The sequence below is a fragment of the Pseudomonas sp. dw_612 genome (genome assembly GCF_018449725.1).
Lineage (GTDB): Bacteria > Pseudomonadota > Gammaproteobacteria > Pseudomonadales > Pseudomonadaceae > Aquipseudomonas.
The window spans coordinates 1-57671 of record NZ_JAAVVC010000009.1 but is presented as its reverse complement, the minus strand read 5'-3'; the positions used below and the strand labels follow the sequence as shown (position 1 = coordinate 57671).

Annotated in this window: 42 protein-coding genes and 1 tRNA gene (1 of these 43 running past the window's edge); 20 read left to right on the top strand and 23 right to left on the bottom strand. The window is 60.5% G+C overall.

What is annotated here, in order from left to right:
• The 8 genes from HB680_RS15765 to HB680_RS15730 all read left to right on the top strand — a co-directional run.
• A protein-coding gene (locus HB680_RS15765) for an acyl-CoA synthetase (RefSeq protein ID WP_213939547.1) crosses the window boundary here: on the top strand, window positions 1-1419 show its 3' portion. Its footprint begins 204 nt before the window's first position; the window shows 1419 of its 1623 coding nt (coding positions 205-1623); the start codon falls outside the window, past its left edge; the stop codon is at window positions 1417-1419.
• A gap of 126 nt (window positions 1420-1545) precedes the next feature.
• Window positions 1546-1872, top strand: coding sequence for a DUF485 domain-containing protein (locus HB680_RS15760; protein ID WP_213939546.1), 327 nt, complete (start codon window positions 1546-1548; stop codon window positions 1870-1872).
• Entirely contained in the window at window positions 1872-3542 is a 1671-nt protein-coding gene (locus HB680_RS15755; RefSeq protein WP_213939545.1) for a cation acetate symporter, read from the top strand. The genes HB680_RS15760 and HB680_RS15755 overlap by 1 nt, the downstream gene beginning before the upstream one ends.
• A gap of 61 nt (window positions 3543-3603) precedes the next feature.
• Window positions 3604-5376, top strand: coding sequence for an acyl-CoA dehydrogenase C-terminal domain-containing protein (locus tag HB680_RS15750; RefSeq protein WP_213939544.1), 1773 nt, complete (start codon window positions 3604-3606; stop codon window positions 5374-5376).
• A 132-nt stretch (window positions 5377-5508) separates the two neighbouring features.
• A complete protein-coding gene (locus HB680_RS15745) occupies window positions 5509-6777 on the top strand; it encodes an OprD family porin (RefSeq protein WP_213939543.1) in 1269 nt (422 codons plus the stop codon).
• A gap of 114 nt (window positions 6778-6891) precedes the next feature.
• Complete coding sequence (locus HB680_RS15740; protein ID WP_213939690.1) at window positions 6892-7041, top strand: hypothetical protein; 150 nt, start codon at window positions 6892-6894, stop codon at window positions 7039-7041.
• Window positions 7042-7172: 131 nt separating this feature from the next.
• Complete coding sequence (locus HB680_RS15735; protein ID WP_213939542.1) at window positions 7173-7826, top strand: hydrolase; 654 nt, start codon at window positions 7173-7175, stop codon at window positions 7824-7826.
• 59 nt (window positions 7827-7885) lie between these two features.
• Window positions 7886-9199, top strand: a complete 1314-nt coding sequence (locus tag HB680_RS15730; RefSeq protein WP_213939541.1) for an OprD family porin — start codon at window positions 7886-7888, stop codon at window positions 9197-9199.
• 436 nt (window positions 9200-9635) lie between these two features.
• Here the strand turns inward: HB680_RS15730 and HB680_RS15725 are convergent, their stop codons facing one another.
• On the bottom strand, window positions 9636-10280 hold the full coding sequence (locus HB680_RS15725; protein ID WP_213939540.1) for a hydrolase: 645 nt from the start codon (window positions 10278-10280) through the stop codon (window positions 9636-9638).
• Between the two features lie 144 nt (window positions 10281-10424).
• Here HB680_RS15725 and HB680_RS15720 point away from each other — a divergent pair, with 144 nt between their 5' ends.
• The gene (locus HB680_RS15720; RefSeq protein WP_213939539.1) at window positions 10425-11312 is read left to right on the top strand and encodes a LysR family transcriptional regulator; all 888 of its coding nucleotides are present in this window, start codon (window positions 10425-10427) and stop codon (window positions 11310-11312) included.
• 3 nt (window positions 11313-11315) lie between these two features.
• On the opposite strand, the gene HB680_RS15715 is transcribed toward HB680_RS15720, so the two are convergent.
• From HB680_RS15715 to fdnG, 7 genes are all read right to left on the bottom strand, one after another.
• A tRNA-Sec gene (locus HB680_RS15715) sits at window positions 11316-11411 on the bottom strand.
• Window positions 11412-13316: a selenocysteine-specific translation elongation factor gene (gene selB / locus HB680_RS15710; protein WP_213939538.1), complete on the bottom strand. Its 1905-nt coding sequence runs from the start codon at window positions 13314-13316 to the stop codon at window positions 11412-11414.
• Window positions 13313-14719, bottom strand: coding sequence for an L-seryl-tRNA(Sec) selenium transferase (gene selA / locus HB680_RS15705; RefSeq protein ID WP_213939537.1), 1407 nt, complete (start codon window positions 14717-14719; stop codon window positions 13313-13315). The genes selB and selA overlap by 4 nt, the downstream gene beginning before the upstream one ends.
• A 65-nt stretch (window positions 14720-14784) precedes the next feature.
• Window positions 14785-15711, bottom strand: a complete 927-nt coding sequence (gene fdhE, locus HB680_RS15700; protein WP_213939536.1) for a formate dehydrogenase accessory protein FdhE — start codon at window positions 15709-15711, stop codon at window positions 14785-14787.
• 4 nt (window positions 15712-15715) lie between these two features.
• Window positions 15716-16366 (bottom strand): formate dehydrogenase subunit gamma, encoded by a 651-nt coding sequence (locus HB680_RS15695; protein ID WP_213939535.1) that lies wholly within the window; start codon window positions 16364-16366, stop codon window positions 15716-15718.
• Window positions 16363-17298, bottom strand: a complete 936-nt coding sequence (gene fdxH / locus HB680_RS15690) for a formate dehydrogenase subunit beta (protein ID WP_213939534.1) — start codon at window positions 17296-17298, stop codon at window positions 16363-16365. Before fdxH ends, HB680_RS15695 begins: the two co-directional genes overlap by 4 nt.
• The gene (gene fdnG / locus HB680_RS15685) at window positions 17299-20364 is read right to left on the bottom strand and encodes a formate dehydrogenase-N subunit alpha (RefSeq protein ID WP_213939533.1); all 3066 of its coding nucleotides are present in this window, start codon (window positions 20362-20364) and stop codon (window positions 17299-17301) included.
• Window positions 20365-20663: 299 nt separating this feature from the next.
• Between fdnG and HB680_RS15680 the strand changes: the two genes are divergently transcribed.
• From HB680_RS15680 to HB680_RS15655, 6 genes are all read left to right on the top strand, one after another.
• Window positions 20664-21812: a PatB family C-S lyase gene (locus HB680_RS15680; RefSeq protein WP_213939532.1), complete on the top strand. Its 1149-nt coding sequence runs from the start codon at window positions 20664-20666 to the stop codon at window positions 21810-21812.
• A gap of 239 nt (window positions 21813-22051) precedes the next feature.
• The gene (locus tag HB680_RS15675; RefSeq protein ID WP_213939531.1) at window positions 22052-22909 is read left to right on the top strand and encodes an SDR family oxidoreductase; all 858 of its coding nucleotides are present in this window, start codon (window positions 22052-22054) and stop codon (window positions 22907-22909) included.
• 78 nt (window positions 22910-22987) lie between these two features.
• Window positions 22988-23599: a Yip1 family protein gene (locus HB680_RS15670; protein ID WP_213939530.1), complete on the top strand. Its 612-nt coding sequence runs from the start codon at window positions 22988-22990 to the stop codon at window positions 23597-23599.
• A 34-nt stretch (window positions 23600-23633) separates the two neighbouring features.
• A complete protein-coding gene (locus HB680_RS15665) occupies window positions 23634-24980 on the top strand; it encodes a sodium:proton antiporter (protein ID WP_213939529.1) in 1347 nt (448 codons plus the stop codon).
• Between the two features lie 129 nt (window positions 24981-25109).
• Complete coding sequence (locus tag HB680_RS15660; protein ID WP_213939528.1) at window positions 25110-25409, top strand: hypothetical protein; 300 nt, start codon at window positions 25110-25112, stop codon at window positions 25407-25409.
• Between the two features lie 261 nt (window positions 25410-25670).
• Window positions 25671-26147, top strand: coding sequence for a hemerythrin domain-containing protein (locus HB680_RS15655; RefSeq protein WP_213939527.1), 477 nt, complete (start codon window positions 25671-25673; stop codon window positions 26145-26147).
• 39 nt (window positions 26148-26186) lie between these two features.
• Here HB680_RS15655 and HB680_RS15650 read toward each other — a convergent pair whose 3' ends face one another.
• Complete coding sequence (locus tag HB680_RS15650; protein ID WP_213939526.1) at window positions 26187-26723, bottom strand: hypothetical protein; 537 nt, start codon at window positions 26721-26723, stop codon at window positions 26187-26189.
• Between the two features lie 73 nt (window positions 26724-26796).
• A complete protein-coding gene (locus tag HB680_RS15645) occupies window positions 26797-28719 on the bottom strand; it encodes a PAS domain-containing sensor histidine kinase (protein WP_213939525.1) in 1923 nt (640 codons plus the stop codon).
• Between the two features lie 157 nt (window positions 28720-28876).
• Between HB680_RS15645 and HB680_RS15640 the strand changes: the two genes are divergently transcribed.
• Window positions 28877-29629, top strand: a complete 753-nt coding sequence (locus HB680_RS15640; RefSeq protein ID WP_213939524.1) for a type 1 glutamine amidotransferase domain-containing protein — start codon at window positions 28877-28879, stop codon at window positions 29627-29629.
• Here the strand turns inward: HB680_RS15640 and HB680_RS15635 are convergent.
• The 3 genes from HB680_RS15635 to HB680_RS15625 all read right to left on the bottom strand — a co-directional run bounded on the left by HB680_RS15635 (window position 29610) and on the right by HB680_RS15625 (window position 34631).
• Window positions 29610-30518 carry a zeta toxin family protein gene (locus tag HB680_RS15635; RefSeq protein WP_213939523.1) on the bottom strand — a complete coding sequence of 303 codons (909 nt, stop codon included), beginning with the start codon at window positions 30516-30518 and terminating at the stop codon, window positions 29610-29612. The two genes, HB680_RS15640 and HB680_RS15635, sit on opposite strands and share 20 nt — an antisense overlap.
• Window positions 30519-30690: 172 nt before the next feature.
• On the bottom strand, window positions 30691-32967 hold the full coding sequence (locus HB680_RS15630; RefSeq protein ID WP_213939522.1) for an ATP-dependent DNA helicase: 2277 nt from the start codon (window positions 32965-32967) through the stop codon (window positions 30691-30693).
• Entirely contained in the window at window positions 32964-34631 is a 1668-nt protein-coding gene (locus HB680_RS15625; protein WP_213939521.1) for a VRR-NUC domain-containing protein, read from the bottom strand. Before HB680_RS15625 ends, HB680_RS15630 begins: the two co-directional genes overlap by 4 nt.
• A 358-nt stretch (window positions 34632-34989) precedes the next feature.
• Between HB680_RS15625 and HB680_RS15620 the strand changes: the two genes are divergently transcribed.
• Complete coding sequence (locus HB680_RS15620) at window positions 34990-35214, top strand: YgdI/YgdR family lipoprotein (protein WP_054046026.1); 225 nt, start codon at window positions 34990-34992, stop codon at window positions 35212-35214.
• Window positions 35215-35346: 132 nt separating this feature from the next.
• Here HB680_RS15620 and HB680_RS15615 read toward each other — a convergent pair whose 3' ends face one another.
• Window positions 35347-35709 (bottom strand): hypothetical protein, encoded by a 363-nt coding sequence (locus HB680_RS15615; protein ID WP_213939520.1) that lies wholly within the window; start codon window positions 35707-35709, stop codon window positions 35347-35349.
• A gap of 468 nt (window positions 35710-36177) precedes the next feature.
• Between HB680_RS15615 and HB680_RS15610 the strand changes: the two genes are divergently transcribed.
• The 3 genes from HB680_RS15610 (at window position 36178) to HB680_RS15600 (ending at window position 39595) form a co-directional block, all read left to right on the top strand.
• Window positions 36178-38577: an Ig-like domain-containing protein gene (locus tag HB680_RS15610; protein WP_213939519.1), complete on the top strand. Its 2400-nt coding sequence runs from the start codon at window positions 36178-36180 to the stop codon at window positions 38575-38577.
• A gap of 470 nt (window positions 38578-39047) precedes the next feature.
• Entirely contained in the window at window positions 39048-39332 is a 285-nt protein-coding gene (locus tag HB680_RS15605; RefSeq protein WP_213939518.1) for a DUF3077 domain-containing protein, read from the top strand.
• Window positions 39329-39595 (top strand): short-chain dehydrogenase, encoded by a 267-nt coding sequence (locus HB680_RS15600; RefSeq protein WP_213939517.1) that lies wholly within the window; start codon window positions 39329-39331, stop codon window positions 39593-39595. The genes HB680_RS15605 and HB680_RS15600 overlap by 4 nt, the downstream gene beginning before the upstream one ends.
• A gap of 404 nt (window positions 39596-39999) precedes the next feature.
• On the opposite strand, the gene HB680_RS15595 is transcribed toward HB680_RS15600, so the two are convergent.
• From HB680_RS15595 to HB680_RS15555, 9 genes are all read right to left on the bottom strand, one after another.
• Complete coding sequence (locus HB680_RS15595; protein WP_213939516.1) at window positions 40000-41853, bottom strand: polyurethanase; 1854 nt, start codon at window positions 41851-41853, stop codon at window positions 40000-40002.
• Between the two features lie 100 nt (window positions 41854-41953).
• On the bottom strand, window positions 41954-43648 hold the full coding sequence (locus HB680_RS15590) for a polyurethanase (protein ID WP_213939515.1): 1695 nt from the start codon (window positions 43646-43648) through the stop codon (window positions 41954-41956).
• A 23-nt stretch (window positions 43649-43671) separates the two neighbouring features.
• Window positions 43672-46743: an autotransporter serine protease gene (locus HB680_RS15585; RefSeq protein ID WP_213939514.1), complete on the bottom strand. Its 3072-nt coding sequence runs from the start codon at window positions 46741-46743 to the stop codon at window positions 43672-43674.
• A gap of 294 nt (window positions 46744-47037) precedes the next feature.
• Window positions 47038-49998 (bottom strand): autotransporter serine protease, encoded by a 2961-nt coding sequence (locus tag HB680_RS15580; RefSeq protein WP_213939513.1) that lies wholly within the window; start codon window positions 49996-49998, stop codon window positions 47038-47040.
• Window positions 49999-50617: 619 nt separating this feature from the next.
• Window positions 50618-51982 (bottom strand): TolC family outer membrane protein, encoded by a 1365-nt coding sequence (locus HB680_RS15575; RefSeq protein ID WP_213939512.1) that lies wholly within the window; start codon window positions 51980-51982, stop codon window positions 50618-50620.
• A 2-nt stretch (window positions 51983-51984) separates the two neighbouring features.
• Window positions 51985-53334 carry an HlyD family type I secretion periplasmic adaptor subunit gene (locus tag HB680_RS15570; protein WP_213939511.1) on the bottom strand — a complete coding sequence of 450 codons (1350 nt, stop codon included), beginning with the start codon at window positions 53332-53334 and terminating at the stop codon, window positions 51985-51987.
• On the bottom strand, window positions 53331-55109 hold the full coding sequence (locus HB680_RS15565) for a type I secretion system permease/ATPase (protein ID WP_213939510.1): 1779 nt from the start codon (window positions 55107-55109) through the stop codon (window positions 53331-53333). Before HB680_RS15565 ends, HB680_RS15570 begins: the two co-directional genes overlap by 4 nt.
• A 214-nt stretch (window positions 55110-55323) precedes the next feature.
• Entirely contained in the window at window positions 55324-55746 is a 423-nt protein-coding gene (locus HB680_RS15560; RefSeq protein WP_213939680.1) for an AprI/Inh family metalloprotease inhibitor, read from the bottom strand.
• Between the two features lie 97 nt (window positions 55747-55843).
• Window positions 55844-57298, bottom strand: coding sequence for a serralysin family metalloprotease (locus HB680_RS15555; RefSeq protein ID WP_213939509.1), 1455 nt, complete (start codon window positions 57296-57298; stop codon window positions 55844-55846).
• Window positions 57299-57671 lie beyond the last annotated feature (373 nt).

Genomic DNA, 57671 nt, shown 5'->3' with positions numbered 1-57671 from the left:
GACACCGTTGCCGTGATGCTGCCCAACATCCCCGAGATGCTGGAAGTGCACTTCGGTGTGCCGATGATCGGCGCCGTGCTCAACCCGCTCAACGTGCGCCTGGACGCCGAAGCCATCGCGTTCATGCTGCAACACGGCGAAGCCAAGGTGCTGATCACCGACCGCGAGTTCCACAACGTGATTCATGCAGCGATCGGCATGCTCGATCACCCGCCGCTGGTGATCGACGTCAACGATCCGGAATATGGCGAAGGCCAGGCCGTCAGCGACCTGGACTATGAAGCGCTGCTGGCCGAAGGCGATCCGACATTCGCCTGGCAATGGCCGGACGACGAGTGGCAAGCCATCTCGCTGAACTACACCTCCGGCACCACTGGCAATCCGAAAGGCGTGGTCTATCACCATCGCGGCGCCTACCTGAACGCCTTGGGCAACCAGATGACCTGGGCCATGGGCAACCACCCGGTGTACCTCTGGACCTTGCCGATGTTCCATTGCAACGGCTGGTGCTACCCGTGGACCATCACCGCATTGGCCGGCGTGCATGTGTTTTTGCGTCGGGTCGATCCGCAGAAAATCCTCACACTGATCCGCGAACACCAGGTGACACACCTGTGCGGCGCGCCGATCGTGCTCAATGCGCTGGTCAACATGCCGGACTCGGCAAAAGCCGCGATCGATCACCCGGTCAACGCCATGGTCGCCGGTGCCGCGCCGCCGGCCAAGGTGATCGGCGCTGTGGAAGAAATGGGCATCAAGGTCACCCACGTCTACGGCCTGACCGAAACCTACGGCCCGGTAACGCTCTGCGCCTGGCATGCCGAGTGGGATGAATTGCCGCTGGATGAGCGCGCGCAGATCAAGTCCCGCCAGGGTGTGCGCTATCCAACGCTCGAAGGTGTGATGGTCGGCAATTCGACAACCCTCAGACCGACCCCGCGTGACGGCAAAACCATCGGCGAGATCTTCATGCGCGGCAACACCGTGATGAAGGGCTACCTGAAGAACCCCACCGCAACAGCCGAGGCGTTTGAAGGCGGCTGGTTCCACACCGGCGACCTGGCGGTGTGTCATCCCGACGGTTATGTCGAGATCAAGGATCGGCTCAAGGACATCATCATTTCCGGCGGCGAGAACATTTCCACCATCGAGCTCGAAGGCGTGCTCTACCGCCATCCGGGTGTGATGGAAGCCGCGGTGGTTGCGCGTCCCGACGAAAAATGGGGTGAAACCCCGTGCGCCTTTATCACCTTGAAGGCCGATCACCAGGACGTGCGCGAGGCGGACATCATCAGCTTCTGCCGCGAGCATCTGGCCGGGTTCAAAGTGCCGCGCACCGTGATCTTCACCCTGTTGCCGAAGACGTCCACGGGCAAGATCCAGAAGTACGTGCTGCGCGACCGGGCTCAGGCCCTCTAACCCTCACTGACGCTTAACCCTTCAAGCGGCAGGTCCCGGACCTGCCGTTTCGGGCTCGTGCACGCGCAATTCGGCGGCACGGCCCTGCCCACACACACCGACAACAAAAACAATGTGGAGCTACCGATGATCGACATCCATTCAACCGACACCCAGCGCTGCGAACGGATTCGCACCAATCCGAAATTCCTTCAACTGGTCAGCAGCCGTTCGCGCCTGGCCTGGACGTTGAGTGCCACGGTGCTCGGCACTTACTACCTGTTCATGCTGGTGGTGGCGTTTGCCCCCAAATGGTTGCATGCCCCTTTGGGCGAAAACCGAATGTTGACCCTGGGCATGCCGGTCGGCGCGGCGATCATCATTTTTTCCTGGCTGCTGACGGGCTGGTACGTCTACCGCGCCAATACCCGTTTCGACGCGCTCGGCGCCGCGATTCTTGAGGAGAGCAAGTGATGACTCTCTTCAGGAAACTGACCTTGGCCGGTCTTGGCCTATTGCCGGCCTCTGTTGTACTCGCCGCCCCACTGACGGGAGCAGCAGAGAAGCAACCGCTCAACCTGAACGCGATCAGCATGTTCTTCGTGTTCGTGCTCGGCACACTCTGCATCACCTGGTGGGCGGCGCGGCAGACCAAATCCACCTCGGATTTCTACACCGCGGGCGGTGGCATCACCGGGTTCCAGAACGGTCTGGCGATTGCCGGTGACTACATGTCCGCCGCCACGTTGCTGGGGCTGTCGAGCCTGGTGTTTGCCAAGGGTTACGACGGTTTCATCTACACCATCGGCTTCTTCGTCGGCTGGCCGATCATCACCTTTCTGATGGCCGAGCGCTTGCGCAATCTGGGGCGTTACACCTTCGCCGACATCGTTTCTTATCGACTGGACCAGAACAAAGTGCGGATCTTCGCCGCGTTCGGTTCGCTGACGGTGGTGTGCTGCTACCTGATCGTGCAGATGGTCGGCGCCGGCCAATTGATCAAATTGCTGTTCGGCCTCGACTACCCGGTGGCGGTGGTGATCGTCGGCGCGCTGATGCTGGTGTACGTGATCTTCGGCGGCATGATCGCCACCACGTGGGTGCAAATCATCAAGGCGGTGTTACTGCTGGCCGGCGGTACGACCCTGGCGGTCATGGCCATGTCGCAGTTCGGTTTCAGCTACGAAACCCTCGCGACCAAAGCGGTCCAGGCCCATGCCAGCGGCTGGAACATCATGGGCCCGGGCGCGATGCTCGCCGACCCGATCAACACCGCGTCGATGTCCCTCGGCCTGGTATTCGGGATTGCCGGCCTGCCGCACATCCTGATGCGTTTCTTCACCGTGCCGAACGCCAAGGAAGCGCGTAAGTCGGTGTTCTACGCCACCGGTTTCATCGGTTTCTTCTTCCTCGTGGTCTGCACCCTGGGCTTCGCGGCGATGGTGATCATCGGCACTGACCCGCAGTACTACGTCAACGGTGAAGTCGGCGGCGCCTTGATCGGTGGCGGCAACATGGTCGCCATGCACCTGGCCAAAGCGGTGGGCGGCAACCTGTTCTTCGGTTTTCTCGCGGCGGTGGCGTTCGCCACCATTCTGGCGGTGGTCTCCGGGCTGGCTCTGGCCGGTGCATCGGCGATTTCCCATGATCTCTACGCCACGGTGTTCAAGAAAGGCAAGGCCAGCGAGAAACAGGAAATGCGCGTGACCCGCATGGCCACGGTCGGCCTGGGCATCGTCGCGATTCTGCTGGGCATTCTGTTCGAGAAGATGAACGTTGCCTTCCTCGTGGGCCTGACCTTCGGCATCGCCGCGTCGACCAACTTCCCGGTGCTGATCATGGCCATGTACTGGAAAGGCCTGACCACCCAAGGCGCGATCCTCGGCGGTTTCGCCGGTCTGATCTGCGCGCTGGTGCTGGTGATTCTGTCGCCCGCCGTGTGGGTCACCGTGCTCGGCCATGCCCACGCGATCTTCCCGTATGACCACCCGGCGCTGTTCTCCATGCCGCTGGCGTTCCTGGTGATCGTCGTGGTGTCCCGCCTCGACCGCAGCGTGCGGGCCGACAAGGAGCGTGACGCCTATGCCGACCAGTTCGTGCGTGCCCAGACCGGCCTCGGCGCCGCCAGCGCTTCCAGTCACTGATTGAAAAAGCACGGCGCACCTGTTGCGGCGCCGTGCCCACCGTCCCAAAGAGGTTCACGTTATGCCCGAATTCAACGCTCCCCTGCGCGACATGCGCTTCGTGCTGCATGAAGTGTTCGACGCCCCGGCCCTGTGGGCACGCCTGTCGGCCCTGGCCGACAGCGTCGATGCCGACACCGCCGACGCCATTCTTGCGGAAGCGGCCAAAGTCACCTCGCACCTGATTGCGCCACTCAATCGCAGCGGCGACGAAGAAGGCGCGCATTGGGTTTATGGCCAGGTCACGACGCCGATCGGTTTCAAACAGGCCTATTCCACTTACATCGAAGGGGGTTGGGTCGGTTTGTCCGGCAACGCCGAGTTCGGCGGCATGGGCATGCCGAAGATGCTCGCGGTGCAGTTCGAAGAAATGCTCTACGGCGCCAACTCAAGCTTCGCGCTGTATTCGGCGTTGAGTTCGGGCGCATGCCTGGCCATTGATGCTCACGCCAGTGAAGCGCTGAAGAGCCTTTACTTGCCGCCGATGTACGAAGGCCGCTGGGCCGGTTCCATGTGCCTGACCGAGGCCCACGCCGGCACGGACCTGGGGCTGATCCGCACCCGCGCTGAACCCCAGGCCGACGGCAGTTACACCCTCAGCGGCAGCAAGATCTTCATCACCGGTGGCGATCAAGACCTGACCGAAAACATCATCCACCTGGTGCTGGCCAAACTGCCGGACGCGCCGGCCGGCCCCCGGGGGATTTCGCTGTTTGTGGTGCCCAAAGTGCTGGTCAATGCCGACGGTTCCCTCGGCCATGCCAACGCCGTGAGTTGCGGCTCGATCGAACACAAGATGGGCATCAAGGCCTCGGCCACCTGCGTAATGAACTTCGACGGCGCCAGCGGTTGGCTGGTGGGCGAAGCGAATAAGGGCCTGGCGGCGATGTTCACCATGATGAACTACGAACGCCTGTCCATCGGCATTCAGGGCATCGGTTGTGCAGAGGCGTCGTATCAAAGCGCGGTGAAGTATGCGCGGGAGCGTGTGCAGAGCCGCTCGCCGACCGGCGCCATGGCCCCGAACCAGATTGCCGACCCGATCATCGTCCACCCCGACGTGCGCCGCATGCTGCTCAGCATGAAAGCCATGACCGAAGGTGGCCGTGCGTTCGCCAGTTACGTCGGCCAGCAACTGGACCTCGCGAAGTTTTCCGACGACGCCCAGGAACGCGACAACGCGCAAACCCTGGTCGCGTTGCTGACCCCGGTGGCCAAGGCGTTTTTCACCGACACCGGCCTGGAAAGCTGCATCCACGGCCAGCAAGTGTTCGGCGGCCATGGCTACATCCGCGAATGGGGCCAGGAACAATTGGTGCGTGACGTGCGTATCGCGCAGATCTACGAAGGCACCAACGGCATCCAGGCGTTGGACCTGCTCGGGCGCAAAGTGCTGGCCGACAGCGGCGCGGCCCTGCGTCAGTTCACCGGCGAGATCCGCCACTTCGCTCATCAGCCTTTTGCACCTTACGCCGAGCAACTGTTCGATGCCGTGCAGCGCCTGGAAAACCTCAGCGACTGGCTGCAAGACCAGGCCGCGACCAACCGCAATGAAGTCGGGGCCGCGTCGGTGGAATACCTGCATTTGTTTGGCTATGTCGCCTACGCCTGGCTCTGGGCGCGGATGGCCCAGGTAGCGAAGAAAAAGCGCAATGACGACCCGGATTTTTATGGCGCGAAGATCGCTACGGCTGACTTCTACATCGAGCGCTTGCTGCCACGGATCTTGAGCCTGGAGCAGTCCATTCGCGCCGGCAGTGGCTCGCTGTATGGCCTGAGCGCCGAACAGTTCTAACGATTGAACCGCACGCGGCGCCCCCCGCTCCTCTCTTTGGGCGTTCGCGTTTTTTACTGAATAAGCCCTCGCCGGTCTGGCGAGGGTGTGTGAATCGCTATTCCAAAAAAATAAAAACAAAGGGGCTTCACCATGGACCGTCACACCCGCACGCTCGCTACCCGACTGTTATTGGCCGGTGGCGTCATCAGCCTCTCGGCTCCCGCCTCGGCGGACTTTATCAAGGACAGCAAGGCCAGCCTCGAGCTGCGCAACTTCTACTTCAACCGAGACTTGCGCCAGGACAACGCCGCGCAATCCAAGCAAGAGGAATGGGCCCAGGGTTTCCTGCTGCGCTATGAGTCCGGTTTCACCGACGGCTTGATTGGCTTTGGCGTCGATGCCATTGGTTTGGTCGGAGTCAAACTCGATTCCAGCCCGGATCGTGCCGGTTCCGGCGTGCTGCAACGTCATCGCACCACGAGCAAAGGTGCCCAGGATGAATACGGCGAACTGGGCGTGACCGCCAAGGTGCGCGCGTCCAAGACCACGTTGAAACTTGGCACTTTGCTGCCGAAGTTGCCGACCGTGCTGGCCAACGATTCGCGACTGTTGCCGCAGACGTTCGAGGGCGGTCAGTTAACCTCGCTGGAAGTCGACGGCCTGACCGTGGACGGCGGGCGCCTGAAACAGGTCAACCATCGCGATTCCTCCGATTACGAAGACATGAGCATCACCAAGACCGGCGCTAAAGGCATCACCACACCGCATCCCACCAGCGACAGCTTCGACTTCGCCAGCCTCAACTACAAATGGACCAGCAACCTCGCCACCGGCTACAGCTATGGTCATCTCGATAACCTGTACAGCCAGCATCTGCTCAACCTGACCTACGTGTTGCCGGTGACGGCGGGCCAGTCGTTCAAGAGTGACCTGCGCTTCGCCCGCTCGACCAACGATGGCGGCAGTAATGTCGATAACAAGGCGCTCGGGGCGATGTTCACCTACACCCTCGGCGGGCATGCGTTGGGGCTGGGTTACCAGGGCATGAGCGGCGACACCGGGTTTGCCTACATCAACGGCACCGATGCGTTCCTGGTGAACTTCGTGCAGATCGGCGACTTCGCCAGCAAGGATGAAAAATCCTGGCAGGCCCGCTACGACTACAACTTCGCAGCCATCGGTGTGCCGGGGCTGACCTTCATGACCCGTTACCTCACTGGCGACAATATTGATCTGGGTGGGAATCGGCCAGAGGGGAAGGAATGGGAGCGCGACACCGATATCGGTTATGTCGTGCAGAGTGGCCCGTTGAAGAACGTTGGCGTGAAATGGCGCAATGCAACCGTGCGTTCGACTAACTTTGGCAGTGATCTGGATGAGAATCGGTTGATCGTCAGCTATAGCTTGCCGATCTGGTAAGTCACACGAGCTTCACACAGGGGACTTGCTTAGCGGCGGGTCCCTTTTTTGAGCCGGGCTCTTTGGTGTTCTGGCGGGCCTCTTCGCGAGCAAGCCCGCTCCCACAGGGGATCTGTGAACGACGAAGATCCAGGTAGCTGGTGGAACGACTGGTTTGTCTGGCTGGCCGAACACGCCGAGGAGCGTCAGCCCTCTACGCTGCGCACCGGCAACGCGCAGTACCCGACGCTGGAGTCGGCACCGGGGCGCTATGTGAAGCAATAATCCAACGCCCTGCGCGATGAATGAACGTTGCGCAGGGCTCACAAACCCCCGAAACACAGCACACCGACTCAATATCCCCAGCCGAATCTGCGTAACCATGAGCCTTCACTCACTCCCGTAAGGACCTCGTGATGGCCATTGCAAAAGCAGTTCCCGGCAAAACCCTGCTGACCCCTACCGATCACACCCTGATCATGATCGATCACCAGTCGCAGATGTCCTTCGCGACCAAGTCCATTGATGCCGTGACCCTGCGCAACAACGCCGCACTGGTGGCCAAGGCTGCTCGTGGCTTCAAGGTCTCGACCATCCTCACCACCGTGGCTGAGAAGAGTTTTTCCGGGCCGATCTTCGATGAAATCAAGTCGGTGTTCCCGGAACACAACGTGATCGACCGCACCAGCATGAACACCTGGGAAGACGAGCGCATCGCAGTTGAAGTGAATAAGTTCGGCAAGCAGAAAATCGTCCTCGCCGGGCTCTGGACCTCCGTGTGCATCGTCGGCCCGGCGCTGTCGGCCATCGACCAGGGTTTCGAGGTGTACTTCATCGCCGACGCTTGTGGCGATGTGTCGATCGAGGCCCATGACATGGCGATCCAACGCATGATCCAGCTCGGTGCCCGGCCCATGACGTCGCTGCAATACCTGCTGGAACTGCAACGCGACTGGGCGCGCAGCGAGACCTACGAAGAAACCGTGAAAACCTCCATCGCCAACGGCGGCTCGTATGGTCTGGGGCTGATCTACGCCAAAACCATGTTTGGCGCGTCCGAAGGCCATTAAGCAACACCAGCGACTGCGTGGCTTGCCTGCGCGGTCGCTGCTCTCGTGGTGATCGATCGATGATGTTTTCTTCGCTAAATCGCAGCCTGTGGTTGTCGATACTGTTCACTGGCACGGCCCTGGCGGACGAACCGGCGCCCACCGGTTTTCTGGAAGGCGCAACGCTTGGGGTGCTGAGTCGCAACTTCTACCTCAACAGCGACTACCGAACGCCCTCGCCCTCTGGCAAAAGCTACAAAGCCGAGTGGGCTCAAGGGTTTATCGGTACTTTTGAATCCGGTTTCACCGAAGGCATGATTGGCGTTGGCCTTGATGCCCATGGTTTTTTCGGGCTCAAGCTGGATGGCGGCAAGGGGCATTCAGGTACCGGGTTGCTGCCGGTGAATGATGACGGTCGCAGCGACAGCAACTATTCCAGTGGCGGCGGCGCGATCAAGTTCAAGGCGTCTCGCACCACCCTGGCCTTCGATGAAATGACCGTGGAAACCCCGGTGTTCGACACCTCGGACAAGCGCCTGCAACCGGAGTACGCCACGGGTTTTCTGATGAACAGCCGCGAAATCGACGGCATGAACCTGGTGGCCGGGCACTTCACCGCGTTCAAGAACCAGGACAGCTCATCGGGCAAGGACGATTTTTATGGCTACGGTGCCAATACCGAGGCCGGCGGGATTTCGTTCCTGGGCGCCGATCTGTTCACCAACAGCCCGGTGGGCGGTGCGTTGTATGCCTCCGAGTTGAGCGAGACCTGGCATCAGTACTACGGCAACCTGCACTTCAAGCAATCGGATGTGTTCCTCGACGCCAATCTGTACCACACGCAGGACACCGGCCGGGCGCTGGCGGGTGCGATCGACAACACGGCCTACAGCGTGTCGGGCAAGTACAGCCTGGGCGCGCATGGTTTCACCCTGGCCTATCAACACATCAACGGCGACACACCGTTCGATTTCGTCGGTGGCGACTCCATCTACCTGGCCAACTCGATCAAATACGCCGACTTCAACGGTGCCCATGAACGTTCGTGGCAGGCGCGTTACGACCTCGACCTGGGTGCGTTTGGCATTCCGGGGCTGAAGTTCATGACCCGCTACGTGACCGGTCGCGACATCGACGGCACCCATGCGCCCAAGGGCGGCGCCTACAACCCGTTCGACGAGGACAGCGGCCAGTACATTCCTCAACAAGGCGATGGCGGACGGCATTGGGAGCGCGACATCGATTTGCACTACGTCGTGCAATCCGGGTCGGCCAAGGGGTTGTCCCTGCAACTGTCCCACGTCTCCCATCGGGGCAACACGGCCCAGGCGGGCGATGACATCGACCGGGTGTATGTCGTCATCCAATACCCACTGACCTTCGGGCCTTTCTGATTCACCACAACCAAATGTGGGACTCACAACCCCCTGTAGGAGCGAGGCTTGCCCGCGTAGACGGCAGCAAATCCAACATTGCCGCTGCAGACAGACCGCTTTCGCGAGCAAGCCCGCTCCCACAGGGGAATGGCTGCGGTCGCGGGATTGGGCTTCACACAGGACAAAATGTGGGAGCGGGCTTGCTCGCGAAAGCGCTGGGCCAGACAACCTCTCTGCCGACTGACACTCCGCTTTCGCGAGCAAGCCTCGCTCCTACAAGTGGAATGGCTGTGGTCGCGGGATTGGTTTCACACAGATCAAAATGTGGGAGCGAGCGTGCTCGCGAAAGCGGTGGGTCAGGCAACATCTCTGCCGACTGACACTCCGCCTTCGCGAGCAAGCCCGCTCCCACCGGTTTGGCCCTGTATTGAATTCAGGGCCGGTGATCGTTCGCTTACTTGACCTGCCGCTGCGGGGCCTTGTGCACCATGGTGTAGGCGTAGTCCACGCCCATGCCATAGGCGCCGCTGTGTTCGCGGACCAGTTCCATCACCGCGTCGTAGGTTTCCTTGTGAGCCCAGTCACGCTGGTATTCGAGCAGCACTTGTTGCCAGGTGACCGGGACCGCGCCGGCCTGGATCATCCGTTGCACGGACATGTCGTGGGCTTCCTTGGTGGTGCCGCCGGAGGCATCGGTAACGATGTACACCTCGTAGCCTTCCGCCAGGGCTTCCAGCGCCGGGAAGTTCAGGCAGACCTCAGTCCACAGCGCCGCCATGATCAGCTTTTTGCGCCCGGTAGCCTTGACTGCGGCGACCAGCGCCTTGTCTTCCCAGGAGTTCATCGAGGTGCGCTCGATGGGCTGTTGATCCGGGAACACACCGAGCAATTCCGGCCAGATAAAACCGCTGAAGCTTTCGGTTTCCACCGAGGTCAGGATGGTCGGCACGTTGAAGATCTTCGCCGTTTTGGCCAGGGCCACGGTGTTGTTCTTCAGGGTCTGGCGATCGATCGATTGCACACCGAAGGACATCTGCGGCTGGTGGTCGATCAGGATCAGGGCGGAGTTGGTTGGGTTGAGCAATTCACGGATGGACATGGCGAGTTCCTTTTGATGTCGATGAGTTCTGTTCAGTGGGTTAGCCGGTGTTTGTTGGCGGCTTGGTTGCTAATTTAGGCGCTAGCCATAAAAGGAACAATTCCCTAGAATCGGGAATCATTGATTCCAAATTAGGGACAATCCTTGGACCGTATCGAATGCATGCGCGCGTTTATCGTGACCGTCGGCGAAAACGGCTTCGCCGCCGCAGCCCGGGCGATGGATGTGCCGCGCTCAAAAGTCAGCAAACAGATTCAGGCGCTGGAAGAAGCGATCGGCGTGCAATTGCTGCAACGCACCACCCGCAGCCTGCACTTGACCGAGGCCGGCGCCGAGTATTACGACGCGGCGCGGGAACTGATCGCCTCGTTGGATGAAGCCGAGCAACGGGCTCGGGACGGCGTGGGCGAATTGCGTGGCGTGCTGCGGATCAACGCACCGATGTCGTTTGGACTGCGGCGTTTGGGACCGCTGATTCCGCTGTTCCATGAACTGCACCCGAACATCGAGCTGCAGCTTGTGCTGAGCGACCAACAGGTGGACCCGGTGCGCGGCGGTTTCGATGTGACCCTGCGGATTGCGAGCATGCCCGACTCGTCCATGGTCGCCCGCCTGTTGGCCCCGGCGCCGCGAATCATGGTGGCCTCGCCGGCCTACCTGAAACGTGCCGGCACGCCCCAAGTGCCCAAGGACCTGACCGCCCACCAATGTTTGAACTACGGCTATCTGCAAAGCGGCGTCAGCCTGCAACTGAGCAATGGCAAGGACACGCATCGGGTCAACGTCACCGGCCCGTTGCACGCCAACAACGGCGACTTGCTGGCCCAGGCTGCCGAAGCCGGCATGGGCATCGCCCTGCTCCCGGATTTCATCGTCGAAGACGCGCTGGCGGCGGGTCGTCTGGTGTCGGTGCTGTGCGACTGGCAGGCGCCACCGATCACCATCAACGCGGTTTATCCCTCGGCGCGGCGGGTGCCGCAGAAAACCCGCACGTTCATTGATTTCCTGATCAAGGAGCTGGAGCCACGGTGAAACTGGCGGAAGGCAGCCGGAGTCGAACCTGCCCGGGAACGGATGCCGTCCCCAACCGGGTTTGAAGCCCGGCCGCGCCACCGGGCGCGATTGCCTTCCTTATTCGTTGGTCTGGGCCAAAGCACTGTCGCGGCGGATCTGGCGCCGATCACCGAGGCGTCGGGTCAGGCCGATCCGGTCGAAGTACTCCAGAATCTGCACGCTGCGCTTGCGACCCAACCCCACAGCATCACGAAACGCTGCCACCTCGACGACCGGGTTTTCACCGGCCAGTTGCAACAGCATAGCCGCCAATCGGCGCAGCACCGCGTCGGTGTAGAACAGGTCGCGCACCACTTGATGCAACAGCCCCAGTCGCGCCATTTTGCGTAGCAGCGAGCGCACCGCCGCTTCGTCATGGCCGAGGTCACGCACCCACGGCGGATTGAAACCGGCCTGTTCGATGACGGGCTGCAATTGTTGCCATAAGGCTTCGTCTTCGGCGCTGAGGCGCACTTGATGCTCGGGCAGATGCAGCCATGGTCCGCTGCTGACGATAGCGCCGCTGGCGAGCAATTCGTCGAGCAGGCTGATAAACGTAGGACGGTCCAGCGCGGAGCCCGCGAACCGGCGCAAGCGATCGCGGTCCGGGCCCATTTGGTCCGGTTCCTGTTGATGGAAGCGTGCGAGGTGTTCCAGCAACGGCGCCTTCAACGCATCCCAACGGGCGGCGCTGAACAACAACGGACCTTGGCGGGTGTGGATCAGGCGCACGTCGTCAGACAGGACCCAACTATCGCGCGGACGATTGAACTGGCGCTCAAGACGTTGCGGATCGAGTCCGCTTTCGCTGTTACTCAGCAGCGCAGGCATGACCGCTTCAAGGCTGTCGATGCTGGCGAGGGCCTGTAACTGCGCCAATCGCTCGGGGCTGCGCCGCTGTCGGCTCGGCGCAAAAGGATCGAGCACCCGGCCACCGCCGAGGGTACGCTGGGCGCTTTGGTCGCGCAGGATCAGCGGATCGCCCTTCACCGCGTGTACCGGCGTGTTCAACAGCAGTTGCGCGAACATCCGCTCGCCGGGGGCCAGGCCCGGGCCTTCCAGCAATGCCACACGCCCGGTCACGTCCTGCGTGCCGAGGTGCACGTGCACCGGGTGAAAGTGCGGAAACGCGGTGGCTTCGCTGGGCAACAAATGCATCTCGATATCCAGCCGCTGAGTCGGTGCATGCAGCCATTCGGCGAGCAACCATTGGCCACGGTGAATCTGTTCCCGGCTCAGGCGTTCAGCGCTCAGGTTCAGCGCCACCCGTTGGCCGGCGAACCCGTTGTCAGCCGCTTGATTCTGAGCATGCAGCCCGCGTATTCGCACCGGTTTGCCTAACGGCCCGAGCAGCAACGTATCGCCCACGGCCACGGTTCCCGACAGTGCCGTTCCCGTGACCACGATACCGGCGCCGGCAACGCTGAAGGCACGATCAATCGCCAGACGAAAGCCGCCACGGGTACTGCGTTGCAGGACATGTTTTTGCTCAGCGAGCAGCGCTTCACGCAGCGTCTCGATACCTTCGCCAGTGACACTCGACAACGCAATCAGCGGCGCGCCGGCAAACGGGCCAGGCGCCAGCAACATTTCGACTTGAAATCTGACCTCCTCAACCCTGCCCGCCTCAACCCGATCACACTTGGTCATCGCCACCAGCGCCCGAGGAATGCCGAGCAACTCGACAATCGCCAAATGCTCGCGGGTCTGGGGCATCACGCCGTCATCCGCCGCCACTACCAACAGCACCAGATCGATGCCCTGCGCCCCGGCGAGCATGTTGTGAGTGAAACGCTCATGCCCGGGCACGTCGATAAACCCGGTCAGCTCCGCCCCCGGTTCCAGCGCCGCATAGAGGTAGCCGAGGTCGATGGTCATGCCCCGTTCGCGCTCTTCGCGGCGACGATCCCCCGCCTGACCGGTCAGTGCCTCAAGCAATAACGTCTTGCCGTGGTCGATATGCCCTGCGGTGCCGACGATCACCCTGCTCTTCCTTTAAACTGATCGAGTTGCGCCAGCCACGCCGCTTCGTCGTCCAGTTGCCGCAAGTCCAGCCACAACCCGTCATCGTCGATGCGACCGAGTACCGGAATCGGCAAGGCCCGGAACGCTGCTTCCAGCCCATGCAATGAACGCCCCCGCAGGCGTTTGGAAACCACCGGCCGCAAGCACAACGCCGCACTCGGCAAGCGCGCCACCGGTTGGCTGCCGCTGCCGATCATGCCGAGCGCTGGCACCGCGCTGACGCTCCAGCCCTCGCCTAGCACCCGCGCCAATACCGGTTGCAGGCGTTCGGCCTGGGCGAGGATGTCGGCCTGAGGCCGGGTCAGCAAACGCAGACTCGGCAAGCGCTCAGCGAGTCGATCCGGATCGCGATACAAACCCAACACCGCCTCAAGCGCCGCCAACGTCAACTTGTCGACGCGCAATGCGCGTTTCAGCGGGTTTTTCTTGATCTTCGCAATCAAATCCTTGCGCCCGACAATCAACCCGGCCTGCGGCCCGCCCAGCAACTTGTCGCCGCTAAACGTGACGATATCCGCGCCATCCAGCAGCGCCTGACGCACCGTCGGTTCGGCCGGCAGGCCCCAACGCGTCAAGTCCAGCAGACTGCCGCTGCCCAGGTCTTCCAGCAACGGCAAGGCATGTTTGTGCGCCAGCTCAGCCAGTTCCGCCGTCGGCACGCTCGTGGTGAAACCGGAGATGGCGTAGTTGCTCGCATGCACGCGCATGATCAAGCCACTGCGCAAACCAATAACCGCCTCATAATCCCTGGCGTGGGTGCGATTGGTGGTGCCGACTTCAACCAGCTTCACCCCGGCCCGGGCCATGATGTCGGGAATGCGAAACGCGCCGCCGATTTCAATCAACTCGCCCCGGGAAATGATGCCTTCCTTGCGCGCGCCCAGGCTGTTGAGGGTCAGCAGCACGGCAGCGGCATTGTTGTTGACCACCGTGACGGCTTCGGCGCCGGTCAATTCGCGGATCAGGCCTTCGATCAAATCATCGCGGTCACCGCGTTTGCCGCTGTGCAAATCGAACTCAAGGTTGATCGGATAACGCGCGGCCATGTGCACCGCGTCGATGGCTTCCTTTGGCAACAGCGCCCGGCCCAGATTGGTATGCAAAACCGTGCCGGTGAGGTTGAACACCCGACGCACATGGCTGCGATGCTGCGCAATCAAACGCTCACCGACGCGGCCCGCCAGCACTTCAGGGGTTATTTCGAAAGCGTCGAGTTCACCGAGCTGCACCGGCCCGCGCAGGTCATCGAGCAACTGCCGCAGACTCGCCAGCAATGCCTCCCGCCCATACCGCTCAGCCAGCGGCCGACACGCTGGATGGCGCAACAAACTGTCGATGGAAGGCAGGCGCAGGTTGGACATCGGCAACTCCCGAAAGCGATGGACCGTCGCGCCTGAGTGTAGACGCAGAGCTTTCAGGGGTAGCCTCAGTCGCCTCCGGGGGCCAACAACAGATTCGGTGCCAGCCGTTGATAGCCTTCCTGCTCCAGCCGCATATCCAGCAGCAGGCTGGTCAGGTCCGTGGACAAGGCTTCAGCCTCGGCATCGTTTTCCAGATACAGCAGTTTCAAATAGCTGTTGCAGCCCGGACAGACCTCCGCACGCAACGGCGCCTGATCCGCCGCGTATCGATCGTCATCGAGGCTCACATATTCCAGGCCTTTGCTCTGCTCGCAATACACGCACTTGACCCGCACCACATGCCATTCACAGGCACACAGCGAACACACCAGATAGCGCAAACCGTTGAACTTGCCGCGATGACGAATCACCCCGGCCATCGCCGGCGAACCACAGGCCGGGCATTGGCTCAGGCTGTCGCCGGGTTTGAGGTTGAGGTTCGGCGTGTCCAACAACCAATGGCTCCAGGTCACTTGCAACGCCGCGCCGAGAAACGGCACCACTTCGGCGGGCAGCAACGAATATTGACCGCTGACCAGGGCAACGGCCCACGCCTTGAGCTGTCCGGGGTTGGCCCCTAGCAGCATGTTGATCGCACTTTTGACCGCCGGTTGTGGCGGTGGCTTGTAGCGCAGCAACAGCGCGTACATAAACGGCAGCCATTCGCCTTCGCGCACCAGACTGTCAGCGGCGAACGGCGGCAAACCGTGCTGCTGGCAGGCGTTCAAGCGCTCGGGGTCTGGTATCTCATCAACCGGCAGATCATCCAGCATTTCCTGTTGGAGATGACACAAGCCCGCCACCAACCGCAGGTAGTCCGCCAGCGGATGCCCTTCGGCCAAGCGCTCCAGCCGCTGCGCGCGCAGGGTGAACAGGTTACGCGGCGGCAAGTGCAGAAACGGCGGGGAACTCGCCGCCGCTTCGATCTCGCCAGGCTCAAGAATCGTCGCCAAGTGCTTATCCTTTTCTGATCGGTCGGTCGGGGTCTTCGTCGCGGGTCACTTCCCGATACCAGAGTTCATGGTGCTTCTTCGCCCAGGCACGGCTGACCCAACCGTGGACCATGGCGCTGATCGAGCCCTTGATCCATATCCCGGCGTAGATGTGAATGATGATGCTCAACACCAGCACAAACCCGGCCAGCGCATGCAGCAACATCGCCCAACGAATCACTGTGATGCCGAAATACGCGCTGAAGTAGGCACGCCAGATCACCAGCCCGGTGAACAACAACCCTAACATGCATAACAGCAAGGTCCAGAACAGCAACTTCTGGCCGGGGTTGTACTTGCCAATCGGCGGCACGCCCTCCTCTTCGTTCTGGATCACCCGGTCAATGCGCTTGAGCCACAGCCCATCGTTGCGAATAAAGAAGTTCGCGCGCCAGAAGCGAATCACCAGCCCGAGGAACAGCACAAACATCAGCACACCCATGAACGGATGCAAAATCCGCGTCCATGGCCCGCCACCAAACAGGTTGCTCAGCCAGAACAGCGCCGGGTGAAACAGCGCCAGCCCCGACAGCGCGGCCATGAAAAACAGGATCGCCACCAGCCAATGATTGGTCCGCTGGTTGGCGGTGTAGCGCAGGATCTGTTTGCGGATCATGGTCTGTCCTCCCCGCGCGGATCGAAGGTGTGCACCGATGGATCGACCTCGTGCACCGCCGGATCCTTGTACGGTGGCAGTTCATCTTCTTCGACAATCTGCGGCCCGATGCGCACGTAATGGAAGAACCCGGCCAGCACCGCCAGGCCCATGGCCAGCAAGCCCAAGGGTTTGCTCACGCCTTTCCACAAGCCCACCAATGGACTGATTTCAGGATCTTTCGCCAGCCCGGCGTAAATCTGCGGCGTGTCGGCGTGGTGCAGCACGTACATCACGTGGGTGCCGCCGACCCCGGCCGGGTCATACAGACCGGCGTTTTCAAAGCCACGGCTCTTGAGGTCGACGATGCGTTCGGCGGCGTGTTCCTTCATGTCTTCCTTGGTGCCGAAGACGATGGCGCCGGTCGGGCAGGTTTTCACGCAGGCCGGTTCCAGGCCCACGGCGACCCGGTCCGAGCACAGCGTGCACTTGTAAGCCTTGTGATCCTTTTGCGAGATGCGCGGGATGTTGAACGGGCAACCGGTGATGCAATAACCGCAGCCGATGCAATGATCCTGATCAAAATCGACGATGCCGTTGGCGTGCTTGATGATCGCCCCCGGACTCGGGCATGCCGCCAGGCATCCGGGTTCGGCGCAGTGCATGCAGCCGTCCTTGCGAATCAGCCATTCGAGATTGCCGGCGTCGGTTTCGTGTTCGGTGAAACGCATCAACGTCCAGGTTTCCGAGGTCAGGTCCTGCGGGTTGTCGTAGGTGCCAAGGTTGTGACCCACGTCGTCGCGCAACTCATTCCATTCCGAACACGCGACCTGGCACGCCTTGCAGCCGATGCACTTGGTGGTGTCGATCAGCTTGGCCACTTCCTCCTGATTGCGCGCCGAGGGCGGTTCGGTGGTGGTGGCCGAACGGGCGATGATGTCTTGGCTGGCCATTTAGACTTTCTCCACGTTGACCAGGAATGACTTGGATTCCGGGGTCTGGGAATTACCATCGCCGAGGAACGGCACCAAGGTGTTCGTGAGATAGCCGTGGCGCGTGAGCCCGGTAAACCCCCAGTGCAGCGGGATACCGATGTGGTGCACCACCTGGCCGTTGACCTGCAGCGGACGAATGCGCTTGGTCACCACCGCCACCGCTTCGATAAAGCCGCGCTTGCTGCTGACCCGCACCTTGTCGCCGGCCACGATGCCCTTCTCTTTCGCCAACACTTCGCCGATCTCGACGAACTGCTCCGGCTGGGCGATCGCGTTGAGCTTGCAGTGCTTGCTCCAGAAGTGGAAATGCTCGGTCAGCCGATAGCTCGTCGCGGCGTACGGGTAATCCTTGGCCACGCCGAGGGTGTCCCACACCGAATCGAAGATCCGCGCCGCCGGGTTGCTGGTGGCGTTCTTGTTGTTGGGGTGCAGCGGGTTGATGCCGATTGGGGTTTCGAACGGTTCGTAATGCTCAGGGAATGGCCCTTCATTCATCTTGTCCACGGCGAAGAACCGCGCCACGCCTTCGGGGTTCATGATGAACGGGTTCATCCCGGCCTCCGGTGCCGAATCGACCTTGAAGTCCGGCACATCGGTGCCGCCCCAGGCCTTGCCGTTCCACCACACCAGGCGTTTTTTCTCGTCCCACGGTTTGCCTTGCGGGTCGGCCGAGGCGCGGTTGTAGAGAATCCGCCGGTTCGCCGGCCAGGCCCAGGCCCAGCCCAAATGTTGCTTCATGCCGTAGGGGTCGCTGTTGTCGCGGCGGGCCATCTGGTTGCCCATTTCGGTCCAACTGCCGCAGAAAATCCAGCAGCCGGACGCGGTACTGCCGTCGTCCTTGAGCTGCGCAAACCCCGCCAACTGCGCGTTGCCCTTGATCGCCGCGCCCGTGGCATCGGTGAAATCGACGGTGGCGTTGCCGTTGATTTCTTTGGCCAGTTCCTCCGGCGATGGTTCGTCCGGGATTTTGTACGGCCAGGACAGCTTCAGCAGCGGATCGGGGTAAGCGCCGCCCTCCGCCTGATAACGCTTGCGCAGACGCAGGAACAACTCGCCCATGATCTTGATATCGGTGAGCGCTTCGCCCGGTCCGTCGGCGCCTTTCCAGTGCCATTGCAGCCAGCGGCTGCTGTTGACCAGCGAGCCGTCCTCTTCGGCGAAACAGGTGGTCGGCAGGCGAATGACCTCGGTGTGGATGTCAGCGCTGGTCACGTCGTTGTATGGCCCGACGTTTTTCCAGAATTCCGAGGTTTCGGTGGACAGCGGATCCATCACCACCAGCCATTTGAGCTTGGCCAGCGCCGCCATCACCCGGTTTTTATCCGGCAACGCGGCAATCGGATTGAAGCCCTGGCACATGTAGCCGTTGACCTTGCCCTGGCCCATCAGGTCGAACATTTTCAGGATGTCGTAGTTCGGGATATCGAGTTTAGGCAGGTAGTCGTAGGCCCAATTGTTCTCGGCGGTGGCGTTGTTGCCGTACCAGGATTTCATCAGGCTGACGTGGAACTTGCTGTAGTTCTGCCAGTAGGACAATTGCCCCGGCCGTAACGGTGTCTGCGTGCGTTTGGTGATGTAAGCCTTGTAATCCTGCTCGCCATCCACGGCCAGGGTCAGGTAGCCGGGCAGCGCATTGGAGAGCAAGCCGAGGTCGGTCAGCCCCTGGATGTTCGAGTGCCCGCGCAAGGCGTTGACCCCGCCGCCGGGCATGCCGACGTTGCCCAGCAGCAGTTGCACCATTGCCGCGCTGCGGATGATTTGCGAACCGATGGAATGCTGGGTCCAACCCAGGGCATACAGAATCGTCATGGTCTTGCCCGGTGTCGAGCAAGTGGCGATTTCTTCCCAGATTTTCTTGATCGCGTCCACGGGCATGCCGCAGATCTGGCTCGCCAGGTCGATGTTGTAGCGGCTGTAGTGGGTTTTCATCAGTTGATAGACGCAGCGCGGGTCTTGCAGGGTCGGGTCAACCTTGGCAAAACCGTCCTCGCCCAGTTCATAACCCCAGCCGGACTTGTCGGTGTACAGGCGCTTGGCCACGTCGTAGCCACTGAAAATCCCGTCCTCGAAGCCGTATCCGGCTTTGACGATGAACGAGACGTCGGTGTAGTTGCGCACGTATTCGTGCTGGATCTTGTCTTCGGTCAGCAGGTAATTGATCAGTCCGCCCATGAAAGCAATGTCGGTGCCGGTGCGGATCGGTGCGTAATAGTCGGCCACGGACGCGGTGCGGGTGAAGCGTGGATCAACCACGATCAGCCGCGCCTTGTTATGCGCCTTGGCTTCGGTCACCCATTTAAAGCCGCACGGGTGCGCTTCTGCTGCGTTGCCGCCCATCACCAGGATCAGGTTCGCGTTGGCGATATCGGTCCAGGTATTGGTCATGGCACCACGGCCGTACGTCGGGGCAAGACTTGCCACCGTCGGACCGTGTCAGACACGCGCCTGGTTATCGAATCCCAACATGCCGAGGCTACGAATCACTTTGTGAGTGATGTAACCCGCTTCATTGGACGCCGCCGACGCCGCGAGAAACCCGGTGGTCAGCCAGCGATTCACGGTTTGACCCTGGGCGTTCTTCTCGATGAAATTGGCGTCGCGGTCGGCCTTCATCAGGTCGGCCACGCGGTCCAGGGCTTCGTCCCAGGAGATCCGCGTCCATTCAGCGCTGCCAGGCTTACGCACTTGCGGGTACTGCAAGCGGCTGGGGCTGTGAATGAAGTCCAGCAGGCCCGCGCCTTTGGGGCACAGGGTGCCGCGATTGACCGGGTGATCAGCGTCGCCTTCGATGTGGATGATGCTCTGGGCGACGTTCTTGGCCTGGTCGCCCTGGCTGTACATGATCAAGCCACAACCCACCGAGCAATACGGGCAGGTGTTGCGGGTTTCATGGGTGTGGGCGAGTTTGAAATGACGCACTTGCTCGGCAAAGGCCGGCGCCGGGAGCATGCCCAGCGCGCCGAGGCTCGAGCCCGCAAGGCCGATACCGGCGACCTTGAAGAACTGACGACGGTTGAGGTCCATCGTGCACTCCTGATCAGGTGGAAACCCGGTGCTTTGCCGGGTTTTTCTGGACAAACACGGTTGCGGCAGCTTGGCGGCCGGTATTTCAAACTTTAGGCCAATGAAACGGCGTCCCAGATGAAAACCGACCGTCGGCACAACACCAATCCCCTGTGGGAGCGAGCTTGCTCGCGATGGCGGCGGGTCAGTCAACAATGATGTTGAATGTGAGATGGCTATCGCGAGCAAGCTCGCTCCCACATAGGTTGGGGGCTTATCATGGCCGCCGTGATTAATCCCCGCCCTTTATGAGACTGAGCATGACCTTCGATTTCGATCAGGTGTTCGACCGCCACGCAACCGGCAGTACCAAATGGAGCCGTTACCCGGCCGACGTGTTGCCGATGTGGGTCGCAGACATGGATTTCGCCGCGCCGCCGGTGATCATCCAGGCCCTGCAAAAACGCCTGGAACACCCGTTGCTGGGCTACAGCGTGGCGCCGGAGAACCTGCGCGACGCCATCGTCGCCGACCTCTGGAACAAATATGCCTGGCGCGTCCAATCGCAGGAAATCGTGTTTCTGCCGGGTGTGGAATCGGGTTTCAACATGGCGCTGAATGCGTTGGTCGAGCCACAGCAAAACGTTGTGGTGCAGACGCCCAACTACCCGCCCCTGCGACATGCGCCGGGACATTGGGGTCTGAACAAGGTCGAGCTGGAATTTGTCGCCCAGGCCGACGGTTCCTACGCCACCCCGCTCGATGCATTGCGCGAATCCCTGACCGGTGGCGGCGCGCTGCTGCTGAGCAACCCGCACAACCCGCTGGGCAAGGTGTTCCCCCGGGAAGAACTGCAAGCCGTGGCCGATATCTGCCTGCAACAAAACGCCTGGATCATCTCCGACGAGATCCACGCCGAGCTGTGCTTCGACGGGCGCGTGCACATTCCTACGGCGTCGCTGAGCCCGGAAGTCGCCAAACGCACCATCACCCTGATGTCGGCGAGCAAGGCCTACAACATCGCTGGTTTGAAGACTTCGTTCATGATCATTCAGGACCCGGCGCTGTTGTCTCGGGTCAATCACGCCCGTTGCGGTCTGGTGGACAGCGTCAATCCGCTGGGCCTGGAAGCCACCCGCGTCGCCTACACCGAGGGCGGTGCATGGCTCGCCGAGTTGATGACGTACTTGCACGGCAACCGTGACTATTTGGTGAACGCGGTTCGCACCCGCCTGCCGGGCGTGACCATCAACGTGCCCCAAGGCACTTACCTGGCGTGGCTCGATTGCTCGGCGCTGGGGCTGGACGATCCGCAACGGTTCTTCCTTGAACAGGCCAAGGTCGGCTTGAGCGCCGGGCTGGACTTTGGCGATCACAGCCATCAGTTCGTGCGCCTGAACTTCGGCTGCCCACGGGCGTTGCTGGAAGAAGGCCTTGCGCGGATGGAGCGCAGTTTGCTCAATCGATGAAAATCTCCCTGTGGGAGCGGGCTTGCTCGCGAAGGCGTCGTGTCAGTCGACATCTAAATTGACTGACCCACCGCCTTCGCGAGCAAGCCCGCTCCCACAGGGGATTTGTGTGGTTTGTGATATTTGCGCTCCAGGCTCCGCCATCCGAAATCCAACCGAACTCCACGCAAAAGCCCAGGGTCAACCCTCCAGGAGCGGCATCCGCCCTCGCCCTTTTGCCTTGTGACTGGAGATCGATGATGACTGACTACCCAAAACCGCCCTTCGCCAAACAACCGCAATCCGTGCCCGGCTCGCAAAAGAAAATGGACCCGTATCCCGACTGCGGCGAGCAGAGCTACAAGGGTTCCGGCCGACTGGAAGGCAAGATCGCGCTGATCACCGGCGGCGACAGCGGCATCGGGCGCGCGGTGGCGATTGCCTTCGCCCGTGAAGGCGCCGACGTGGCGATCTCGTACTTGAATGAACACGAAGACGCCGAGGAAACCGCGCGCTGGGTCGAACAGGCCGGGCGTCAATGCCTGCTGCTGCCAGGGGATCTGGCGCAAAAAGCCCAGTGCCAGGCCATTGTCAGCCAAACCGTCGAGCGCTTTGGCCACATCGATGTGCTGGTCAACAACGCCGCGTTCCAGATGACCCACCAGAACTTCGAAGACATCCCCGACGAAGAATGGGTGATGACCTTCGACGTCAACATCACCGCCATATTCCGCATCTGCCAGGCCGCGCTGAAACACATGAAGGCCGGCGGCTCGATCATCAACACCAGTTCGGTCAACTCCGACATGCCCAAGCCAACCCTGCTGCCCTACGCCACCACCAAAGGCGCGATCGCCAACTTCACCGGCGGCCTGGCGCAGATGCTCGGGCCGAAGAACATCCGCGTGAACAGCGTGGCGCCGGGCCCGATCTGGACGCCGCTGATCGTCTCGACCATGACCGATGAGGAGGTGCAGAACTTTGGTGGCGAGACACCGCTCGGCCGCCCTGGCCAACCGGTGGAAGTCGCACCGATCTACGTGCTGCTGGCGTCGGACGAGGCCAGTTACATCACCGGCCAGCGCTACGGTGTGACGGGCGGCAAACCGATGCTTTAAATGGAACCCGCCGCCGATTCCAGAACTCCACACTGTATAGGCCTGCCCCTGGTGGGCCTTTGATATCTGGAGGTCGTCATGTCCGCACCTATTATCAAGCTGTTTACCCAACCCAATTACGCCTGGACGGATATTCGTCACGAGGAAGAAGAGCATCCGCGCCACTACCTCGCGCATTTGGTACTGCTCGCCCTGATCCCGGCGGTATGCCTGTATATCGGGACCACCCACGTCGGCTGGAGCCTGGCCGAGAACGAAATCGTGAAACTCAGCCCGAGCAGCGCGTTGCAACTTTGCGGGTTGCTGTACCTGACCATCCTCGCCGGCGTGGCGCTGATGGGGCTGTTTATCCGCTGGATGTCGCGCACCTTCGATGCCCGGCCTACCGTGAATCAATGCATCGGCTTTGTGGCCTACACCGCGACGCCGTTTTTTATCGCCGGTTTCGCCGGGTTGTACCCGAACCTGTGGCTAGCGGTCATTGTGCTGGCGGCGGCCTGTGCCTATGCGACGTTCCTGTTGTTCGTCGGCCTGCCGACGTTCATGCATGAACGCAAGGAACAGGGCCTGCTGTACGCCGCCAGCGTCTGGGGCCTCGGTCTGCTGGTGTTGGTGACCATCCTGGTGGAAATGATTCTGCTGTGGACCAACGTCCTGGCGCCTGAATACCTGCGCGCGACCGTCGGTTGAGCCGGCGAATGCACCCACCCAGCGAGCGTCCGGCATGAGTTTCATTTTATGGGTGGCGGTGTTGGGTGCGGTGCTGCTGACGCTGGCGCTGACGTCGTCGTTTCTGCGCTGGATGCCGGTGACCACTTCGGCGGTGTGCCTGGCGCTCGGAGTCGGCATTGGTCCGGCGGGCATGGGTTTGCTCAAGCTGGACATCAAGGACGCGGCAATCTGGATGGAGCACCTGACGGAAGTCGCGGTGCTCTTTTCGTTGTTTGTCTGCGGATTGAAGTTGCGTCTGCCGTTCAGGGATCGCAAGTGGCGAGTCGCGTTCGGCCTCGCCGGCCCGGTGATGCTGTTGAGCATTGCCGGCGTGTGCCTGTTACTGCATTACGGCCTGGATCTGGCGTGGGGGCCGTCGATGCTGATTGGCGCGATCCTGGCTCCCACCGATCCGGTATTGGCGTCGCTGGTACAGGTCAACGACGCCAAGGATTACGATCCGGTGCGTTTCGGGCTCTCGGGTGAGGCGGGACTGAACGACGGGGTCGCGTTTCCTTTTGTCATCCTGGGTTTGCTGTTTCTGCAGCAGAGTGGCAGTTCCAGTGCCTGGCTCGATGACTGGGCGTTGAAAAGTCTGTTGTGGGCGGTGCCCACCGGGTTGCTGACCGGTTACTGGATGGGTCACGGCATTGGACGAGTGACCTTGTCGATGCGCATCCGTAATGCCGACAGCACCTTTTCGCCCAATGATTACCTGACCCTGGCGCTGATCGCCCTGGCCTATGTGGCCGCCGAGTCAATCCACGGTTACGGCTTTCTCTCAGTATTCGCCGCCGGTTTGGGGCTGCGTCAGGCCGAGGTCAAATCCACCGGCGACACCCAGACCCCTGCCGAGCATCTGGTGCAACCGGTGGTCGGTCATCAGAACGTCGAGCCTGAAGCCGCGATACACGGCGATGTGGAAAAACTCGAAGACACCCAGGTCGCGGCCGGCATCATGATGGGCGATATGCTCGCCTTCGGCAGCCTGGTGGAGCGGGCCATGGAAGTGTTCCTGGTGACGTTGCTCGGGGTGGTGCTGGTGGCGCACTGGGACTGGCGGGCGCTGGTGATTGCGGCGGTGTTGTTCTGTGTGATTCGTCCCTTGAGTGTGTGGCTGATCCCCTGGGGCCGTTTGCTCGATGGGCGTCAACGATCTCTGATCGGCTGGTTCGGGATTCGCGGCATCGGCAGTTTTTACTACCTGTTCTATGTGCTGAACCACGACCTTCCCCCGTCCGTGGCGACCCTGTGCACCGACCTGACGCTGTCCGTGGTGGCGCTGAGCATCTTGATTCACGGCATCAGTACGCAACCGATGCTCGCCCGGTACGAGCGTCGAAATAATCAAGATTCCTGATTATTTTTACGATAGCCAGCTAAATATCCATCCAATTTTCCGCCTGAAAATAATGAAATTTCCTCCAGAGGCCAATAGTCACACCTTTATCCAGCCCTCCGTGGCTCTCCCCAAAACAAGGTGAACGCTATGCAGTACTTCTCGGCCCCGGTGAACCCACAGGCTTGCCGCGACTTCGCACTTGAATGCAATCGTCAATTGTTCGAAGACGCGCATCGACTGAGCCAGGAGGCGTTTGAACTGCTGGAAAAGGTCGAGCTGGATGCTGAATTGTTTACTCAGTACCAGGCACTACGGCACAAGGCTGATATGAAGTTTCAGGAAGCGATTGATCATCTGCGGCTGATTGAAGAAGAGTTTCCGTCGGCGCAGACCTTGGCTTTGCTGCATGCAAAATCCCGGACTGACGGTTTCGATTCACGGATTTAAGCCATACAAAAGATCGCCGCCTTCGGCAGGACTTGCCGAACGCGGCGATCTTTTTATTTAGGGGCTGCGATTTGCACTGAACAGCCTCGTCAATTCATGCACCTTGCACGGCAACAATTCTCAACAGACCTCTCAACCTATTGTTTTAAATTTGTTTTTACCTCGACTGAAAACAGGCACGGGAAATGCTCCTGCACTGTAAGCGACTGACGGCAACCCGAGCGTCCGCGCTGTCCAGTGACTAAAACAAGAGGTTCGACCATGAACGCCATTGACCTGTTGAAAGCCGACCACGAACGCGTAAAAGGCATCCTTGGCCAGTTGAGTGAGTCCACGGAACGCGCGGTGAAAAAACGCACGGAGTTGATCGCCAAACTGGAAATGGAGATCACCATCCACACCCGTCTGGAAGAAGAAGTGCTGTACCCCGCCTACAAAAAGGCCGGTGGCAAAGAACAGGAAGTCATGTACTACGAAGCCAAGGAAGAACACCGGACCGTGGACTCCCTGGTACTGCCGGACTTGAAAACCACCGATCCTTCGACCCCTGAATTCTCGGGCCGGGTGAAAGTGGTCAAGGAACTGCTGGAACATCACATCGAGGAAGAAGAAACCGAGATGTTCCCGCAAGCCAGGAAGCTGCTGGGCAAAGCCACGCTCGATGAGCTGGGGCAGCAGATGGAAATGCTCAAGGCTCAATACAAGAAGGAAATGACGGCGGCCAATTTGGCGGCTTGAAGTTGATGCAAGAGGCCCGGTGAACACCGGGCCTCGCGTTTAGGCCCCTGGATTCGTGACCTGAATGTAAACCGCATAACTGCCCAACAGCATCCAGAACGTCGCAAAAATCCATGGCGTGCGCACCGAGAACAACAGCGACTTGCGATAACCCTTGTGGCTCGACTCTGTTTCAGCGAACAGCGGCGATTCATCGTAGGCCAACCCCATCAACGGTTCGCTGCTCAGCAACTGGCTTTGCTTGAAGTGCCAATGATCGATGATGTCGTACGCCGCCCGAATGCCCGGCCAAGCGTTCAACGAGCTGAGCACGCCCAACAGTGCCAGAAAGGGTGGCACCACCAGGGTAAACAGCTTGCCCCACTCCGGATTGAGATTCGACATGCAGGACGCGAAGGCGATCACCAGGAACGATTGCGCCGCCAGATAGGCGTCGGTGCGGTTGGCCAGAATGCTGGTTTCGTATTGGATTTCCCGGCGATAGAAGTCCAGGCGTTCCTTGGGCGAACCGAACATCTTGGCGTTGTGCTCGGTCAGCGCTTCTTCGGCAATGGTTTCGGTCAGTATTCTTGGCACGGCGCTCACACACAGAGTGGAAAGCGTTTAGAAGAAACCTGGGTTGGCAAAGTTCAGCCCGATTCGCCCCCGGTCATTTCATCGCTTGGGCAATGATCTCCACCAGATGCAACTGGGTAAACGGCTTGGACAAACGCGGAAGTTCGGTCACAAAGCCTTCCAGACGCTCGGCGTAACCGGTGGCCAGGATGATCGGCAGATCTGGCTTGCGGTTGCGGATCGCCTGCGCCAGTTGCGCACCGTTCATTTTCGGCATCGCCATGTCGGTGATGACCAGGTCAATGGCCTGACCGCTTTCAAATGCCTCCAGCGCCTGCGCCCCGGATGCCGCGCTGATCACCCGATGACCCAGGTCTTCGAGCAGCAGGCTGGTACTGGTCAGTACCAGGCTGTCGTCATCCACCACCAAAACGCTCAGCCCCGGGATCATCGACAGGGCCGGCGTCTCGATCACAGGTGCGACCACCGAGCCGGGCGTGGCGACGGGCAACCAGAGTTCGGCCGTGGTGCCGGCGTCCTTCTGACTCTTGAGAATGAAGCGTCCGCCCAGTTGCGCGATAAAGCCGTGAACCATCGACAACCCCAGGCCTGTGCCTTTGCCCACGCCTTTGGTGGTGAAGAACGGATCCGTCGCCGACGCCAGCGTAATCGGGTCCATGCCTTCCCCGGTATCGGCGACGCTCAGGCACACATACCGCCCCACCGGCAAGGATGATCGGGCCGGATCGCTGACCTGTTCGTTCCGGGCGCTGATAACGATCTTGCCACCGTCGGGCATGGCATCACGGGCGTTGGTTGCCAGATTCAGCACCGCCAGTTCAAGTTGATTAAGGTCGGCCGCTGCCGGTTCGAGATCGGGGGCGAATTGGGTTTCGAGATTGACCGCAGGCCCCAGGGAGCTGCGCAACAGGCCAGTGATCCCTTGGATCAGCGCCGGGATCTCGACCGATTCGGTCTTGAGTTCCTGGCGCCGGGCGAAGGCCAGCATGCGCTGGGTCAGGGAGACGCCTCGCAAGGCACCTTGGGTGGCGTTGTCCAGCAAGCGCAGGATTTTGGGATCGTCCGACACCCGTTTACGCACGATTTCCAGATTGCCGAGGATCACCGTCAGCAGGTTATTGAAGTCGTGGGCAATCCCGCCGCTGAGTTGGCCGATCGCCTGCATCTTTTGCGCCTGGAACAACGCTTCGCGGGTTTGCTCAAGGGCCTGCTGGGCTTGCGTCACTTCGGTGATATCGCGGGTGATCTTGGCGAACCCGAGCAGCGTCCCCGTCTCGCCCCAGATCGGGTCCACCACCACATGGGCAAAGAACTGCGTCCCGTCCTTGCGCAAGCGCCACGCCTTGTTTTCGAAACGCCCTTCCCGCGCCGCCGTCGCCAGCGCTCGTTGTGGTTCGCCGGCTTCGCGGTCCGCCGGGGTGTAGAACATCGAAAAATGCTTGCCGATCACTTCTTCCGGGCGATAACCCTTGATGCGCTGGGCACCGAGGTTCCAGTTGGTCAGGTGCCCGTCCGGGGAAAGCATGTAGATCGCGTAGTCGGTGACACTCTGTACCAGCAAACGAAACTGCTGCTCGCTTTGCTTGAGGGTTTCTTCCGCCATTTTGCGGTCGGTCAGGTCCCGGGTAATCTTGGCAAAACCCAGTAACGTGCCTGACGGGTCGATAATCGGATCGATCACCACGTGGGACCAGAACAGCGTACCGTCCTTGCGCACCCGCCAGCCTTCGGCCTCGAAGCGCCCTTCCGTCCTCGCCGTGTCCAGCGCGCGCTGGGGCAAACCGGCCAGACGATCCGCCTCGGTATAGAAGCGCGAGAAGTGCTGGCCAAGAATCTCAGCCTCTTCGTAGCCCTTGAAACGCTTGGCGCCGGCATTCCAGCTGGTAATGATGCCATCGGGGTCGATCATGTAGATCGCATAGTCCACCACGGAATCGATCAGCTGACGAAAACGGCTGTCCTCGATAGCCTTGGTTTTGCTCCGATCACCGCTCATTGATCCCTCCCGACGTTATTGTTCTGTGGAGTATGCGACAAACCACAGGATAGGACAGCCGTATTAGCCGGGCCGTGGAATGTTGTAGTGGAGTGACGATTACAGAACACCTATTCTCGATGCCACCTGCCACGTCCGGCCAAGGAACATGCCCTCGATGATTCTGATTCTGTTGCCGACCCGCGATTACGATCCGACTGAAAGCAGCGTGCCCTGGCAGGCCATGCGCCAGGCCGGTATCGAGGTGCGTTTCGCCACGCCCGATGGCGTGCCCGCCCACGCCGACCCGCGCCTGGTGGACAGAGGTTTCGGCCTGTTGAACCCGGTCCTGATGACGCGCAAACCCGATCTGGCCAGCTACGCCCGAATGATCGAGGACGAAGCGTTCCTGCGGCCCTTGGCCTACGCCGATGTCGAGCCGGCGCAATTCACCGGATTGCTGATTCCCGGCGGTCACGCCAAAGGCATGCGCAGCCTGCTCGAATCCGGACAGGCGCGGCGCATCGCCCTGCACTTTTTCCAGACCGACAAACCCGTGGCGGCGATTTGTCATGGCGTGCTGTTGCTGGCCCGCACCCTTGACCCCGACACCGGGCGCCCGGTCATCGACGGGTACAAGGTCACGGCGCTGGTGGCCCGCACCATGGAACTGCCGGCCTGGCTCCTCACGGGATTGTGGCTTGGGCGTTATTACCGGACCTATCGGGACACCGTCGAAGCCGAAGTGCGCGCCGCCCTAGGCAAACCTGCAGATTTCCAGCGTGGCCCGTGGCTGTCCAAACGGGATTCGGCGGACAACCCACAACATGGCTTTGTGGTGCGCGATGGGCAACTGCTCACCGCTCGCTGGCCGGGCGACTGTCATCGCTTTGCCGCCGAATGGCTACAGCTTATCGGTACACGTACTTGATGATGTAGGCATGCAGGTCGTTGTAAACGAAGTCCGGGACATGTTGAGCGTAGGCCCCGGTCTTGAGCAATGCCAGGTGACATTCCTTGACCATCTCGTCGCGATCCGCCCTGGAAAACACATGATTGTTGATGATCGTGTCGTACGCACTGTAGTTATAAGGGGTCGCCACGCCACTGACCGTCAGTGAACCATCGTCAGCTTTGGTGTAGGTACTGTGGCCGCGCAAGGTTCGTTCCTTGAGTGCGCCGAATCCGCGTTCATACAAATAGATTCGCCCGCCGCTGACTGCTTTCGCGGCGGCGTCGAAGGCGAGGATGGTCGCCTGGGCATTGCTCATGCTGGTTTGCAATGCATCTAGATTGACGAAGCGTTCCAGCTCCTGCTTTTCCAGGCTCCTGAGCGCCCTTTTGATACTCGACAGATGCGCGAACTCTTGATTGCAGCCCACGATATGGGTTTCGAACTGGTAGCCGAGCGCGGTGGCCGACGGCGGGAATAAGGCGAAGTCGATGCTGTCGAACGCGCACTCCATGATGATGTTGTATTTGCGCGTAAAGGCCTCGACGAAGATCTTTGTGCTGAGCTCCCGGACAAACGCTTCGGTGTGCTCATAGGCATGCAAGACACCCTGTTTGATCATGTCCGCGTATTGAGGGTGTTTTTTCCGGTACTCGGGCAGGTACAGACGTACGTAATTGATGTAACGGTTGGATGGCAGCAGGTTTTTTTCCAGCAGCCAGGTTTTTCCCGAGCTTGGCAGCCCGGCGATGATAAGCATTTTAGGGGTGGGTTCGGCGGTGATATCGGTTAATAACGTTGACGTGATTTCAGTGAAGGCCGTGGTGACTTGCTCAGGGGTGTATGTGTAGTTCGATTTATGAGGCATACCTTGATTTCCTTATCAAAGAATCGACTGAAAGTGGATTACTGCACCTTTAATAAAGCAGCTATCGTCGATTGTTCAAAAGAGCTTGTTTATCAGGATATGTCTTTGTTTTTAAAGGGACTCGTCCTACATAAAACTCCGAAAAAACCTCTGTTCCAGCGCCCCTTATCGCCTACATCGATACGCCCCGGCCTACACCCACTGACCACCAACCCGGCAGCAATTGCTTGACCTTGCTATCACCGAACCGGTCATCGATCAGCATCACAACGCCGCGATCCTGCTGGGTGCGGATCACCCGCCCGGCGGCCTGCACGACTTTCTGCACCCCGGGATACAGGTAGGTGTAGTCATACCCGGCGCCGAAGATCGCCGCCATGCGGTGTTTCATCTGTTCGTTGACCGGGTTCAGTTGCGCCAGCCCCAGGGTGGCAATGAAGGCACCGATCAGCCGCGCGCCGGGCAAGTCGATGCCTTCGCCGAACGCCCCGCCCAGCACCGCGAAACCGACGCCCTGGCTGTGTGCGGTGAATTGGTCGAGGAAGTCCTGGCGCTGGGTTTCAGCCATGCCCCGGGATTGCGACCACAACGTGATGTGCGGATGCCGCTCGGCCAGCAACTGCGCCACTTGCTGCAAATAATCGAAGCTGCTGAAAAACGCCAGGTAGTTGCCGGGGAGCTCGGTGAACTGCCGGGCGATCAGCTCGACAATCGGTTCAAGGGACGCTAGGCGGTGAACGAACCGGGTCGAAATCTGGCTGACAATCCTGACTTGCAACTGATCGGCATGAAACGGTGACTCGACGTCGATGCAGACGGTATTCGCCGGGGTGCCCAGCAGGTCGGCGTAATAATGCCGCGGGCTCAGGGTTGCGGAAAACAGCACGGTGCTGCGCGCAGCGGTCAGGCGCGGGCGAATGAACCCGGCGGGCACCACGTTGCGCAGGCACAGTTGCGACAGATTACGTTTGCGCTCCAGGTCGCGTTTGCTGATGTCGAACAGGTACTGCTCATCGAACAGCTCCGCCACCCGGCCAAACTGCAACATCTCGAAGTAGAAGTTCTGCAAGGCGCTGTCCAGTCCTTGCGGGTGATCGTTCAGGTAGTCGCCAATGCTCGCAGCGCACGATGACAAGGCTTGCAGCAGTTTTTCCGGGGCCTTGTCGTAAGCCTGATAAGGGCTGAGTTGCTGATCATGCAAGGCGTTCCATTCGCGATTGACCCGTTGCAAGGACTTCTTCAGCGGCTCAGGCGCGGTTTTGCGCACGCCGTTGAGGGTCGACTGGTCGAGGCTGGCGCTGTACATCTGCCGCCCGCGCTCTACCAGGTTGTGGGCTTCGTCTACCAGTACCGCGACCCGCCAGTTGTTGGCCTGGGCCAGACCGAACAGCAAGGCGCTGAAGTCAAAGTAATAGTTGTAGTCGGCGACCACCACGTCCGCCCAGCGCGCCATTTCCTGGCTCAGGTAATACGGGCAAACGTTGTGCTCAAGCGCCACCTCGCGCAACGCACGCTGGTTCAACAGGCTCAAGCGGCTGGCGGCCTGGCGCGCGGCGGGCAAGCGGTCGTAGAAGCCTTGGGCCAACGGGCAGGATTCGCCGTGACACGCCTTGTCCGGGTGCTCGCAGGCCTTGTCCCGGGCGATCATCTCCAGAACCCGCAACGGGGGCGCGTCGGCGCTGTCGAGAATGACCTGCGCCGCGTCCAGCGCCAGTTTGCGCCCCGGGGTTTTCGCCGTGAGGAAGAACACCTTGTCCAGTTGCTGCGGCGCCAACGCCTTGAGCATCGGGAACAGCGTGCCGACGGTCTTGCCGATCCCGGTAGGCGCCTGCGCCATCAGGCAGCGGCCGGTGCTGACGGCTTTGAACACTGATTCGGCCAGATGCCGTTGCCCCGGACGAAACCCGGCATGGGGAAACTTCAACACTTGGGCCGCTTGGTTGCGGGCTTCGCGATGGGCCATTTCCTGTTCGGCCCAATGCAGGAACAACCGGCAATGGTGCTCGAAGAACGCCCCCAGTTCAGCGGCACTGAAGGCCTCGACCAGACAGGTTTCCTTTTCGCTGACGATGTCGAAATACACCAGCGCCAGATTGATCTCGACCAGTTGCAGCTTCTGACACATCAGCCAGCCGTAGACCTTGGCCTGGGCCCAGTGCAACTGGCGGTGGTTGGCCGGTTGTTTGCTCAGGTCGCCGCGATAGGTTTTGACTTCTTCCAGGCAGTTTTGCGTCGGGTCGTAGCCGTCCGCCCTGCCCTTGACCTTCAGCGTTTGGTACAGGCCTTCCAGCGCCACTTCGCTCTGGTAGCGGTCGTTGCGCCGGGACGCCACCGTGCGATGGCCGACGATGCCTTCCAGCGCCGTGGGTGACGGCGTGAAGCGCAGGTCGAGGTCGCCGACCTTGGCGGTGAACTCACACAGCGCCCGCACCGCAATGCTGTAGCTCAAGCGCTCTGCTCCGCCCATTGCACGTAGCACACGGCAATCGGCATCTGGTGTTCGTGGCAGAACTCGAGCCAGCGCAGTTGATTGTCTTGCAGGCGATCGCCGGGGCCTTTGACTTCGATCATGCGGTAGGTCTTGGCCTGCGGCCAGAACTGGATCAGGTCCGGCATGCCGGCGCGATTGGCCTTGATGTCCAGTAGCAAGCGGTCGAACCAACGTTTCAGGTGCTCGGCCGGCAGGCAGTCCAGCGCTTGATCGAGCAGTTCTTCGCTCAGCGCGCCCCAAAACACGAACGGCGACTGCACGCCCCACTTGGCCTGGTAACGCTCGCGGATCGTCTGGCGGTAACGCCCGTCTTCCAGTTCGGCGAGGCATCCCCGGAACAACTCGGCGCGGCGCTCGTGGAAGTCTTCATTGAGCAAGTCCACCGGCCCGCGCTGGAACGGGTGGAAAAACGCCCCCGGCAACGGCGCGAAGATCGCCGGCCAACAGAGCAGGCCGAACAGCGAGTTGATCAGGCTGTTCTCGACGTAATGCACCGGCGCTGCGTCTTCGGCCAAATGCGCCTGCACGTAATACTCCACCGACAGCGCCAGATCGGTGCGGGGCAGTTGCAGGTCCAGACGCTCCATGGTCCGAGGCGCCGCGCGTTTCATCGGCGGTCCGCCCAACTTGCGCCGTAGCCGTGGCAGCACCCGCAGCAGTTTTTGCTGTTCGGCGGCGCTTTCCGGCGACAACTCGGCGATGACCGCCAGCTCCAGCGCCAACGCGTATTCACCACAACGCTCCAACACCCGGATCAGGCGCAAACGCGCGCCGGGATAGGCGCATTCACGGTAGATGGCCAGGGCATTGGGAAAGTCGGCGATGCGTTCGCAATACTGACCGATCTGGAACAACAACTTGCCCCGACGGCGTTGCAACCACGGATTGCCCAGCGACAATGCGTTGATCTGCTCGACAACCTCCGCCACCGCTTCCCCGGCCTCGAAGCGCTGCTGACATTCGTGCAAGAACACACAGGCGTCCACGTCTTCACGGCTGCGCAAGCCTCGGGACTCGGCGCAGAACTCGACTTTTTCATAGGTGTAGATGCCGAGGTCAGCCAGCACGAACTCCGACCAGTCCTGGTAAAGATTGCCGAAGAACATCAGGCGCAACCGGTCGCACAGGCCCATGATGGTCAGACTGAACAGTCGGTCATCCAGAGTCGGGCACCAGTCCCGGAAGCAGCGGGATTCGGGAAACTGCTCGCTCAACAGCGGCAGCCACTCAGTCTTCTTGCCTTTGGGCTGCTCGATGGCGTGGCCCAGGCATTGCAGAATCTCGGCCTTGAGCAATACGTCGAACACGTCCTCTATAAAGAGTGGCGACTGCCCATCGATCCAGCCCAGTTCCAGCAACGGACCGGCAGCGCGGGCGATATCGCCAATCTCGACGTAATGCAGCTTGCCGGCCCTGAAATGCAGTCCCTTGCGCATCACCATCCGCACCAGCAGTGCCCGGGATTCACGGGGCAGCCGATTGAACTGAACAATGAAATGCTGTTCTTCCGGGCTCAACACATCGGCATAGCGATGTTCAAGCCAATCAAGTACTTGCATGAAGTTGTTCAAGTAATAGAACGGATCGTCGAGCGGGTTTGCAATCACAGGAAAAAGGGCCATGGCGAGCGAGTACTGGTTATGCGTACAGATACCAGCTCCGCACGGTCTGATGCAAACGAAAAAGGATGGGCGGCGCGGCTCGTAGCAGCTGCCGAGGCACGAGGCTGCGTTCGGCTGCGAAGCAGTCGTAAAACCTGAGTACGCAGGTTTCCTGAAATACCGCGTCGGTTGATTTCACGACCGCTGCGCGGCCGAACGCAGCCTCGTGCCTCGGCAGCTGCTACGGATTGCGTTAAGGCTTAATGGATTCGCCTCAAGTGGCGCGGCGAATCAAGCATTTTTCAGGTGACCATCGAACTTTCCGGCGATCCACGGCACCAATCGCCATAGCGCTGATTTTTTGATCATGGAGGTACGTATGAATATCAAGACCCTGGGCCTGCCCCTGGCCGTTGCAGCCTTTCTGGCCCTGGCGGGTTGCTCCACGCCAACCGTGGTGACCCTGCAAAACGGCACCCAGTATTTGACCAAGGACATGCCGAAAACCAAGACCAAAGACGGGTTCTATGAATTCGAAGATATTTCCGGAGCGAAAGTGAAGGTCAATGCCAATGATGTGGCGACGGTTCGTAAAGAGGATTGAGACCGCGTTATCGTTCTTCGCGAGCAAGCCCGCTCCCACATTTAATCTGCGTCGTACACAACATTTGTGACTGGCGCAGTCCCCTGTGGGAGCGGGCTTGCTCGCGAAGAGGCCATCACAAACGCTGCAAAACTAAGGCATCCCCGGAACACTGGTATCGCAGACAACATAGCGATCCCCACGCTTGAGCATCTCCGCCCGCAGCTTCTGGCACCGGTCATATTCCTGCTGCACCGAATTATCGATGCTGATGTTGCCGGTCACTTCCGGCCTCTTGCCGTCACCGATCCGGATCGTCGCCCAAGGCTGCTCCGGCTCGATATGAAAGCGGCTTTTCTCTTCGACAGGTGCTTGGGTGTCGATCACTGCCGGTTTCGGCAACTCATCGGGCGTCATGCCATAACGGCTCAAAATCGAGTTGTGCGGCAGTTCTGCTGTGGCGTTCGCCGATAACACGGCCAAGGCCAACCCCAAAACCCTCTTGCTGTTACTCACGTGGCTGAATCTCCTGTACTCAATGGCGGCATGCCGCTGGTGCGTTATGGGAATAACGCAGAAGTGGGCGGATGCTTTAGTGCCGATTCCTGTTGGTGCAGGTGTTTGAGTCCAGGGATGAGTTTCGAGTCACGGTGATCGGCAGGTTTATCGCGTTATCGTTCTTCGCGGGCAAGCCTCGCTCCTACAGGGACAGCGCTGGTCACACATTGTGTGCACGACGCCGATCCAATGGTAGGAGCGAGGCTTGCCCGCGAAGAGGCCCTTACCGGCGCCACATCATCTTCAGGCGATGACGATCCCGGAGCCAGACACACTCTCCAACCCAACTCCCAGCACCGTCCGACGTCACTTTGCCCAACTGACCACTTATCCGAAAACATCGCCAACCTGTAATTTCTGACAGTAGCCGTTCCAACGCCTTCGGTATTTCATGAGTCATATCCCCACCGAAGCCACAGGTGCACCATGGCAACTGAGCAACCAGACACCGAAATCCTGATCAACCGCCCGCCCATCATCATTGGTGCTACCGAGAACGTGATCCCCGATCCGAGAGAACCGGTGGTGGGTGTGCCGTTGGCGCTTTTCAGGATGGTGTTCAATCAGCAGCAAGGTGTATTGGCTAACGCGGTATCCGTCCTGGTGGACCCACCACCGCGTGAGGGCACCGGCTCCGACCCCATTTCCATCGCGCTCTGGCTCAATGATTCTCTGCTGGAAGAGCGCCAAATCCAGGATGCCGATCGAGACAGACGCACGTCATTCGATCTGTTTGAGTCGTCGTTGGTGGATGGCATCAACAACAAGCTGGAATACAAAGTCCGTCGCCCCAGCGGCAATGTCGGCGATTCAACTCCGCTGTGGGTGCTCTACAGCGAACAATTGCCCGGCGGCAACATCGTGCCCGGCGGTGGTGACCATCCTTACCTGGACATCAGCCTACCCCCCGAGTTGGGCGATCCGCCGGTCATCGGCAAGGAGGATGTTGATAGAGGCGTCCCCTTGACCCTGTTCTACCCGTACATGAAAGCCTATGACGTCATCACCGTGGAGCTGCGGCGCGAGCGTTTCACCTTCACGGTTCAGCCAGGCCAAGTCGGCCAGCCGCTGGTCATTACCCTGACCCGAGCGATGTTTGAACAGGCCGGCAACGCCCCGGACTTCGCGATTTCCTACACCGTGATCGACCAGTTGCTCAACCCGACGGAAAAACGCCGCTGGTCGATCATGCTCATAGCCGATGTGGATGTGGATCGGGTGGTGCTGGATGCGCCGATTTTGCGTGAGGACCTGACCGACCCCGCAGATGATCCCGCGACGGTGGATCGCGACAAGCTCAACGGCGCCCCGTTGCTGGTGGTGGTGTTGCCCGTGGCGCCGCAGTTCGAAGTCGGCGACCAGGTCGAGGGACGCTATACCGGGATGCCGTCCGGGGTGGATGTGTCGTTTACCGGCATCATCGACAAAGATGTTTTTGGCCGATTCAATCCTTGCATCATGGAAATCCCCAACGCCCAGGTGGTCGTGAATGATCAGGTGCGGGCGACCTATACGTTGCTCAGGGCTGGCAACAGTGTCGGGATCTCGAAACCCGCCATGGCCCGAGTGATCGGCGCGGGCACCATCACCTTGAACCCACCGACCTTGGTGCCTCCGGCCACCAATCCGATTAATGTGCTGGAGTACGACGCAGGCGTGACCGTGCGCGTGACGTTCGCCGGCAATCCCGGTGACCAGGCCCAGTTGAAAGAGCTCAACCCGCCAGTCGGTGCCCAACCCTTTCCTCGACAGGACATCATCGGTGGGCAGTCCGATTTCACCCTCAGCCAGGCATTTCTGGCAGCGCGCCAGAACAGTGTGATCGAGCTGACCTGGGAACTGTTTCGCGGCGGGGTGTCGGCTGGTGAATCGACACCTTTGCGGTTGACCATAAACCGAATGATCGATCACGACCCTCGGTTACCCACTCCGACCATTCCCCACGCAACCGATGGCATTACGCTGGACTTGACCAGTTTTGCCGGTGATTCCCGATTCGACGTCGTCGCCTGGCGGGGGATCGCGGTCGGGCAAAAGCTTTGGGCATCGTGCGAGGGTCAAAACGCCAGCGGCACCACGGTGACACATACCATCTATAGCGGGGTCGATGTCCCTTCGACCGGTAATCAATGGGGACCAATTCCCCGCGCCTTTTTGGAGCAATTGGCTGACGGTTCGCAAATCAAAGTGTTGATATCGGTGAACTTCAAAGGGGAGATGGATGAGGTTGCGGCGGTGAAGTTTCCATTTAGGGCGTATACCGTTCGGGCCAGCTTTAAAATGGATACCAGCCTGATGACCTTGAGCGGACTGAACATCAATTCGGACAGACTGGCACTGACCGGAAATGACGTACCGGGGACCGTGCAAACTCGCGTGCCTTCATCGGGAGATGGGGCATATTCGTATCTCTCAAGTAACCCTAATGTGGCCACAGTAAGCACGACCGGCAAGGTCACCAGCGTGAACAATGGAATGGCCACAATAACCGTGACAGAAATCAGTAGCCAGCGTCAGGTTTCCTACAACGTTCTTGTCACCAATGTCATGAGATTGGTGATGACCTCCACTTTTAACTACAGCATTACTGCCGCCATTAACTGGATGAACTCAGTAAGTGGTTCCCCGGTGTCCAATGCGGCAATAGACGTGTTGAAGGTCAAGTACAGACCGCTGGTGTCATCTGCCGGCGGATGGTTATGTCGTAGTGATGGGTGCAATCCTGGTACGTATTTATGTGTCAGGACCGACAGCCCTAATAGTTGGGCGATCGTCTGTTTTACCGGCAACAACTCCCAAGCACATGGCTGGTGTTTGGTTAACTAGCCGAGAAAAAAGGGACAACATTATTTAATTCGCATTTATTTAACAGGTCGAAGCAAGCAACGTAGGAGCTGCCGAAGGCTGCGATCTTTTGATCTTGATTTTTAAAGGCAAGATCAAAAGATCGCAGCCTTCGGCAGCTCCGGGGTTGGGGGCGGGCCTGGAAAACGCCTACGGGAAAAACAGCTGTTTCGGGCATTGCTTCGGTTGACTGCCCTGCCCTCACTCCCTATCCTCACGCCCGTCACGACTCATTCGTGATCGGGTTTGACGGCCTGGTAATTCCAAGCGCGCATAGTTCTCCAACTTGCTCGTGCACTTGTGCCCGACGCAAATTTTAATGGTGACTGTGTGCGGGGCACTTTCGAGTGCGCCGGGTACTTGGACCGGTCCGTCAACCTGCACACAGTTGCCACCCCATTCGTTTGACGGCGATGCAGTGGCAGCTCTTTGACTACCAAGGAGCTTCACCAATGACAGACCCAATCACAAAATCCACCCCCTTCGCCCCCTGCGACCACACCGACCACCACCTCTTCGCCGTACAACCCGACATCCCCATCCTCGACGCCCTGGAACACGCCTCGGTCTACCTCAGCTGCGCCGAAGCCCTCGCCCATCAAGCCCCCAATGCCACCCGCCCAGAACACATCGCGACGTTACGCTGGGCCAGCAAACAGATGCTCGGCACTGCGCGTTCATTGCTTCAAGCCTCGATCGACGGCATGCACGCCGCGCAAGCGGGAGGTGAGGCATGAACCCGCATATGCCGATGACCAGTAATGAAGACGATATCCCGGTGTTGCTGGTGGCCACGCAAGCGCCGCTGGATGTTTTGCACAGCAATGCCGCGACGCGGATTTTGGCGGGGACGCAGATGATGGAGAGCTTGGCCAGCCTGGATATTTCCCAGGCCAAGGGCGCTGATGTGCAGCAATTGGCGCAGGCAGCGGCGATGTTGTTGCGCGATGGCTGTGATGTGATGGATGTGTTGGGGCGGCGGATTCGGGCTCGGGGGTAATCGCCGAATTTGATGGTGGTGACAGGACGCCTTCGCGGGCAAGCCTCGCGCCTACAGGGGATCGGCGGCGTATGCAAAAGTCGTGTACCACACCAAGCCCCTGTGGGAGCGGGCTTGCTCGCGAAGGCGGTTTCACATTCAAGGCTGAGGGTGACTGACACACCGCTTTCGCGGGCAAGCCTCGCTCCTACAGGGGATCGGCGGCGTATGCGAAGGTTGTGTACGACACCAAACCCCTGTGGGAGCGAGCCTGCTCGCGAAGGCGGTTTCACATTCAAGGCTGAGGGTGTTTGGCACACCGCTTTCGCGAGCAGGCTCGCTCCCACACTGGATCGGCGTCGTGCACACAATCTGCTGCACATGCGGTCCCTTGTGGGAGCGGGCTTGCTCGCGAAGAGGCCCTATCAGGCGATGACGATCGCGGAGCCAGACAAACTCTCCAACCCAACCCCCACCAACGTCACTGAATCCGCGCCGAACGTCAGCACGGTGTCATGCCCGACCGCCGTGGCGTGGGCGCGGAAGTTATCGTCAGGCATCACCCCCTGAACCCCGAGGAACACCAGTTTGTCGCTGGCCTGATACCCAATCACCTTGTCCTGGCCAAACCCGCCGGTGAACAGGAACGTATTGATCCCGCCCCCCGACTCCATCAGGTCATTGCCGCCGCCACCGACAAACACGTCATTACCCCTGCCGCCGATCAAATGGTCGTTGCCGTCCAGGCCAAACAACCAGTCGCCGCTGGCATGCGCCGTGAGCGTATCGGCACCCGCGCCGCCCTTCACCGTCGAGGCGTATTGGGTGACGTTGTTGCCAACCTTCAGGCCACCCGCCGTGACGCTGTGGGTCACGTCGTCCTTGAACACGCCCCACAGGAACGCCGGCTCCTTGGTGATGATGTTGCCGATGTCGCGGGTGATGCTGATCCCGCCGTTGGCGTCCTTGACGTAGAGGTTGCCGACGCCGTCGTTGGCGAACACGAAGTTTTTCACCGACTGCTGCAGGTCCAGCACGTTGCTGCCCTTGCCGCCGAGCACGATGTTGTAGCCGCCACCGTCGCGGAAGGTGTCGTTGCCGTCGCGGCCTTCAAGGTAGTCGTTGCCCTTCCCGCCCTGGATCAGGTCATTGCCGTCGCTGCCGATGATGAAGGTGCTGCCCTTGTGGGTTTCAGCGTTGCGGTTCAGGTCCTGGACCCAGGTGTTGGCCCGCGCCGGGTCCGAGAGGTTGGCGACGATGATGGTCGAGTCTTTGCTGGTGAGGTCGTAGAACTTCGACTCGATCACCCGGTTCATCCCGTCACCGTACGCGGTCGGCAGGTGCGAGATCCAGGTCGGAATGTTGAGGATGGAAAACGGCAGTACGTTCCATGCGGTCGAGGCGTAGTGATCGTTGAAGCTGACGATGTTGTCGGTCGCCGAGGCCTTGGCCGCGTCATGCACGCCCACCGACGACAGGTTAAAGGTCGAGCCGTCCAGTGCGCGGAACACCGGGTCGTTTTCGTAGCCGACGTTCAGCACTTTGTCGTTGCTGCTCTGGGTCGGCGAAGCGTAGGCGATGTAGTTCGAGTCCTTGTAGAACCCCGACCACTTGTCCGTGCTCAGATCCGCCAGGCTGTTCACCGCCAAGCCGCCGAGGCTGTGGCCGCTGACCAGCACGTCCTTGCCCGACAGGCCATGGGCACTGGCAAACGCTGCGACGTTGCCGAACAGTTTGCCAAAGGCTTCACCGGCGTAGTTCTTCGCATAATCCTTGGGCCCGAGCGCGGCCAGCAGATCGTTGATCGCGTCGCCGATAGAGTCGCCGATCAGGATTTCCCGTGGGCCGCTGGTGCCACGAAAAGCGATACCGATTTCCGTGAGATGGCCCTGGGCGTCGTACTTGCCGAGGATCTCCACCTGCGCGCTGGTGAACCCGGCCTTCTCGCCGTAGAAGGTTCCGCGCGCGTCGGTCTTGCCGTCATAGCCCAGTTGCGAGGCGGTGATCGGCGTCCAGCCGGCCTGTTTCACGGCGTCGAGTGCGAGTTTTTCGGAATCGGGATTCCACGGCACACCGGGGATGACGCCTTGGGAATCGGTGCCACCGATCAGCGCGGTGACCAGGGTCGCCGGCAGCCCGAGGCCGAAGCCGTTGTGCTGATAACCGGCGGCAAAGCCGTTATCGAGGTTGTGATAGGAGTACAGCGTGATGGCCATGGCGTCACTGAACAACGCCTTGGATTCTGCTGTGCTGAAGTTCTTGTAGTCGTACACACCCATTGAAGTTGCCTCTCTCTTTATTGGAATTGTCAGAGATAGCTCACAACCAGGACGCCTCACTGACGAGGCGCCCCGGAGCATTCAGTGCATGCAGCTTGTGTTACGCGAACGTGATGCCTGAAGCCGACAGGTTATCCAGTCCGACACCGACCAGGGTCACGGCAAAATCGCCAATCTTCAGCACCGTGTCATGCCCGGATTGGGTCGCATGTTGCTTGTAGTCATAGCCCTGCCCTGCGCCCTGGACGCCCATGAACACCAGTTTGTCGCCGCCCTGGTAGCCATTGATCGCATCGAAACCGAACGCGCCGCTGAACAGGAAGGTGTTGTTGCCGCCACTGGCATGCATCACGTCATTGCCCGCGCCACCGACGAAGGTGACGTGGCTTTTGTCGCTGCGCAGCAGGTCATCGCCGGCATTGCCGAACAGCCAGTCGCCATCGACGGTGGCCGCCAGGGTGTTGCCGTAGGCGTCGCCGTTAAGCGAATGGTTGTAGTGGGTCAGTTCAGTGCCGTTGAGCAAGCCATTGGCCGTGACGTTGTAGGTGACGTCCTTGGTGCCCAGCCACGAGCCAGGTTCCTTGCTCACCAGTGCGCCGATGTCGCGGGTCAGGCTGATGCCGCCGTAGGCGTCGCGCACATACAGCGTGCCGTCGCCGTCGTTGGCAAAGCTGAAGTTCTGCAACGGCTTTTGCAGCTCGAAAGTGTTGCTGCCCTTGCCGCCCAGCAGGATGTTGTAGCCGCCGTCATCGCGGAAGCGGTCGTTGCCGTCCCGGCCCTCGATGAAGTCATTACCGGCGCCGCCCTTGAGCAAGTCGTTGCTGTCGGTGCCGATAATGAACGTGCTGCCGGTGTGCGGCTCGCCACTGCGGCCCAAGTCCTCGACCCAGGTCTTGCCCCGGGAATCGACCGTCAGGTTGGAGACGATCAGCGTCGAGTCCTTGCTGGTGAGGTCGTAGAACTTCGAATCGATGACCCGGTTCAAGCCGTCGGCATAGCCCAGCGAACCATGGGCCGACCAGCTCATGGGATTGAGGATGCTGAACGGCACCAGGTTCTGCGCGGTGGAGGCGTAATGGTCATTGAAGTTGACGATGTTGTTGGTCGCCGACGCCTGATAGCCATCGTGCTTGCCCACCGAGCCGCTGCTGAACGTGGTGCCGTCCAGCGCGCGGAACACCGGGTCGTTTTCGTAGCCGATGTTCAGCACGTTGGTCGAGACGCTTTGGGTCGGCGAAGCGAAGGCCACGTAGTTGGCGCCTTTGAAGAAGCCGCCCCAGTTGTCGCCGCTCAGTTCCGCGACACTGTTGACCCCGAGCCCGCCGAGGCTGTGCCCGCTGATCAACACGTCCTTGGCACTGAGACCATGGGCCATGGCAAATGCGGCAACGTCCTTGAGCAAGGTGTCGAAGGCGTTTTTCGCGTAGTTCTTCGCGTAATCCACCGGGCCGATGGCGGCCAGCAGGTTGTTCTTGATATCGCCGAACGTGTCGCTGTAGCCCAGGCCACCGGTGCCGCGAAACGCCACGCCGATGCCGATCAGCTTGCCCGCCGCGTCGTACTTGCCGAGCACTTCGGCTTCGGCGCTGGTGAAGCCGTCCTTCTCGCCAAAGAACGAACCTTGCGCACTGACCTTGCCTTGATAACCCAGCGCCGTGGCGCCAATCGGCGCCCACCCGGTGGCAGGCAATGGCTGGCCCGTCGGTGTGTAGGCGTAAAGCGTCAGGGCGATGGCATCGCTGTACAACGCCTTGCCGGCGGCACCGCCGGCATTTTTGTAATCAAACAGTCCCATGTGTTGGCTTCCTTAGCGTCAAATCAGAACTGCCAGTCCAGGGTCAGGCCCACACCGTGGTCCTTCTCGTTGGAGCCGAGCAGCCCGTTGTAATCCAGGTTTACACGAGTCGCTTTGTTCAAGGCCAACCCGGCACGCAGACCAACCACGGCGGCATTGCGATCCATCGATACGCTCTGCACGTTGAACCCGGTGCCGCCATTGGCGAACGCGAGGTGTTGATCGGTATCGACACTGCTCAGGTTGTGCTGCCAGCCGAGGCTGCCGGACAGTTCAAGGCTCTTCTGGCCGGACAGCGCAACGGCTTTGCTCGCCCGCAGACCGAGGGTCGACAGCACCGCGTCGCGGTTGTCTTCACCGCCCTTGAGCGCGGCGGCATCACCCTTCTCGGTGAAGCTCTCACTGTTCAAGTGTACGTAGGCCAGTTTGGCGAACGGTTCCAGGGCCAGGGGTTGCAGGTCCAAACGGTAAGCCGCTTCGGTGAACACCTGCGCGGTGCTCGCATCGTGCTTGGTTTTCTGCTTGCCGCTGACGTCCGCAAATTGCAGGTCACGTTTTGCATCGATGCGATGCCAGCTGTAGGCACCGCCGACGCTCAGGCGCAGGGCATCGATTTCATGCCCCAGGTACGCACCCAAGTGGTAGCTGTCGACGTCGGCCGATGAATGCGTGCCATCGCCCATGCTCAACGAACTGTTGCTATAACCGGTGACGAAACCGAGACGGGTATCTTTAGCGATCAAGCCATCGCCACCCACCAGCAAACCACCGATGGAGCTGTTGGCACTGGCGTTGTCATTGCCGCCATCGCTCTTGCCCCAGGCGCCAAGGACTTTGACCCACAGGTTGCTGTTGTCGTCGGTCGGCGCGCCGGCGTCGAACAGATCCCGCTCACGCAGACGATCGCTGACCGCGTCACGCAGGTAACGGCTGTCGTTGATCAGCATCGTGCCGATGGCCGGGTGAATCTCGCCGGACAACTGTTGGAACGCTTGCTGGGCGACGGCGGCGTTCGGTGCCAACAGCAGGGTTTCGTACAGCGCATTGCCCGCGCCCAATTGTTCGGCGGCAGCGGCCACGGCGCGTTGGTTCGGGGTCTGGCCGATAGCGCTGAAGGACGTGGCGTTGCGCTCCACCGCCAGTTGAATGCCGGTGGCCGAGTAATCCAGGGCGCCGCCGATAAACAGGTAGTTCGGCAGTACCGCGCCGAATTGACCCTGGATACCGCCCGCCGCTTGCAGGATGTTGTATTGATGGCCGAGCAAGGTTTGCGTCTCGGCGGTGGTCAGCAAGGTCGGACTGTTTTCCAGGGACAGGCTGACGGTGGCGCCATCGATCACAGCTTTGCCGCCCGCGATGATCTGGTCGCTGCTGGTTGGGGACAGTTCCACGGCGTAGGTCGAGCCCGGCTCGAAGACCACGTCGCTGGCCACTTGCAAGGTGCCGATGGAATTGCCCGGCGCCACGGTGCCGCCGCTTTTCGCGGTGAGTGCGCCGATGCGCCCGTTACCGCCGAGGATGCCGCTGTCGTTGACGGTGACGGCTGAGGCCAGCGAACCGTTGATCGCCAGACGCCCTTGATTGACCAGCGTCGGGCCGGTGTAGGTGTTGGCACCGGTCAGCACCAGGGTGCCGATGCCCTGCTTGGTCAGGCCGCCGTGGCCGGAAATATCGTTGCGCCAGGTGTCGAGCCCGCAGTGCACGTCGTTGCACACGCGTTCGGTGGGTTTGCCGGCGTCGATGATGCCGCCGATGCCCGGCAGGTCCGCGACAAACTGGCTGGAGCCGTAGGCGCCCTGGATGCGGAATTCTTCGGGAATGTCCTGCTCGGTGACGAACATCGCCGGGCCGTCGATGCCTTTGCCCAGGTTGATCATGCCCCAGCCGTACAACGCATCCACGCCAGGGGCGCCGAGGTCGGTGGCGGTGGTGCGCAATACGCTGGCGACCTGGGCGCCGGTCATGTACGGGAAGCGCTCCATCAACACCGCCATGGAACCGGCCACATGCGGAGCGGCCATCGAGGTGCCGTTGTAGTTGGCGTAGCTGGTGCCGAGGTTGTCGGCGCTAGTACCGGTGATGATCGAGCTGAAGATCTTGCTGCCCGGCGCCGACACGCAGTAACTCGCGGTGTAGCCGCAGCGCGACGAGAAGGTGCTGATGTTGTAGAGGTCGGCGCTGGTCAGGTCCGGGTTCTTTTGCAAGGCCGCCACGGTGATCCAGTTCGGCGCGATGTCCGGCACGAAATACGCCAGGCCGGCGATGGCATCCGGGTTGTTGAGGTTGTAGTCGTTGCCGGCGGCGAAGATCGTGACGATGCCGCTGCGCGCTGCGGCGATGGCGCCGTCATAGGCACCGCCCGGTTTGGTGCCGAGCAAGGGCTGAATCTCGTTGAACTGCAACTGCGCGTCTTGCACGGTGAAATGCGGGAACGCCGGGTTGCGACCGCCAAGGTCGAAGCGATCGGTGATGCCGATGCCCCAGCTGTTGTTGATGATCCGCGCCCCGCTGGCGATCAGGGCATCCCAACCGGCCTTGTAGACCGCGCCGTCGTTGCCGCGAATGATCCCGTCTTCAGGGCCTGGGTCGCCGTTGTCGGCGCTGATGATCTGCGCGCCGAAGGCCACGCCGTGCATCGGCCCGCCATCGCGGCTGCCGGCGGCAATCCCGCCAACGTGGGTGCCGTGGGCGCCGAGCTTGCCGTCGGAGCCGACCGAGGGCGCGCCGTTGTAAAGGAACGCGTCCCCGGCTTTGACCGGGATGTACGGGTCGGTGTATTCGCGGATGCCGCTGGTGACCAGGTTGATCACCTTGTTGGTCCCGGAAAACTCCGGGTGTTGGGCGTAGACCGGCTGGTCGAAGATCCCCAGCTTCACGCCTTTGCCGGTGTAACCGGCGGCGTAGGCTTGCTGCGCATTGATCGCGCCCACGCCCCAGTCGGCGTTGAATTCAGCGCTGCGCCAACTGTTGGGATCACCGAGTTTGCCGTTTTCCACGTAAGGCGCGGCGTGGGCGGTACCCAGCGTGGCCAGTGCGCAGAGCACCGCAAGGCTGAGGGTTTTTAAAACAAATTTGTTGTTATTTACAACAGTCATCCAGCTACCTTCCTTAGTTGTGTTGCCAAAATCCCTACGCCTTCAAGGCGCACTTTTTATCCCGCGACCTGTAGCAGCCGCCGAGGGGCTGCGTTCGGCTCGTGTAGCAGCTGCCGAGGTACGAGGCTGCGTTCGGCTGCGGAGCAGTCGTCAAACCTGAGCACGCGGTCCTCCTGAAACACCGTGTCGCCTGATTTCACGACTGCTTCGCAGCCGAACGCAGCCTCGTCCCTCGGCAGCTGCTACACGAGCCGTGCGCAGCCTCGTGCCTCGGCAGCTGCTACGGGGATCGCATTAAAATTGCCAATTGAGGCTCAGCCCCACGCCGTGGCTTTTCTCGCGGCTGGCCAGTTGGCCGGTGTAATCGAGGTTCAGGCGAATATCGCGGCTCAGGGCCAGGCTCGCATGGGCGCCGACCAGCGCGGCATCGCGTACCAGCGGCGAACTTTCCACCGCGAACGCCGTGCCGCCGCTGGCAAACGCCAGGTGTTGTTCGGAATCGACGCTGCTGAGGTTGTGCTGCCAGCCGAGGCTGCCGCTCAAGTCCAATTGCTGCTGACCGGACAGGTTCAAGGTTTTCAACGCCCGCAGGCCCAACGTGCTGAGCACCGCATCGCGAGTGTCGCCACGGCTTTTCAGCGCGGCGGCGTCGCCCTTCTCGGTGAAACCTTCGGTGTCGAGGTGCACGTAGGCCAGGTTGGCGAACGGCTCCAGCGCCAACGGTTGCAGCTTCAAGCGATATGCCACTTCGCCAAACACCTGCGTCGTGGCGGCATCGACCTTGGCTTTCTGCTTGGCGCTGACGTCGCCGTATTGCAGATCACGTTTGACATCGGCGCGATGCCAGCTGTAGGCACCGCCCGCGCTCAGGCGCCAGGCACCCAGTTCGTGGCCGGCATACGCGCCCAAGTGATAGCTGTCGACCTGTGCCGAGGAATGCGTCCCCGAACCCATGTTCACCGAGCTGTCGCTGTAACCGGCTACCAGGCCGATGCGAGTTTGCTCATCCACGGTGCCATCGACACCCGCCAGCAGACCGCCAATCGAGGTGGTGTAGCCCGCCGTGTCATGGCGATCATCGGTCTTGCCCCAGGCACCGAGTGCCTTGATCCAGCCGTTGCTTTGGGAACCCTTGGCGTCATTGAGGCGCTCACCCACCGCATCGCGCAGGTAACGGCTGTCGTTGATCAGCACTGAGCCCAGCGTCGGGTAGATTTCCCCTGACAACTGCTGAAACGCCTGTTGCGCTGAACTCGCGGTTGGCGACAGCAGCAGGCTTTCGTACACCGCGTTCCCCGCGCCCAGCCCTTCCACGGCACTGGCCACAGAGCGCTGGTTCGGCGTTTGACCGACGCTGGCAAAACGCGTGGCGTTGCGCTCAATGTCCAGGCCAATGCCGGTGGCGGAATAATCGAGCGTGCCGCCGATAAACAGGTAGTTGGGCAACACCGCGCCGAACTGGCCCTGAATGCCGCCGGCCGCTTGCAGGATGTTGTACTGATGGCCGAGCAAGGATTGCGTCTGGGCGGTGGTCAACAAGGTCGGACTGTTTTCCAGGGACAGGCTGATCGTGGCGCCGCTGACCGTAGCCGTGCCGCCGGCGACAATCCGGTCGCTGCTGGTGGGTGACAGTTCCACGGCGTAGGTCGAGCCCGGTGCGAATGTCACGTCACCGTTGACCTGCAAAGTACCGATGGAATTGCCCGGAGCCACGGTCGCGCCCGAGTTGGCGGTCAATGCGCCGATACGTCCAGAGCCGCCCAAGGTGCCGGTCTCATTCACGGTCACCGCTGACGTCAGCGAACCGTTGACCGCCAGCAAACCACCGTTAACCGTGGTCGGTCCGCGATAGGTGCTGTCGCCGGTGAGCATCAGGCGACCGGCACCGGACTTGATCAGGCTGCCTTCGTAGACGCGGGTGGCGGCCGCGGCATCCCGGGCCATGCCGACGGCGTAGTCAGTCTGATCCTGTTGACTGGCGCCGGCCGCCAGACCGTTTTGCCAGCCTTTGTTTTGCAGCGTCTGTTGCCAGGCGCTGTGTTCGGCGGCGTCTTCAACTTGGCGCTGAATCAGTGCCTTGTCGCTGATGCCGTTGCTCCAGACATCGCTCTGCCCTGCCCCCAGATTAGCGTCGAACGCACCAAGCAATTGCCCCGGCCCGTGCAGCGCCCGATCCAGGTTGGCGACGCCCCAACCGACCTGGGCGTTCGGCCCGTCGGTGATCGAGCCGTCGAGCTGGGTCGCGGTGGTCAGCAGCACTTGCAACGCTTGCTGGTTGTTCATGTACGGGTAGCGTTCCATCACCATTGCCAGGGCGCCCGTGGCGTGCGGCGCGGACATGGAGGTACCGGACTTGATTGCGTAGCCGCCATCGGGAATGGTGCTGTCGATCTTCGCGCCGGGGGTGGTAATGCACCAATATTTGGCGATCCCGCACTGGTTGTACTTTTGCAGATTGCCTTGATCCAGCCCCGAAACCGCCAGCCAATGCCCTTCAAGCTCCGGCTGAAAATACGGCAGCGCCGAACGCACGCTGGCGTTGGGGTAACCGCTGTTGCCGGCACTGAACACATTGATCACGCCACGACGGGATGAAACATCGGCCGCCGCATCGAGCCAGGTGCCTTTATTGAAATGCTGAGCGTAGGCCGCGTGCAGATCATCGAGGGTGCGGTAGCTGACATCCGGCGGCTGGCTGCCCCAGCTGTTGTTGATCGCGCGCACACCGGCATCCGCCAAGGCGTTGTAAGCCGCTTTGAAATACTGCGGATCGGGATTGGGACCGAACAGGAAACTGTCGGTCTTGTTGGTGTTGGCCACGTAGAGTTGCGCGTTGTACGCCACGCCGTGCATGCCGATGCCATCGCGGGAGGCGCCGATGGTGCCGGCGACGTGAGTACCGTGGGAATCGTTGTTGGCGTTGAGCGTGCCGTTGACGTTGAACGGCGTGCCATCGACGTAGCTGCCGCTGGCCATGACCCCGTGATAACGCTCGGTGGCGAACTCGGGGTGGGCGGAATCGAAGCCGGAATCCAGTTCACCGATTTTCACGCCTTGGCCGGTGATGCCGGCGGCATAGGCTTGATCGGCCCGCATGCGCGCCAGGCCCCAATCGCGCTGAAACTCGACCGAACGCCAACTCGCGGCGTCGCCGGGTTTGCCGGTTTCAAGGTACTGGGCCTGGGCCGCTGCGGGGATGGCAGAAACCAGGAGCAATAGCGTGCCGACCGAAATCGGCTTGATCTGTACGTCCATGTCTTCTCGCTTTTTTGGCGTTTTTAGAGTTTTAGCCCCCTGTCCGCGGGGGTGGTCGTGCTGTTTTGCGGTGTTGCTTAAATGTGTGTCTGGCTGAAGATTCACCCCTCACCCCAGCCCTCTCCCCAGTGGGGAGAGGGGGAAAGGGAGCCGTTCTGCGTGCCGTTCAAACCTGAGTTCGGCTCGGTTTCTCAGGTCGATGTCGTTCGAAAGAACAATTCGGTCAGTCCCCTCGCCCCTCTGGGGAGAGGGGGAAAGGGAGCCGATCTGCGTGCCGTTCAAACCTGAGTTCGGCTCGGTTTTTCAGGTCGAACTAGTTCGAAAGAACAATTCGGTCAGTCCCCTCGCCCCTCTGGGGAGAGGGGGAAAGGGAGCCGATCTGCGTGCTGTTCAAACCTGAGTTCGGCTCGGTTTTTCAGGTCGAACTAGTTCGAAAGAACAATTCGGTCAGTCCCCTCGCCCCTCTGGGGAGAGGGGAAAGGGAGCCGATCTGCATGCCGTTCAAACCTGAGTTCGGCTCGGTTTTTCAGGTCGATGTAGCTCCAAGAACAACTCGGTCAGTCCCCTCGCCCCTTTGGGGAGAGGGTTAGGGAGAGGGGTGGCCCTCAAGACCACCCCATCACTGCTTGAATCCCCCCCGTCCAAACGCCTCGTCAACTTTCGCCAGATCCTGCTCATTCAACGTCCCGGCGTAGTAATGCAGCTTGGTCCACGCCATCAGGTAGTCATAGCGTGCCTGGGCCAAATCGCGGCGGGTGGTAAATAGTTGTTGTTCGGCATTCAGTGCATCGAGGTTGACCCGCTCACCACCCAGGATGCTTTGCTTGGTCGACACCACCAGCGCTTCGGCGGAGGTCAGGGCCTTTTGATAAGCCTTCAGCTTGTTCACCCCCGACAGGCAGGCGCTGAACTGACGGCGCAGTTCGATCAGGGTTTCCCGGGTCTTGCCGTCCAGGTCGTACTCGGCCTGCTCCATGGTGCGGCTGGCCTGACGGGTCATGGCCGACACCCCACCACCGGCATACAGCGGCACGCTGACTTCAATACCAATGGTGTTGGTGTCGTAACGCTGGTTGTAGGTGTTGCCGCTCTCCGATTCGTTCTGGCGCACCGACGCATAAGCGCTGACTTTCGGCAGGTGCCCGGCGCGGTTGCGTTCGACCTCGTAGCGCGCCACTTCCACGGCCTGGCGTTGGGAGGCCAGGTTCGGGTTGTTGGCCACCGCCATCTCGTGCCACGTGTCGTAATTGGCCGGTTGCAGGGCGAAGGTCTGGAAGTTCTGGTCCAGTGGCGCCAGGTCGCCGATGTTGATCGCCGGCACGCCGATCAGCGCGCCCAACTCTCGCAACGACGCGTCCTGCTCATCCCGAGCTTCGATTTCCTCGGCCGTGGCCAGTTCGTAACGGGACTCGGCTTCCAGAATATCGGTCCGCGTGCCCTCACCCTGGCGGAACATGTGCTCGTTCTGCTGGAACTGTTGTTCGAAGGCCTTTTTCTTCGCCAGGGCGATGTCGATCTGATCCTGGGCGAACAACGCCTTGGTGTAGTTCTCCAGCACCCGCACCAGCAATTCCTGGCTCTTGCCGCGAAAGGCTTCGTCAGCGAACAGCGATTGCGCGACGCCTTTGCGGTACGACGCGTAAGCCTCGTAGTCGAGCAGCGGTTGTTGCAGGCTCAGGGTCGAGCCGTAACTGCTGTAGTTGCGGTCTTCGGTGAAGTCTGGCCGCCCTTCATTGATCTGGGTGACCTTGGAGGTGTTACGCCCCTTGTTGTAGGTGTAACCAATCTTGGGCAACAGCCCGGCGCGGCCAATGATGCGGTTTTCAAGGCCGGCATCCCGTTCCTTGATGGCGCCGAGGAACACCGGGTCATTGCGCAACGCTTGTTCGTAAATTTCAAACGGCCCCAGGGCCATCGCACTGTTGCAGGTCAGCAACGCCAGGGCTGCCCCGAGCATGGAGAGCTTATTCATACAGCCGAACATCCTTATTCCTCGGTCAACGCGGAGTTTGCCCGGTCGAGCAGCGGCTTGAACAAATAGTTGAGGAGTGAACGTTCACCGGTGCGCACGAACATTTCTGCGGGCATGCCGGGCTTGATCACCAACCCGTGGAGTTTTTCCATGGCCTGGTCACTGACGCTGCTGCGCAGTACGTAATACGGCGCGCCGGTTTTCTCGTCGATCATCTGGTCGGCGGAAATCAGGCTGACTTCGCCCGGCACTCGCGGAGTGCGGCTCTGGTTGAACGCGGTGAACAGAATGTCCACCGGCAAGTGAGTGCCGACCTTGTCGATCAGATTGACCGGTAAGTGCCCTTCCACTTCCAGGGTGGTGCCTTGGGGCACGATTTCCAACAGGGTTTCCCCCTGGCGCACCACGGCGCCTTCGGTATGCACCCCGAGGTTGACCGCAATGCCGTCGGCGGTGGCGATGATCTCGCGGTGTTGCAGGTCGAACCCGGCGGAAGTCAGTTGCTCCTTCAGGGTCACGCTTTTGAGTTGCGCGTCGGCCAATTGGGTGCGGACTTCTTTCTGGTATTCCTCGATGTGCTGCTGCAGCTTGAGTTTCGCTTCGAGGATGCCCTGCTCCACCCGACCACTTTCGCCGGTGTTCTCCGCCAGTTGCTGCTGCACTTGCGACAGTTGACGCTGGTACTCCATCAAGCGATTACGCGGGATGTAGCCGTTGTCCGCCAGGGGCTGAAGGTTGCTCAACTGCTGTTGCAGCGAGCTGGCCTGGGCCGTCAGGTCGGTGCGCGCACGGCGCATGCCGGTCAATTGCGCGCTGGCGCCTTCGATATTGGCGCGCAGCCCACCCTGTTCACGGGCGTAGGCTTCGCGGCGGCTGCTGAACAATTGGCGCTGGCCTTCGAGGACCAAGGCCAGGCGTGGATCGGCGTCCTTACTCAGTTCGGCGGGGAAAGTCACTTGCTTGAGGTTGTCCCGTTCGCTTTCCCAACGGGCCACGCTGGCCCAGGCCATGCGGTATTGCGCCTGCAGCGAATCAACATCCGCAGCGGCCTGGGTCTGGTCGAGCTGGAACAGCGGCTGGCCTTGTTTCACCGCCTGCCCTTCGCGCACCAGAATCCGGCTGACCACGCCGTTGCCAATCGACTGCACGGCTTTGCGTTTGCCGGAGACGACGACCGTGCCTTGCACTGGAATCCCTTGATCCAGCGGCGCGAGGCTGGCCCAGGTGAAGAAACTGCCGGCGCCGACGATCGCCAGAATCCAGCCCATGCGCGCGAAGAATTTGGCATCGCGTTCGGGGCGCTCGGCGATGTAGTCGTGTTCCATCGTTGCTTCGTTTTCAGTATTCATGCGTGCGCTGCTCATACACCCGAATTCCTTGTCGTGGGCTGATACTGCCGGCTCATGCTGAGCCCGCCCGGTGCCTGCGCGGGTTTTTGTTCCTGATTTGCCGATTGATTGCCGGACAGCGCCTTGAGCACTTCCTGACTTGGGCCGTAGGCCTGCAAGCGACCGTCGTTGAGCACCAGCAACTTGTCGGCCTGGGCCAATGCCGAGGAGCGATGGGTGACCAGAATCACGCTGGTGCCGCGAGCTTTCATGTGCGCGATGGCGCCGGCCAGTGCTGCTTCGCCGACGGTGTCGAGGTTGGAGTTGGGTTCATCCAGCACCACCAGGCTCGGGTTGCCGTACAACGCACGGGCCAGAGCCACGCGCTGCTTCTGGCCGCCGGACAAACCGCTGCCGTCTTCGCCGAGCATGGTGTCGTAGCCTTGGGGCATGCGCAGGATCAGTTCGTGGACACCGGCGTGTTGGGCCGCTTCAACGACTTTCTGCGGGTCGGCCTCCCGGAAACGCGCGATGTTTTCCGCAATGCTGCCGCTGAACAACTCAATGTCCTGGGGCAGATAGCCGATGTACGGACCGAGGTCGTCGCGGTTCCAACGATGGATGTCGGCGCCGTCAAGCCGCACCGTGCCGCCGAGGGTCGGCCACACGCCGACCAGCACCCGGGCCAGCGTCGACTTGCCGGAACCCGAGGCGCCGAGCACGCCCAGCACTTCCCCGGCGCCCAGGCTGAAATTGACCATGTGCAAGGTCGCCGCGCGTTTACCCGGTGGACCGGCGCTGACTTGCTCAAAAGTGATCTGGCCCTTGGGGGCCGGCAGTGCCATGGCATCGTCGCTCGGCGGATAGGCTTGCAGCAGCGAGTCCAGACGACGGTACGCGAGTTTGGCGCCACTCCATTGCTTCCACACGGCGATCAGTTGATCGATGGGGCTCAGGACGCGGCCCATCAAAATCGACCCTGCGATCATCATCCCGGCGGTCATGTCACCCTTGATCACCAGCAATGCGCCCAATCCCAACACCAGCGATTGCAGGCACAGGCGCAAGGTTTTGCTTAGCGAGCTGATCACTGCGCCAGTGTCGCTGGCCTGATTCTGCAAGCCGAGGAAACGCGAATGCACCTGGAACCAGCGCTTGCGCAAGACGCCGAGCATGCCCATGGCCTGGATGGTTTCGGCGTTATGCAGGTGACTGGTGGCCAGTTGGCTGGACTTCTGGGAAAACCCTGCGGCTTCGCCCAAGGGCTTTTTGGTCATCGCCTCGTTGAGGCACGCCAGGCCGATCAGCAACACCGCACCGGCCGTTGCCAACACGCCGAGCCAGACGTTGAACAGGAAGATCACAAACAAATACACCGGGAACCACGGCGCATCAAAGAAAGCGAACAGCGCAGGGCCGGTGACGAATTGGCGAATGTGAGTCAGATCCCCAAGCGATTGTCCGGCGTTGCCCTCGCCCTGGAACAGGTTGCGCTCGAACGCGGCCTGATAGACCCGCAGATTGAAGCGGCGCTCCAGTTGGCTGCCAATGCGGATGACGATGAAACTGCGAACGACCTCTAACATGCCAATGAAGGCAAAGAAACCGACGACCATTAACGACAGCATGGCCAGGGTTGTTTCGTTTTGCGAAGACAGCACCCGGTCATACACCTGGAGCATATAAATAGACGGAACCAACATCAGTACGTTGATGAGTGCAGTAAAACAACCGACGCTGATCAAGATGCTCTTATAGTCACCCAGTGCCTTGAATAACGGTGCGGTGCCTGGGGCCTTCGCCATCTTCATTGATTTTTCCTGAGATGATAGTCCTCGCCATTCTTTGACGAGGGTTCAATTAACTGCCTGCGCACAAGCCGAGGCACGCTTTGCTAGTTATCGCTTACAAATGAATAACAACTCTTTTTAATCAAACGAGAGTCAGGGTTATTGATCTTCGGCCTATAACTGCATTGATGGGCCTTATATCCAGCGCTGAGAGCGTCGATTCTTGTACTTACGCTTATTGCGCGGCGCGCTTGAGCGTAATGATCAGTCCTGACTTCAAAGTGCTTTTGTAAAGCCCTTCGCGTTGTCGGCTGAAAAACACAATTCTTGAGCCTTCTTTACCCGTGATCGCAATGCCGTCCGGCTCGGTGAACCAGCCAATCGCAGGTTCTTCCAGCCAGGCACTGAGGCATTCGGCGCCGTCACCCAGGGTCTGTTTTTCTTGAAAATCGAGGGTGCAAACGTTCGACGGCTTGTCCTGCAGTGCCTGGGACTCAGCGGTGTCTTGCGGGGCGTTGAGGGTGGCTTGCCAAAGGCCCGCCAACTCCGAGGGGTCCGCTAATTTCAGGCTGCTTGCCATGGCTACATCTCCAAAAAACATCATCAGCGTCGCCAATAGCCACGCGGTTGCTTTGTAGGTAAAGGCGTTATGGGTCATAGGACGTTTTACTCCGGGGTGTAGCCTCACCCACAGCGGGTATGGATGCAAGGACAGAGCGCGGCGCATTACGCGCCGTGCTCCTTTTTGCCTTGTATCAGGCCACGATGTCCGTGGTTGCTGCCTGGCCAACGGTGCTGACCAGGAAATCAGCCACGCCGTGCCCAGAGAAGTCCACCGACAACAGGCTGTTGCCGCCCGAAGAGGTCAGCACCGCATCGCCTGCCGCACCGGTGAACGAGTTCACGAAGTGCAGGCCTGCGCCTTTGGTGATGCCAGTCAGGTCGATCTTGTCCAGACCGCTGACAAAATCGAGGATCTGATCGGCTGCACCTGGCTTGGAATCAGTACTGGCGGCAAACACGAAGGTGTCCGAACCCGAACCGCCCCACAGTTTGTCCGCACCGCCCGCGCCGTAGATCAGGTCGTTGCCGGCACCGCCCTTCAGTTCGTTGGCCACGCTGTTACCGATCAACAGATCGTTGCCCGAACCGCCGATGGCGTTCTCGATGATCGCGCCTTTGGCAATGGACACGTTACCGACCAGGCCGCCAACGTCGGAGAACGAGGCGTCATTGAGGTTGATTTTCTGGTTTTGGGTAAAACCGGAGAAATCCAGGGTGTCCTTGCCGCCCGCGTCCCAGACCGAGAAAACGAGCTTGTCGGCGGACGACGAAGCGCTCAGGAAGTCACGGCCGGCGTTGGAATTGAAGCCGTAGGTGGTGTCACCGGTACGGGTTTCGAGGTTGGCGCCGTAGAGTTTCTGGATCGCCGCGATATCGTCCATTAGCGGGCCGGAAGCATAGGCTTCAACGCCGGCCTTGCTGAAGTTCTGGCTGGTGTTGCTTTCACTCCAGTAGCTCATGAGGCTGTAGCCACGGGTGTCCTGGCCGTAGGACGCGTCGTTGTAGGTCGGGTTGCCTTCGCCGGCGTTGTAGTCGCCAGGGTGAGACAGGCCCAGGGTGTGGCCGATTTCATGGGTGAGTGTCTGACGCCCGTAGTTGTTCACGCCCGGGGTCTTGTTGACGTTGTAGCCGCTGCCGGTCAAGTACCAGGACTGACCGTCATAACCCGGCTCGGTGCCCGGCAGGAACGCAAATGCCGCCGCGCCGTCCTGACCACCGCTGTAGTTACCGAAGCTCATGTGCCCGTCGCCGCCCCTGGATGCTTCGGCAAAGGTGACGTTGGCCACATCGGCCCAGGATTGCATGGCGAGCACGGCCTGGGCTTTCTGCAGGGCGCTGAACTGACTGAAACCGGTGACGCCCAGGCCGCTGAAATTCGAGGTCTGGGACGTCAGGAAGCTGTAGGTCAGTTCGATCTTGCCGCTGCCGTTGAGATCGTGCCAGGCAGCACCATCGCGCAGCAGTTGAGTCGCGGCTTGATCCACCGAGAAGGAGGGTTTGCCATTGACCGTAAGGTTGCCGCCACGGTCATACTGATGGCTGAAACTATTGATCTGGTTGAACGCAGAACTCGGAGCGGCCAGTGCTTGCAGTGGCTGAAAGGCCAGTTCGGCGGAATCAATAGCTTTGGCTTTTACTTTCGACATAAACACACTTCCTTGTTAAGCAATGGAACAGTTTTTGTCCGATAGCGACAATCTCTGGCGAGATCGTCCTATCACTCGCCCAATGAAGGCGAAAGAAAACTGACACAATTTGAAATCAAACGTCTAGTACTTTTTTGAGGTCAAATTGTTGTATTCCAGCAAGTGCCCGGAAACAAGGGTCGCGGTATCGAAATATAGTTTTTAGTGGCGGGTTCTGGGCGAATTGTCTGACAATTCAATATTTAAATATTAAATAGGGCTAAGTTGCTTTTTGTCGAAGGTGTCTCACTTTGTTGGACTCATTAATATAAGTGCCAGTGCATTGCCATCAACTAATTAAACACTTAGTGAATACTCATTGTGGCGTACACCA

Coding starts and splice junctions, on each gene's coding strand:
- HB680_RS15760 (WP_213939546.1), top strand. CDS start 1,546: ATGATCGACATCCATTCAACCGACACCCAGCGCTGCGAACGGATTCGC.
- HB680_RS15755 (WP_213939545.1), top strand. CDS start 1,872: ATGACTCTCTTCAGGAAACTGACCTTGGCCGGTCTTGGCCTATTGCCG.
- HB680_RS15750 (WP_213939544.1), top strand. CDS start 3,604: ATGCCCGAATTCAACGCTCCCCTGCGCGACATGCGCTTCGTGCTGCAT.
- HB680_RS15745 (WP_213939543.1), top strand. CDS start 5,509: ATGGACCGTCACACCCGCACGCTCGCTACCCGACTGTTATTGGCCGGT.
- HB680_RS15735 (WP_213939542.1), top strand. CDS start 7,173: ATGGCCATTGCAAAAGCAGTTCCCGGCAAAACCCTGCTGACCCCTACC.
- HB680_RS15730 (WP_213939541.1), top strand. CDS start 7,886: ATGATGTTTTCTTCGCTAAATCGCAGCCTGTGGTTGTCGATACTGTTC.
- HB680_RS15725 (WP_213939540.1), bottom strand. CDS start 10,280: ATGTCCATCCGTGAATTGCTCAACCCAACCAACTCCGCCCTGATCCTG.
- selA (WP_213939537.1), bottom strand. CDS start 14,719: ATGTCCAACCTGCGCCTGCCTTCCATCGACAGTTTGTTGCGCCATCCA.
- HB680_RS15695 (WP_213939535.1), bottom strand. CDS start 16,366: ATGATCCGCAAACAGATCCTGCGCTACACCGCCAACCAGCGGACCAAT.
- fdxH (WP_213939534.1), bottom strand. CDS start 17,298: ATGGCCAGCCAAGACATCATCGCCCGTTCGGCCACCACCACCGAACCG.
- HB680_RS15680 (WP_213939532.1), top strand. CDS start 20,664: ATGACCTTCGATTTCGATCAGGTGTTCGACCGCCACGCAACCGGCAGT.
- HB680_RS15675 (WP_213939531.1), top strand. CDS start 22,052: ATGACTGACTACCCAAAACCGCCCTTCGCCAAACAACCGCAATCCGTG.
- HB680_RS15670 (WP_213939530.1), top strand. CDS start 22,988: ATGTCCGCACCTATTATCAAGCTGTTTACCCAACCCAATTACGCCTGG.
- HB680_RS15665 (WP_213939529.1), top strand. CDS start 23,634: ATGAGTTTCATTTTATGGGTGGCGGTGTTGGGTGCGGTGCTGCTGACG.
- HB680_RS15660 (WP_213939528.1), top strand. CDS start 25,110: ATGCAGTACTTCTCGGCCCCGGTGAACCCACAGGCTTGCCGCGACTTC.
- HB680_RS15655 (WP_213939527.1), top strand. CDS start 25,671: ATGAACGCCATTGACCTGTTGAAAGCCGACCACGAACGCGTAAAAGGC.
- HB680_RS15645 (WP_213939525.1), bottom strand. CDS start 28,719: ATGAGCGGTGATCGGAGCAAAACCAAGGCTATCGAGGACAGCCGTTTT.
- HB680_RS15640 (WP_213939524.1), top strand. CDS start 28,877: ATGATTCTGATTCTGTTGCCGACCCGCGATTACGATCCGACTGAAAGC.
- HB680_RS15635 (WP_213939523.1), bottom strand. CDS start 30,518: ATGCCTCATAAATCGAACTACACATACACCCCTGAGCAAGTCACCACG.
- HB680_RS15625 (WP_213939521.1), bottom strand. CDS start 34,631: ATGGCCCTTTTTCCTGTGATTGCAAACCCGCTCGACGATCCGTTCTAT.
- HB680_RS15620 (WP_054046026.1), top strand. CDS start 34,990: ATGAATATCAAGACCCTGGGCCTGCCCCTGGCCGTTGCAGCCTTTCTG.
- HB680_RS15610 (WP_213939519.1), top strand. CDS start 36,178: ATGGCAACTGAGCAACCAGACACCGAAATCCTGATCAACCGCCCGCCC.
- HB680_RS15605 (WP_213939518.1), top strand. CDS start 39,048: ATGACAGACCCAATCACAAAATCCACCCCCTTCGCCCCCTGCGACCAC.
- HB680_RS15600 (WP_213939517.1), top strand. CDS start 39,329: ATGAACCCGCATATGCCGATGACCAGTAATGAAGACGATATCCCGGTG.
- HB680_RS15595 (WP_213939516.1), bottom strand. CDS start 41,853: ATGGGTGTGTACGACTACAAGAACTTCAGCACAGCAGAATCCAAGGCG.
- HB680_RS15590 (WP_213939515.1), bottom strand. CDS start 43,648: ATGGGACTGTTTGATTACAAAAATGCCGGCGGTGCCGCCGGCAAGGCG.
- HB680_RS15585 (WP_213939514.1), bottom strand. CDS start 46,743: ATGACTGTTGTAAATAACAACAAATTTGTTTTAAAAACCCTCAGCCTT.
- HB680_RS15580 (WP_213939513.1), bottom strand. CDS start 49,998: ATGGACGTACAGATCAAGCCGATTTCGGTCGGCACGCTATTGCTCCTG.
- HB680_RS15575 (WP_213939512.1), bottom strand. CDS start 51,982: ATGTTCGGCTGTATGAATAAGCTCTCCATGCTCGGGGCAGCCCTGGCG.
- HB680_RS15570 (WP_213939511.1), bottom strand. CDS start 53,334: ATGAGCAGCGCACGCATGAATACTGAAAACGAAGCAACGATGGAACAC.
- HB680_RS15565 (WP_213939510.1), bottom strand. CDS start 55,109: ATGAAGATGGCGAAGGCCCCAGGCACCGCACCGTTATTCAAGGCACTG.
- HB680_RS15560 (WP_213939680.1), bottom strand. CDS start 55,746: ATGACCCATAACGCCTTTACCTACAAAGCAACCGCGTGGCTATTGGCG.
- HB680_RS15555 (WP_213939509.1), bottom strand. CDS start 57,298: ATGTCGAAAGTAAAAGCCAAAGCTATTGATTCCGCCGAACTGGCCTTT.